This window comes from Mucilaginibacter sp. BGA-UO-ETr-C110 (assembly GCF_059567985.1).
Map to the genome: position 1 here is coordinate 4,151,178 of NZ_JCAQPB010000002.1, position 57,671 is coordinate 4,208,848.

Sequence of the window (57,671 nt, forward strand, 5' to 3'; positions counted from 1 at the left end):
GGAACGCCATCCAGCTCATGAACGGCACAGGAGGCGGCACTACCACTACCGGTGTAACTTTTTACCAGAACACCAATTATAGCGGCACGGTTACCAGCCTGATACCAAAAGGCACCTATACTCTGGCTCAATTACAGGCCTATGGTTTTGTAGATAACTGGGCATCGTCGGTAAAAGCACCATCGGGCTGGACGGTGATCATGTATACCAACAATAACTTTGGCGGCACTTCATGGACACGCACGGCCAACACGCCAGATTTCACCACCTTATCGCCAAATGCCAATGATAAAGTAACCTCTGTTAAAATTCAGTAACGCCGAAGAACCAAGAGGCAAGAATCAGGAGTCAAGACAAAAACGAAATCCCTAAGGTATTTTCCTATATCCTGATTCTTGACTCTCGGTTCTTGATTCCTAAAACATACACCGTGTAAATCCAGGCATTAACCTGCTTCAGAATCCTCTTTTGGGAGGGTTCCTGGGTAGCCTATTGCCATTTTTTAAAAAAAACAAATCAATAAATTATAAACCTTTAAAAACCCCCATTATGAAAAAAAATCTGTTCTCTTTTAAAGCCGGCCTCTTTATGCTTGGCTTATCGGCCCTGGCCTACACCCAATCCTGCAAAAAGGATAGTGGAAACGCTGCTTCAAAATTACAGGCAGCCGGTGCTTCCAAAAACAATCTGACAACCCTATCTACGGCTTCAGACAGCGCTTTGGCCGCCTACAAAAAAACAAAGCACGAAATTACCGCGGGCTTTTACCGTGTACAAGGCCCTTGTTATGGAGCCGGTGTGAATGGTTCTAATTTTTCGCTGGTACCGGATAGCCTTGATGTACTCATCCTTTTCTGTTTCGACAAAGCCTCTCCTATTGCCAGCAGTGTACCGGCATGGGTAAGCGCGCTACACGCCAAAGGCACCAAAGTTATCATCACCGGCAACCTGGATATTCCTTCGGGCGTACCGCATACCACCGCAGGATATCAGACCACAGCCAAACTGATCATGGATAGCGTGGTTAATAAATATGGTTTAGATGGTTATGATATTGATGTGGAAAGCAATCCATCGGGTACAACTTTAACTGATATGACCGGGGTTTACACGGCACTTTCGGCTTACCTGGGTCCAAAATCAGGTACCGGCAAACTGCTTACTTTTGATACCAATCAAACCGGTACTAACAGTCTTTTCAGGAACGTATATACCATGATTGATTATGTTTGGTTACAGGCTTATGGCCGTGGTACATCCGGAATGCAAAGCACCTGGAATACCTTCTCTTCTTACATCACTTCGGATAAATTTGTACCCGGATTTTCATTTTATGAAGAAAACGGTTACCCCAGCAATTACTGGGATGATGTTACTTATCCGGAAAACGGCACAGGCCGTGCTTATGACTATGCCCGCTGGGAGCCAACATCAGGCAAAAAAGGCGGCGTATTTGGCTATGCTATTGATCGCGATGCACCGCTTACCTCTATGCATGATAATACCCTTCGCGTTCCGGATTACAAAGTGACCAAGGACCTGATCAAGATCATGAACCCAACCGGTGGCGGCGGTACTACTACAGGCGTAGTTTTTTATCAAAACTCCAACTATGCCGGCACGGCTACCCAAAAAATAGCCAAGGGTAATTACACCTTAGCTCAGTTACAGGCCAAAGGCTTTGTGAACGATTGGGCTTCTTCAGCACAAATACCTTCCGGCTGGACGGTGACCATGTATTCAAATGACAATTTTAGCGGTACATCATGGACGTTGACAGCTAATAACAGTTGGTTTGGCGCCCTTTCGCCAAGTGCCAATGATGTGGTGTCGTCGGTTAAGATTCAATAATTGAATTTTAACCGACGTGTCGACTCACCCCGACATCGCTACGCTCGTCACCCCTCTCTCCGCCTGCGGCGGAAAGAGGGGATTTAAAACAAAATAAAAATCAGGTCATTGCGAGCGCAGCGTGGCAATCGCGAACTATACAAAGCAGCCCTGTATAGTATGCGATTGCCACGTCGTTCCTCCTCGCAATGACATAGAAAAGGAACACGTAGATCTGGTGAGTCATCTGTACGAGGTGCTTACCAACAAAAAAGCCCTCCGGAAAACCGGAGGGCTTTTTTGCTTTGCGTATAATATTCCCTTAGTCATTAATAGCTTTTACGCCTGGTAACTCTTTACCTTCCATGTATTCCAGTAAAGCGCCACCGCCGGTTGATACATAGCTAACTTCATGAGTCAGATTAAATTTAGCAACAGCAGCTGCTGAGTCGCCACCACCAATTAGCGAGAAAGCGCCGTTTTCGGTTGCTTTTACTACCGCTTCGGCAATAGCTTTAGTGCCTACTAAAAATGATTCCATTTCAAAAACACCCATCGGGCCATTCCATAAAATGGTTTTTGATTCTTCAACCACTTTGCTGAATATAGCAACGGTTTCAGGACCGATATCCAGGCCCATCCAGTTGTCGGGAATTTCGCCGGTTTTAGCAACGCCGGTTTTGGCATCGTTAGCAAAAGCATCAGCAATAACGTTATCAACCGGTAGGTAAAGTTTCACGCCTTTGTCTTTAGCTTTTTGTTTCAGGCTGATGGCCAGGTCAAGCTTATCGGCTTCAACCAGTGATGTACCAATATTGCCGCCATCTGCTTTAGCAAAGGTATAAGCCATACCACCACCAATGATCAGGTTATCAACCTTATCCAGCAATTTTTCGATCAGCTCAATTTTATCAGAAACTTTAGAGCCGCCCATAATAGCAGTGAAAGGTTTAGCAGCGCCATTCAGGATCTTTTCGGCATTGTTTAACTCGGCAGCCATCAGATAGCCAAAATATTTGGCATCTGGGAAAAACTGCGCGATAACCGCTGTAGAAGCATGTGCGCGGTGAGCGGTACCAAAGGCATCGTTCACGTAGATATCCCCTAGTTTGGAAAGCTTTTCGGCAAAAGCCACATCGCCTTTTTCTTCTTCTTTATAAAAACGCAGGTTCTCTAATAAAAGCACCTCGCCTTTTCCTAATTTTTGTGATTTTTCAAGAGCGTCGGCGCCAATGCAGTCATCAGCAAATTGTACCTGCTGACCCAGCAGATCAGATAAATGTGCAACAACATGTTTTAATGAATCCTTTTCATTCGGACCATCTTTTGGTCGGCCCAGGTGCGACATCAGGATAACCTTACCGCCATCTTTTAAAATCTTTTTTATAGTTGGCAAAGCAGCCGTCATCCGGTTATCATCAGTAATGTTGTTATCCTTATCCAAAGGCACATTAAAATCAACCCTGATCAGGGCTCTTTTGCCTGCAAAACTTATTTGATCTACTGTTTTCATATTAATTATATGGGTCATTTACTGTAAGGCGCGCAAATTCAACATTTTATTCTTAATTCTTAACGAAAAAGTAAAAAAGGTGTTTGAAAATGGCCCAAACTTCATGCTATTTTAACATACATCACGTAATGTGGCCCAATTCCGGGTACTTCAAACTCCGGCGAAATGATCTCGAAACCGGCATTGTGATAAAAAGCGACCGCTTTTTTGCGCGCGTTGCACCAAACGTAATTGGCTTTTTGTCCGCGAAGATAAACCAGGGCAAAATTAACCAGTAGGTTTCCCAGTCCTTTACCCCTATATTTTTCGATAGTAGCCATACCCCGCAGCTGATAGGCCTTGCCCGGAAAACCTTCATAATTTTGGGGATGGAACGACGCTATACAAGCCAGTTCATCGCCTTGATAATAGCCTAAATGAAATGCACCCTCTATTTTATCAGTGGGGAAAATACATTCATCTAAAGTGAGTTTCCCTTCGCGGAGTACTTCATTGCGGATGGGCAATAACTCTTCTACAGTTATAAATTTGATCATAGTTTTTTATTAGAGTCAGGAATCAAGAGTTAAGAATCAAGAAAAAGCATTCGTTTATCAGTGATTACTTCCCACTCTTGACTCTTGATTCTTAACTCTTGGTTCTAACGCAGCTATTTCCTCCACCAGGTCAGCCAAACGGCTGCTGTAGCCCATTTCGTTATCATACCAGCCAACCACTTTCACCAGTCCCCCTACAATAGAGGTCAGCTGCGCGTCAAAAATACAGCTGTGCGGGTTATCCAATATATCGGTTGATACGATGGGATCTTCGGTATATTCCAGTACATTTTTCATAGGGCCATCGGCAGCCTGTTTAAATGCCAGGTTAATTTCGGGTATGGTGGGTTGCTTTTTTAGGCTGCAGGTAAAATCGGTTAATGAACCATTGAGTACCGGCACACGGATACCGGCGCCACCCAGGCGGCCTTCCAGATGCGGAAATATGGCGGTAATAGCTTTTGCTGCACCTGTAGTGGTAGGTATGATAGAAGCCGAAGCCGCCCTTGCCCGGCGCAGGTCTTTATGCGGCGCGTCATGCAGGCTTTGGTCGCCGGTCATAGAGTGAACGGTGGTGATATAGCCGTCAATAATTCCCCAGTTCTCATCCAATATCTTCACCATGGCAGCCACATTATTAGTGGTACAAGAGGCGTTGGATAATACGGGTGAATGCAGGTCGACCAGGCCATCATTCACACCTAATACAACAGTTGGTACATTTTTATCAGTTGATGGGGCCGAGATGATCACCTGTTTGGCACCAGCGGTCAAATGCAATTCGGCACCCTGCCTGGAAGTGAATTTCCCGGTTGATTCTATCACCAGGTCGATATCCAGTGTACCCCAGGGCAATGCCTGTGGGTCGCGCTCGGCAAATACTTTTATCTGGTTGCCATTGATGTAAAGATTACTGCCATCATGATCAACCGTGCCTTTAAATCCACGGTGAACCGAATCATATTTAAATAAATGAGCAAGCGTTTGTGTATCCGTGAGGTCATTTATAGCAACCACCTCAATACCGGGTTTAGCTAAAATATTTCTTAAAAAAATGCGGCCTATCCGGCCAAATCCATTTATAGCGATCTTCATCTTCTGTTTTTTAAAAACAGCCAAAGTTAATGAAGATGTGCGGGAAATTACGATATCTGAAATTTAGCGTCGTGAATACTACGCCAGCATTACAAAACAGCTTTAAACAAATAAATTTCGTAAAGCTACCTGTTCGCGTTCTTTGGAGCGGATGCAAAAAGTGACCATCCAGTTAAAAATGATAGGGATCAGCAGGATCACTGAAATCAGAAAAGTATTGCTCAGGTCGCTGAAAAACAATACAAAACCAATGGCGCCCAGGTTAATGCCAGCCAGGCAAAGGGTAGCCTGTAAATGGTTGAGTCCCAGCTTCAGCATCCGGTGGTGCATGTGGTTCCGGTCGGCATCAAATGGCGATACCCCTTTTAATATTCTTAATGTAAACACCCGCAGGGTATCAAAAACAGGTCCTATCAATATAGCTACCGTAAGCGCGGGCGCGGTAAACAAATGTGGTACTCCTGCTACGCTGATCTTACTGATCTCGGTATACTTAATGGCCATCACTGCCGATACCAAACCGATCAGTAAAGCGCCTGTATCGCCCATGAATATCTTGGCCGGGGTAATATTATACCGTAAAAATCCGGCTACTGCCCCTACCATAGCCAGGCAAATAGCTGCCAGCTCATACTGTCTGATCGACAGGAACATCACAGCAAGCGTGCCGTTAACGATCAACCCAGTGGTAGCAGCCAGGCCATCTATACCGTCTATCAGGTTAAAGGAATTGATGATCAGCATGATCAGCAGGATGGAGAAGATAGCACTGGGCACATAAGGCAGATTAAAAATACCCCATATACCATACATACTGGTGATCCGGATATCGCCCAGCAAAACCAGTATGGCGGCTACAATAAACTGGATCAGGAATTTGGTACTGGAGTTTACCCCCGAAAGATCATCCTTTAAGCCCATGGCAAATAAAATGATACAGGCTATCAGCAAATAACTGATGGGCAGGGCTTTGTCTATAATACTGAATAGCAGCGTGGTGATAATAAAGCTCACAAATATGGCCACACCACCCAAACGCGGTATGCCATGGTCATGCTGTTTGCGGAAATGACCCACATCGTCATATAAATGACGGGCACGGGCCACATGCAAAATGGAAGGTATAGCTAACCAGGTTATAAGCGTTGATACTACAAGTATTAAAACCTGATACCCAAAGTTGTATGAATGCAAAAGTTCTATCATGTAATGTTTTTATAATGTTAGCGGGGGCTATCTCATAAAAACAGTTATGTAATTATTTACACTCCTTATACGAGTATGGAAAATTTTAGGTTTAACCTGAGGTTAAATAAATTGAATTATTTTTCGAAGGGGCTTTAGCACCAGGGCCAGGGCCGGAAACCAGAGTTTATTCTGACGCATGGCCAGCAGATCAAATTGCCAGGCCCTGATCCTGTTCTTTAAATTTTTGCTGCTTATGCCGCCGGCAAGCATGTTAACCATTACCTTTTTCAGATGATAACTTTTAATCTGGTGCCGGTACATCAGCCGGAGCATCAGCTCGTAATCAGCTGCCGACCCATGATCAAGACTGTAAAAGCCAAACTGGTCAAATAAACCACGCCTGCAATAAAAGGTAGGATGCGGTGGCATGAACCCCAGCTTAAAAGAATTACGGCTGCATTTACCGGAACGCCATTTACGGATAACGCGATGGTGCTGATCAATAATATCCAGATCGCCATACAATGCCCCGATATCTTGCTGTGCAAATATCCCGGCTACTGACTGTAAAACATGATCATCGGCAAAATGATCGTCGGCATTTAACATGCCCACTATATCGCCCGTAGCTAGCCGGATACCTTTATTCATAGCATCATATATACCCTTATCCGGTTCCGAAACTAAAACCTGGATATATTCGCGATACTCATGGATAATTTGAAGTGTGTTGTCTGTTGAACCGCCGTCAATAATAATATATTCCAGATCAGGATAGTTTTGGCTGATAACAGATTGGATACATTGCCTGATGGTATCCTGAGCATTATAAACTACTGTAACCAGGGAAAGCTTCAAAACGTACAAATGGGAAAAGAATTACCAATATATATACCCGCAAATTATGTATTTTTGAAATCAATCCCTAATTATATAGTTATTTAGCTTTCTACTCGTCCGTATGCGTATTTATACCCTTACTCTTTTATTTTTCGGGATAATTTTTGTTTTAACATCTTGTTCCAGCAAACAATACCAATCGCTTTTTGAACAAAAAGCCGGTAGTCCGGATACCAGTTCAGCGCAAAAAACCGCTGTGACCCTGGCGGCCTATCGTATACAACCCCAGGATGTACTACAGATCCGGAACCTGCAAAACGTAAAGTACATAGTTGACGAAGTTCCTGTAACCAGCAGTACTACTTCGGGTGGAGGCTCCAATACAGGTACAGGCCAAACTTTCCAGGTTGAGGATGATGGTACTGTGGCCCTGCCGGTTATTGGCCATGTGGCCGTGGTGGGGCTTACCCGCTCTGAGGCGGCAAAGCTTATAGAGGGCCTTTACCGTAAAAGCCTGCTCAAAGACCCCATCATCGAACTAAAAATAGTGAACCTGAAGGTTACATTACTGGGTGAAATAAAAGGACAGGGAAATTATCCATTAATCAAAGACAGGACCACCCTGGTTGAAATGATAGGCGCAGCAGGTGGCCTTACCGACAAGGCTAATGAAACAAATATTCATATTATACGAGGCGATCAGGTAAATCCGCAGGTAACGGTAATTAATCTCCGGGATATTCAATCCATTAATGATCCGCGTGCTATTCTTCAAAATGGAGATATTATTTATATTGCCCAAAACAAACGTGCTGTCCGGAATGATAATCTGCAGAATCTATCAGTGATCACACAGCCTATATTGCTTTTGTTGAACACAGCCTTAATTATCTTCACGCTTTCCCATCGCTAATGGAAGAAACAGAAAAAATTCAGCGAAAACTGCCTAACCAGGAGATCGACTATTTTAAGATTGCTAAAATATTGTGGAGCCGTTGGTATTGGATAGCTGCTTCTGTGGGCATAGCTGTGCTTATCTCCTATACTTACCTGTGGTATACACCTAAAACGTATTCATCATCAGGCACTTTAAAAATTGAAGAAAAAAAAACAGAGATAGCTGACCTGGTAACCGTGATGGCCGTTCCCGAACGCGGGCCTTCAAAAATACAAAGTATCACCTCTGTATTACAAAGCCGCAATCTTATCCTCAGTGCTATAAAAGACCTGGATTACCGGATAAGTTTTTATATCATGGGGCGGGTGCGTACTTCTGAGATCTATCCTTCAAAACCATTGAATATTGAACTGATCAGGTTTGATAGTTTGAATTTTTACCATGGCCAAATAGGTTTTAAACCACTAAACACGAAATCGTTTGAGCTATCATACAATATTGCCGGTAAAGAAGCTCAGAATACATTTAACTATGATACACCCGTAAATATAGGTCCTACCAGCTTCACCATAAAATATCCGGGGACACTGGGCAAAAACACCGTTTACCTGTTTAAGTTCAATATTCCCGAAGATTATGTTGATCGGGTAAAAGCTGGCTTATCAACCGGCGAAACTTCAAAGAACTCCAATATTATCGGCCTGCAGGAAGTTGACTCCAACCCTCAGTTCGCCGCCGATATTATCAATAGCATCATGAATGAGTATGTTGCTTTTGATCGTAATCAAAAGGCACAATCAGCTTCACAAATGATTGATTTTATTGACAGTCAACTGGCCTTCCTGTCAACCGAAGTTAAGGGTTCGGAAAGCTCCATTGAAAAATACAAGCAAAAATCAAAAATACTGGATGTAAGTTCAGCTTCATCCACATCGGTTGCTAAAGCTGCCGACATTGAATCAAACAAGTCGTTATTAAAAATACAGCTGATGGCCCTTGATCAGCTCAAAGACCAGATCACGCGGGAAAAAGATAATGTCAATTTAAACTTTACTACCGCGGCGTCAGACAATCACGTATTACAGGGCATGGTTGAAAAACTGGATGCCTTGATACAGGAACGCAGCGCGCTGTTAAAAACTTATAATAGCGATTCGCAACCTATCCGCGATATCAATCAGCAGGTATTGCAAATAAAACTGAATGCCCTCAATAATATCAGGGTTTTACGCTCAGGGATTGAAAAGAACATTGCTTTTTTAGATAGTCAGCTTTCGCAGGTTAATCAAACCATCATGACATTGCCCGCCGCTCAACGCGACCTGGTGAGCCTGCAACGGGATTTTGAGATCAATGATAAAGTGTATTCCTTTTTATCAGAAAAAAAACTGGAGGCCCAAATAAGCAGGGCGGGTATATTGCCGGGGGCAACCATTATTGACCCTGCTCAACCTAATTTTAACCAGGTATCGCCAGATGAGCATAATATACATCGCTCGGCTATTATTCTGGGTTTAATTATTGGCCTGGGGCTTATTATTGTTGTTCGGATCATGAATCCTTACATCTATGATAAAGAAACCATCGAAAGCCTTACCACTGTACCTATATTGGGCATCATCCGGAAATTCCCGGAGCCGATTGATGAAAATAACGGACAAATTTTAGCGCTTGTTAAACCCAAATCCATATTTGCAGAGTCAGTGCGTTCTGTACGTACCAATTTAAGTTTTCTGGCATCTGATAAACAAAACAAGGTTATTTGTATTACATCTGAAGTAGCCGGCGAAGGAAAATCATTTGTTGCCGTTAACTTATCAAGTACACTCTCATTGATCGACAAAAAAGTTATCCTGATCGGGGCCGATCTTCGCCGTTCCAGGATACATAAGATATTTAATGTGGCCAACGATGTGGGATTAAGCAATTACCTGGCACATCAAAGCGAACTGGACGATATCATCTTTCATTCCGAACAGGAAAATCTTGATTTTATAATTTCCGGGCCCGTACCACCCAACCCTTCCGAATTACTGCATAGTGAACGGATGACTAGTTTAATAGCCCAGCTAAAAACCCGGTATGATATTGTAATGATTGATACCGCGCCTATCGGCCTGGTGTCTGATGCTATCCCGCTTATCCGGATGAGTGATATCAATGTTTTTGTGATCCGATCCGGAAGGTCAAAATTTTACGCGGCTACCGTACCTCAGCGTGTAGCGCTGGAATATCAGCTTAATAATACGGTTATAGTACTGAATGCATTTGAGGAGGAACCACTGCACTCCAGGTATTACACCACCAAATTTACCGGTGATAGCTCCGGGGTGCACTATTATTATTATGCCGACTACAATGGTTATGAAGGTTCGGGGTACTATATGGATGATAACAAAACCAAATGGTGGAATATCAGAAGATGGTTTAAGTAAGCTTTTAATACAATGAACCTGCTAACAAGTGAGGCGAAAAACAAATGGTATCCGGTTTATACGCATGCACGGGCCGAAAAAAAAGCATACGAAGCACTAATCAATAAAGGAATTGTAGCTTACCTGCCGCTACACCGGCAACTTAAACAGTGGAGTGACCGTAAAAAGTGGGTCGAGGAACCCTTTATCAAATCATACGTGTTTGTTAACATCACCGAACATGCGCAGGCAGAGGTATTGATGACAAAAGGAATATCCCGCTTTTTATATTTTTCGGGCAAACCGGCCACCATGCCCGACCGCCAGATCAACGAACTGAAACTATTAATGACAAGTTCACTTGATTTGGAAATTACTGAGGAGGATCTGCAGCCCGGGGAAAAAATTATTATAAAAGCGGGACCCTTAAAAGGAATGACCGGCGAGGTAGTTATATACCGGTCGCAAAAGCAATTGATATTAAGGCTTGAAAGCATAGGATGCTCCATTATTGTGCATGTTGCAGCTTCATATATAGAGCGCTTTTAATCAGAATTATTATTTTTAACAATAAAGAAAATACGACAAATCAAGAGTCAAGAAACAAGAAAGAAAAGTGAAAAGCGGTATCCGAATATTTCTTTTTTGATGGGGTATTATTCCATATTTAGCTATTTTCTTGCTTCTTGACTCTTGGTTCTCTTAAATAACTGTAAAATAATAAGTTACAAATAAAACTGTGACTTACGGGGCGAAGCTGTGAAGATATACCAACCATGTGCAGGATAGCAGGAATAATTGATAAAAGCTTGCAGTCTGGTGAGATTCATCAAAAGGTAAAAGCCATGTGCCAGATATTACAGCATGGCGGCCCAGATGATGAGGGCTTATTTTTTGACGACAAAAACCACATCGGGTTTGGGCATCGCCGTTTATCGATCATTGACCTGAGCAGCAACGGGCACCAGCCCATGGCCGATGCCGGGCAAAAAGCCTGGATAACTTTTAACGGCGAACTTTATAATTACCTGGAGCTAAAGGCAGAATTGTTAACGCTGGGCGCACAATTCAAATCGGCGACCGATACCGAGGTGATCTTACTATCATACCTGCAATGGGGAACCGCTGCCTTTGCCAAATTCCGGGGAATGTTTGCTTTCGCGCTGTATGATCAGGTTAACCATCTTGTTTACCTGGTACGTGATAGCGCCGGTATAAAACCCATATATTATTACGCCCACCATGGGGCTTTAAGCTTTGCATCAGAAATAAGGGCTTTTACCGAGGCAAATATCGCTACGGAAAAAGATCCCAACTGGCCTGTAAGGTTTTTAGCCTTTGGCCATATCCCCGAGCCATATACTACCCTAAAAAATGTATTCAGTTTACCAAAGGGGCATTTTTTACGCTGGGATACTGCGTCATCGGCATATACCATCAACCCGTATCATGAAACGCCGGTACAGGAACAGATCACTGATGTAAATGAAGCTCGCCTGCTGATAAAAGACACGCTGATAAAAAGCGTAAACCGCCAACTGATAGCCGATGCCACTATTGGCGTTTTTTTAAGCGGGGGTATTGATTCCAGCTTGCTTACCCTGCTGGCCAACCTTAAAAAAGAGCAACAGCTTAAAACGGTATCCCTTTACTTTAATGAGCAGAATTATAACGAGCAGAACTATCAGCGCGTAATTTTAGATAAGCTCCAGGGCCAAAGCTTTTCGCACCTGGTGCAACAGCATGACTTTGATACCTTTCTGCCTCAGATTCTTGATGCCATGGATATGCCCACTACCGATGGCATCAATAGCTGGTTTATTAGTAAATATGCCCATGAAGATGGTTTAAAGGCAGTACTATCGGGCATTGGTGCCGATGAACTTTTTGGCGGCTACCCTTCCTTCGGGCGGATAAAATATTTAAAGTATCTCCGAAAAGTTAATCCATCATTATTTTCCGCTATTACTGCCTTTTTACCTAATCAGTATAAAAAACTCACCTTTTTAGCTAATGACCATCATTTGGCCGATTATCTTTTGCTAAGAGGATTCTTTTCTCCCATCGAGATCGCCAAATTTCTGGATACCGACAGTAAGCAGGTCAGGAACATACTTTTTGATACTAATCATGCCTCAAGTCTGAACAATTACGATAAGGAACACGCGTCCTGGCTCGAAACTAATTTGTATATGCAAAATCAGCTACTCAGGGATACCGATGTGATGAGTATGAATCATGGGCTGGAAGTTCGGGTGCCGTTTTTAGATGAAGACTTTACAAATACCATAAACCGTATTGCTCCATCCATCCGGTTTGACAACAATCAGCCAAAAAAACTACTGATCGATAGTTTTGGAGATCTGCTGCCACCACAAATATGGAACAGACCAAAAATGGGTTTTTCCTTTCCGCTGCAGCAATGGATGATGGCCCATCCCAAAATAAGTAACAGTCAATTTTACAAAGGAGCGGAAGCCAAAAAAATGATTCAAAAATTTAAACACAAGGGCATGCACTGGTCAAAAGCGTTTGCACTTTATCAGATACAGGCCCATGTCTAAAAAAGTACTGCTGCTTACTTTGCAAACATTTAGTACAACAGGCGGCATCCAAAAAATGACCCGTACTTTAGGCTATACCTTAAACCAGATATCTCTGGCCAATAACTGGGATTTTGAATTATGGTCGGCTTATGATCACGCCGAAGATCTGATGCAGGAGTACCTGCCGGCATCAAATTTTAAGGCATTTGGCATCAACAAATTAACCTTTGCTTTAAAGGTTATCATTAAAAAGTTCACTTCCAGGGATGTTATTATACTGAGTCATATTAACCTGGCTGTAATTGGTTTGATCATCAAGATCATGAACCCCAAATGCCAGGTTTGGTTAGTGGCCCATGGCATTGAGGTATGGAGACCGTTTTCACTCATCAAAAAACGTTTCCTGAAAAGCTGCGATAAAGTAATTTGTGTAAGCAATTATACCAGGCAACAAATGCTCGATAGGCATCATATTGATAAAGACAGTTGTATTGTACTGAATAATGCCATTGATCCTTTGATGCCATTACCCCTTACATTTTCAAAACCCGCAAATTTGCTCGATCGTTATGAGCTTAACAATTGCTACCCGATTGTATTTACCTTAACCCGCATGGCATCTACAGAAAAATACAAGGGCCATGAGCTGGTGATCGAAGCTATTGGAAAATTGAAAAATAAATATCCTGGCATCAAATATATATTGTCCGGAAAATACGATGAGCTGGAGGGTGTCAGGATCAATAAATTAATAGCCGACCATGATGTGAGCGATCAGATCATCTTAACCGGTTTTATTGAGGAAGCCGAACTCACCGATCATTTTTTACTGGCCGATCTGTTTGTTTTACCAAGTAAAAAAGAAGGCTTCGGCATTGTGTTTATCGAAGCTTTGGCTTGTGGCCTACCCGTTATTTGTGGTAATGCCGATGGAAGTATTGATGCTATACGTAATGGCGAGTTAGGCCGATCCGTTAACACAGACGATGTTACAGAATTGTATAACTGCATTAACGAATCATTAGCGCAACCACTAACAACCATTGACCGGGAGCAATTACAAAGACACAGTTTACATTACTTTAATCAAATTGATTATGCGCATAAACTGCAGCAATTATTAACTGAATAAGCATGTTGGAAAACGAAGACTGGGATATTAAAATAACCGCGCAAAACAACATTTTCGACTTAAAGCTTAAAGATGTATGGCAATATCGCGATCTGTTGTTGTTATTGGTAAGGCGCGATTTTGTTTCATTTTATAAACAGACCATCCTGGGACCCATCTGGTTTTTTATACAACCGGTTATTACTATTGTGTTTTATACGCTGGTTTTTGGTAATCTGGCTGGTATACCGGTTGATGGTCTGCCAAAACCCTTGTTCTATTTGGCGGGAACCATAATATGGAATTATTTTGCCGAATGCCTTACCAAAACATCTACCGTGTTCAGGGATAACGCGGCCTTATTAGGGAAAGTTTATTTCCCCCGGTTAATCATGCCCCTGAGCATTGTATTATCCAACCTGATCAGGTTTGGGGTACAGTTTTTACTCTTTATGATCCTTTATGTGGTCTATCTGTTTAAAGGGACCGTTATTGTTCCGAATGCTTTCTTATTACTATTACCATTACTCATTATCATGATAGCGGCTCTAGGTTTAGGGCTTGGGATGATCATATCAGCAGTAACTACCAAATACCGCGATCTGGCCTTTATTGTATCATTCGGGGTGCCTTTATTAATGTACACCACTACGGTAATTTTTCCGCTGTCAGTAGCCGAAGCCAAATACCCGGCTTATAGCTGGCTGGTAAAATTCAACCCGATAACGGCTATCATTGAAACTTTCAGATATGGCTTTTTAGGCCGCGGGAGTTTTAGCTGGGAACTGATGGGCTATAGCCTGGTAACTACTATTATCATTCTGCTGCTGGGTACTATTATATTTAACAGGGTTGAAAAAACGTTTGTCGATACCGTATAAATGAGCACCGTAATTAAAGTTGAAAATCTGTCGAAAGCCTACCAACTGGGCGATTTTGGTACCGGCACCATCTCCCGCGACCTGGAACGTTACTGGGCCAGGTTACTCGGTAAAGAAGACCCCTTTTTAAAAATTGGTGAAACCAATGATCGCACAACCAAAGGTGAAAGTGATGTAGTTTGGAGCTTACGCGATATTAATTTTGATATTGAACAAGGTGATGCCGTAGGCATTATTGGTCGTAACGGCGCGGGCAAAAGCACCTTACTTAAAATATTAAGCCGGGTTACTTCGCCCACCACCGGCTCGGTCAAAGTAAAAGGCCGTATAGCCAGTTTACTCGAGGTAGGTACCGGCTTTCACCCGGAATTAACCGGTAAGGAAAATATTTTTTTAAACGGCGCTATCCTGGGGATGCGCAAGGCCGAGATCAAACGAAAATTTGATGAGATCGTAGATTTTTCGGGCGTTGAGCGTTACATAGATACACCGGTAAAACGATATTCATCGGGCATGTACGTGCGCCTGGCATTTGCGGTAGCTGCCCACCTGGAATCGGAAATATTGATCGTAGACGAAGTATTAGCCGTGGGAGATGCCGAGTTTCAGAAAAAATGCCTGGGCAAAATGGGCGATATAAGCAAAAGCGAGGGTAGAACCGTTTTGTTTGTAAGTCATAATTTACAATCGGTAAGGGCAATTTGCAATTCAGGCATCGTTTTGAAAAATGGGCTGATTAATTTTAGCTCAGACAAAATCAATGAAGTACTTGACAACTACGCCAATACCGAACATGAGCAAAACACATTAAGCTGGGTACACGATGCTGCTAATAAAAAACGTTCAGACTATTTATTTATCCATTCGGTATTTATAAGCCAGTCAGCTGCCCCAACTACTTCTGTTGTAAACAGGGAAGATGATATCACCTTTAACTTAAATGTTACCATCAACACCAAAGACCCCCGGTTAGAGATCGCCATCATTATAAAAGATTCGGGTGGCAATACTGTTTTTATAACACAGTCAACCGATGATATACAAGAAAACTGGCCCGCTATAAAAATTGGGGATAATCACTTATCGGTTGTAGTCCCCAAAAATACATTGAACCACGGCGAATTTATTTTAGTTGTGGAAGCTTATTTGTACAGAACCGAAGTACTTTACTCAGAATCTGGTAACGCTCCGCGCATACGTTTCAAAGTAGATGGCAACCTGAGCAATTCTACCTACTGGACCCAGGCACGCCATGGTTCTTACGCGCCAATATTGTCTTGGAAATCTAAATGATCATACATTTAACATCCCATTATGGATTTGCTGCAACTCAATAAGTTTGGCAACTTACATAACAACCAAAATATTTTCTTTTGTAAAACTGATTTCCTGAAAACGGAATTTAAGGTTATTCAAAAGCTTAAAAATGAAGTGATCCTGATCTCGGGCAATAGCGATATTAATATCGATCCCAGCTTTATTTCGTTGATGCCAGATAACATTACTACCTGGTATTGTCAAAACAATCTTGTATACCACGATAAATTAAGATCCATACCTATCGGTTTAGAAAACACATTTCCTAACAAAAGAAAAGGACATGGCGTAGCATGGCAACACGCCAAACAAAAACTAAAATTGCTAAGTGAGGTTACAGCTAAAGCAGAACAGCAAGGCATATCAAAACTTTTGTACGCCAATTTCAATATCCAAACCAATATTAAACACCGCTCCTTAATAAAGGAAATTTGTACCAGGACTGAATTTATTACCCTTGACGAGCCAGATCTGGATTATGCTACCTTCATCGATAGGATTTTAGCGCATGAAGCAACCATTTGCCCAGCCGGGAATGGTATAGATACGCACAGGATATATGAAGTATTATACTGCAACAGGGTCCCGGTAATTATTAAAAGCGGCGACTATCCAATCTATACCGACATTTACGATCATCTTCCGATGGTTATTCTACAGGATGCAAACGAGTTAGCCGATATCGAAAAACTGCAGGATCTGATCAATAAGGCAAAAGAAAAAGTTGTAAGACTGGAATTGCTCGATTTTCAGTACTGGCAAAAGCTAATTTCTGCTGAGGCAAAGGATATCGCAATTCACAAAACCGGCTTTTTTGAAAAACTTTTTAATAAACAATAGCCGACCACTGGTCATTACCAATTGGAAATAAAAACTATCCCCCCGGTACTTAACCAACCTTATTATCCAACTTTAAACGGACTCCGTGGGGTAGCCATTTTAATCGTGGTAATTGGTCACTTAACCATCGGCACCCCATTTGGCAATTATTTCAAGGGGAATGCTGGCGTGGGCATATTTTATGTACTAAGCGGGTTTTTGATCACCACCTTATTGCACAAGGAGAATATTTTAAATGGCAGGGTTTCGTTTAAAAATTTTTACATCAGGAGAGCGCTGCGGATCTTGCCCGTATCTTATTTATTCCTGATCGTATTGCTTATTTTAAACGTTCTTCTAAAGCTTTCCATTTCAAACGTTTCATTCCTCACTTCTTTTCTTTATTTACGAAACCTGCCTATACATACCAATAACGCTGATTGGTATAACGGACATTTTTATACCTTGGCTGTTGAGGAGCAATTCTATCTGATTTTTCCGGTGATCATAGTTTTCTGTTTCAAGCACTATATAAAAATTGTATGCCTGATTATCTTCTCGATCAAGGTGCTGGGCTTTTTGGTTTATAATAATGTAGGCTGGTTTTTCTCTGTTAAAATTATTCACAACCTGTCGCTCCTGGTCGTTCTTTTATTCGGGAATGATACGATATCTATATTAATAGGCACCATACTTTCAACCTTGATTTTTAAGGGAATACTGCCTACAGATAAAGTAAAAAGCGGTTTCCTTTTTACCCTTGTCCTTTTTGTTGCTGCCATTATTTTCAGAAACAGTCAGCTCATCGAAAATGAGTTTATCACCACATTGATCTTTAGTTTGCTGATAGCGGCTGTAATATATTTGTGCTTTGACGAAAGCACTTTATTGTCAAAAATCTTAAAAAACAAGGTCTTGATGCAAATCGGGACCTTATCATACAGTATTTATATATGGCAGCAATTGTTTACCCAATACCAACCCTGGGGGCATTATTTCCGATATGCTGATTCGGCATGGTTTAATGTGCCTGTTCTGTTTATAGTTTCTTATTTATCATACTACTTGTTTGAAAGCCGCTTTTTAAAGCTCAAGAAAAAATTCAACTGATACCCCCTTGATCATCCAACGAGCAATAGTCTCCACAGACGCCAACCCACTCTATTATGATTTTTGGCCATTAACTGCAAAAGCATGGGCTAATTTTAAAATAACACCCACTGTAGCCGTTATAGGAAATCTTAATCTTAATTATGAGCATGGCCTGGTGATCAAGGTACCGTTTATTGATAATGTACCTTCGGGGTTTATAGCCCAGGTTATCCGCTTTATTATACCTTGTCTGTTTCCGGATGAAGTATCTGTTATAGGCGACATCGACATGATCCCCTTAGATAAAACATACTTTACTCAACAAGTGTCGCAGTATGATGATGATAGCATTATCATTTTTTCAGCCGATGCTTATAAGGATCAGGTTAGGTACCCGATGTGTTATATAGTCGCTAAAGGGAAGTATTTTCAAGAAATTATAGGCCTCAAAGATACCAGTTGGCCAACCATAAAGGAGTTTATAGAATCCCTGTATGCCTTAGGTTTGAACTGGGAGACCGACGAACTGTTTTTCGCGAAACAATTACATGCATCACCATTGCTAAAAAAAACCATCTTTTTAAAAAGAGGTGGATGGGCTCCCTATGCCAGAAAAAGGATAGACAGGGGTAGGTGGCAGTATTCCAAATTAGGATTATTTAATAACAAATATATTGATGCCCACAGCGTAAGACCTTTAACCCCCAATTTGGCTAAACTAAAAAACCTTATCGCGTTTGTTGAAGCAGGCTCTGATCATAAAGCTTTCTTTATCCAATCCTTGAAAAAACCAATTAAGGCAGCTTATCTCAGCATTAAACATTTAAAGCAGCTTCTTTTTGATAAAGACCTATACCAGGTTTTAAAAACAATCCCGGCAAAAGCCATAAAAACTAAAACCATTGCCTTTACACTTTACGGCAACGAAGCAAGGTATATTGAAAACCTGGATCAAACCCTGGCTTCGTACAATGAATGGTTACCTGATTGGCAATGCCGCTTATATGTGGGTAGTGATGTAAATGAAAAAACGATCCAACTGCTCCTGGATAAACAGTGTGAGGTGATTATCATGAAAAGGGGTGGGATTGATGCCCGGTATATGAACTGGCGTTTTTTAGCCATGGAAGACAAAAGCAAGGACGCCGTTATTATTAGGGATGTTGATTCCTTTTGCACTTACCGGGAAAAATTAATGATCGATGAATGGTTAAGATCAGATCAAAAATTCCATATCATCCGGGATCACGTAAACCATACCGGCAGAATTATGGGCGGCATTTGGGGCATAAAAAAGGGATTGATAGACATCGACATCAAAAAAGAAACCAAAAAACTGTTGATGACAAACCAATATGGAATGGATATGGCTTTTTTAAACAAGATCATATATCCGTTGGTTAAGCATGATACCATGGTACATGATAGCTTTCCGAGATTTCCTGACGAAGACCCTATAGTTGTGCCTGTGGATATAAATGCCGGCTTTATTGGTGAAATAAATACCGACCTGACCTTAAGAGATAGGGACAGGGCATTTTTAAATCATTTTGATCAAAGATGCTTCTCTCTTGAAAACAAAACGATAAATGCGTCTGCCTGACCTGCTTCAATACCGTACCGAATTAGAGAAAAGTGGAGCATCGTTTCCATTACAAACGGTGCCGTTTACGAAACAGGGCCTATTAAATATTTTACCCAAACCGGAAACGGATCAAATAGGCTGGCCCTGGACCGAGGAAGTTCCACCTGCTCAATATGATGAAAAGACACTATGGCCAAAACTCACCATTGTTACGCCATCCTTTAATCAGGGTCACTTCTTAGAAGAAACCATCCGGTCAGTACTCTTGCAAAACTATCCTAACCTGGAATATATAGTAATTGATGGGGGCAGCACAGATAACAGTCGTACTATATTGGAAAAATATTCGCCCTGGATAAGTCATTGGCAAAGCAAAAAAGATAAGGGGCAATCAAACGCTATCAACTTAGGTTTCAGCCTGGCGGGTGGTAGCTACTACGCCTGGATAAACAGTGATGATTATTATCTTAAAAATGTATTTCAGCTGGTTATTGACACATTTTTAAAATCCCAAACAGATTTTGTTTACGGGTCTGCCTTTAATAAAAAGAACAATGAGCTGGAATTGGTGACCGTGCCACCACTATATGATTACTTTATAAAGATCCCCTCTTTATCACAACCAGCTTGCTTTTGGAGCGTAGGCATTCACCAACCCGTTTGGGAAGAGATGTATTGCGCGCTTGATTATGAGCTGTGGCTAAGACTGGTGAGGGGTAATAAACGCAAACGGATCAGGCAGCCGCTGGCCGTTGCTAATGTTCATGATGATGCCAAGACCCATGATGTGGCCATCAAAAATAAATGGCATGAAGATCATCTAAAAATGTGGTCGGCCGAAGGGCATGGATCAGTACCCGAATGGAAACGAATAGTTTTCCTGAACCGCATCAGGCTAAAATTATATAAATTATTGAAGATCATTTAATTGGAGTATCAAGTAGCTAGTATCAAGTATCAGGACTTTAAATGCGTTGTCTTTATATTATATAATAAGAGTGTCGTGATACTTGATACTAGCTACTTGATACTAACATCAAATGTTATTTAACTCCCTTCTGTTCCTGATCTTTTTCCTGGTAGTAACCAGCGCGTATTACCTGCTCACGCCAAAGTTACGCTGGATATGGCTTTTACTGGCCAGCTGTTACTTTTACATGTATTTTAAACCGGTATATATTTTAATTATACTGTTTACCATTGTAGTTGATTACATAGCAGGTTTATTAATTGAAAAGGCACAGGGGAGGAATAAAAAGTTTTTTTTACTGGCGAGCATAGTAGCTAACGTAGGCGTACTGGCTGTATTTAAATATTTCGACTTTTTCGCTTATAACTTCAATTTCCTGAGTCATAGTTTTAGCGGTCCGCAGATACCCTTGCTTCATATTTTGTTACCCATTGGCTTGTCCTTTCATACCTTTCAGGCCATGAGCTATACCATTGAGGTTTACCGGGGAAATCAAAAGGCCGAGAAGCATTTTGGTATTTACGCGCTATACGTGCTTTTTTATCCGCAGATGGTTGCCGGGCCAATCGAAAGACCGCAACATATTTTACCACAGCTCCACCGCGTAAACAAATTTAATACCACAGGCTTTATCACCGGCATATTTTTAATAACGATAGGATTGTTTAAAAAGATGGTGATCGCCGATCGTTTGGGCTTGTTTGTTGACCCGGTATTTAACAACCCGCACGGTCATTCGGCATTTGATCTGTTGGTGGCCGTTTACTTTTTCGCGTTCCAGATCTATTGTGATTTTAGCGGATACTCAGATATTGCCGTGGGCGCTGCCTTAACTTTAGGCATTGAACTGATGCGGAACTTTAACATGCCTTATCTCGCCAAAAACATCGCGGAGTTTTGGCAGCGCTGGCATATCTCCTTATCTACCTGGTTTCGCGACTATGTTTACATTCCGCTTGGTGGTAGCCGGGTAACTTTTACAGTCACCTGCATCAATATACTCATTGTATTCATCATCAGCGGCTTGTGGCATGGCGCCAACTGGAAATACCTGGTATGGGGCCTGGTGCATGGCCTGCTGCTTATTGGCTATCAGCTATTAAAAAAACTAAAAATTAATATAAAAGGGTTTAGCTATCTCAAATGGATACTCACCTTTAACCTGGTTTGCCTGGCGTGGATATTTTTCAGGGCCAATACAGTTACCGAAGGTTTTTTTATTTTGAATAAGATCTTCACTTTAACCTCCCTACATTATACCGCCGCGCATATTATGCCATGGAACGAGCTCTTCTATTGCCTATTCATTATCCTGGCCCTGTTAGCAGGTGAGTGGTACCTACAGCGTAAAGCAGTGTGGTCAAACCGGAGTATGTTGTTTACAACGGCGATCTTATTTGTTGCCTGTTATTTCCTGGGTATATTTAATGAGGGCCAGTTCATATATTTTCAGTTCTAATGAAGAAGATCACTGGCATATTGGTATTGGCTTGTAGTACACTCGTACTATTGGCAGCCATGAACCAGTCGTTCATCAACCGCATTAAACAGGATAGATATTTTGATCATTTAAATAATGCCCAAACTTCCAGATCATTATACCAACGCATCTTTGTAAGATCGGACCGCTGGGCATATGGCGATCTTTACGGTTTATGCTATTTACCCCAATACCGGTTTAAGCTGGAGCCTTTTAAAAAATATAATCCCAGGAACAGCGGAAATCCTCAAAATCGGATCCTTTATATTATTGGCGATAGTTTCCTGGCTGATAAAACTTTGGCCGGAGCATTTGATGGTTTCGATAACGTGATCTTCTTAGACAGGAGATTCCCCTTCGATCCTATCCAATTAGATAGTACCCAGCAAAACGTCCTGATCATGGAATTTGCGGAGCGTAACCTTAACGGCTATAATATTGACAAAAGCAATGTAGTAAAAGCAAATCCTCCTGCGCCGCCTTCTTTGATGAACAGATTCGGAAACATCATTTTTAACAAAGAGCTGAGCCGTAACCTGGAACTATTACTATTTGACGATAAGTTATTTACGCCGATAAAAGAATTAAAAGCTTCGCTCAACTACAATTTATTTGGCCGGGTAGCAAAAGAAGTTGCAGTGAGTACCGACAAAAAAAGGTTATTATTAAACCTCACAGTTGATACTAATGATATCCATTCGGCATTCAGATATAAAACCACCCAACAAATTGATACGATAACAGCAAACCTTAAAGAAGCTCAAAATTACTACGAGGCTATCGGGTTTAAAAAAGTGTTCTTAAGTATTGTCCCTAACCCGGTATCTATCTACGATGAAAACCGGAAGCCCTATAATCATCTACTGGAACGAATTGAGCAACAAACCGACCTGCCCCTCATCAGCATCTATAAAACATTTAAGACTGATAAACATAATCTATACTTTTTAAGCGACGCACATTGGAACCCTTTAGGCTTTGATACCTGGGTAAGACAAGTAAATAAAACTTTAAAAAGTGACGTTAAAAAAATCAATAATTCAGTAAATCAATAATTCAATAATTACTTGGGATGACCATCGGTTTAGTTACACCTTATTACCCCGATAAGCAAACTTTTAACAGTGGTATAGCTAATCATTTTTCCATTCTGGCTAATGCCCTGGTGCAGCAGGGTCATCGTGTGGTTGTTTTGCATGTAAGGCCTTCTTATGGAGATAACGATAACATCCGGAACCAACAGGTTAGCCCTCTAATAACAGTATTAACCTATCCCATAACATTACCGGCTTATTTCCATAAGTTTTTCAAAAACAAATGGGCTGTACTCGATTTTCTGCTCAAGCTACGGTGCATGCTGACCACCTTTAAAAATCTGAATAGCATCATCAAAGAATATCAGCTTGATGTTATTGAAACAACCAATTATTATTCGCTGTGCTATTTTAATTTTTTAAAAGGAAAACCTCAAATACCTGTTGTTGTAAGGGTAAGCACAACCTTCTTGCAAATAATGGAGGAGTACTATCCATTTAAGTCGCGGCTTCAAAAAAAGCTGGGGCGAATGGAAATAGCGATGTTAAAAAAAAGCAATCACCTGGTTACCCATACCCACCACCATGCAGCTGAAATGGAACGGTTGTATGGTATTAGTGCCGGCAAATTTCATATTATTCCACATGGCATCCCACTACCTGTTTTGTCGCCGTCTCCGATTAAAAATAGTGATCAGATCGAAATATTATTTGTAGGCCGTTTTGAATACAGAAAAGGCATTGACTTATTGTTAGCAGCCATACCTCAGGTACTGAACAAACATAAAAATCTTCTTTTTAAACTGATTGGCACCGATAGCGATCATTTCTACGAAAAAACCTTCCGTGATCAGCATCCGGTTGATATTACAGACAAGGTAATGTTTTGCGGTTCAGTTGATCAAGAGAGTGCAGGCAGGGCATATGCTGGCTGCGATATTTTTGTAGCCCCCTCGCGATATGAATCGTTCGGGTTGATATATATTGAAGCAATGAGTTATGGCAAACCTGTTATCGGGCTAAAGGCAGGTGGAGCATTGGATATTATCAAAGATGGCTACAATGGTTTATTAGCCGAACCTGAGGATGTATTAAGCCTTGTTCATCAACTCTTCCTACTCATAGAAAACGCTGCTCTTAGAAAAGAGTTAGGCACGAATGCCCGAAAAACAGTGGAGGATAAGTTTTCAGACGAGCAACTGGCATCTAATTCCATAGCCTACTACCAGGAGGTGATCAACAAACTAATTTGATGGAAATCTCGGTTATTATTTGCACTTATAATCCCAATTTAAAAAGGCTTGATCAAACACTTTCATCCTTGCGACAGCAATCATTGGATGCTTTGTCGTGGGAGCTCATCATGGTAGATAATAATTCGTCCAACGGATTTGATGCCCATCTTGATCTTAGTTCTTTTCCAAATTCCAGGATCGTTAAAGAGCAGCAGCAAGGCCTTACCTATGCCCGGCTTAAAGGTTTTAATGAGGCTAAAGGAGAGATTATTATTATGGTTGATGATGACAATATCCTTCAAAGCGATTATCTGGAAACAACCTTAAATATATTTAAAGATCATCCTCACATAGGTTCGGCAGGGGGTAAGTCGCTGCCGGAATTTGAAAGCGAGGCACCAGCCTGGCTAACTGAATTTTACGGCAACCTGGCCTTGCGAGACCTGGGCGATGATATCATCATTATCAAATGGGAAAACACTTATCCCAACGCCGCACCCATAGGCGCGGGTATGGCCATCAAAAAAATTGCGCTGCAATCATACATCGATGCCATATCTTCTGATAAAAGTATCATAACCGACCGGACCGATACTTCCTTAACATCAGGCGGAGATAATGAGATCAACATCCAGATTTCAAGATCGGGCTGGGAGATCGGATATTTTCCAGAGCTGGTACTTCGGCATATTATCCCAAAAGAAAGGATGCAGGTTAAATACCTGGCCAGGCTGCTCCGGGATACCAACAGATCATGGGTGCAATTGCTGGAAAAATACCATATCAACCCATGGAAAAATATCAGTAAACAAACGCTGTTACTCCGAAAAATAAAAGCGTACCTCAGTTACAAAGCCTGGAAAAACGAGGTTCATTTTATTAAATGGCAGGGAGCCTGTGGCATGCTGGAAGGAAGGGTAAAACCATAATGTTACAGCAAATTATTAATGTACTCTACCGGCATCCCCTATCCCAGCTAAAAAGATATCGGCGTTTTGGGGGGTATTTTAGTTATAGGGCAATGATGCGCGGCAGCCGGCAAATGATGAGAGCATCTTTACAGTTACCACCCGTTCAATGCTACGCTCACGGTCTGCCCGTTTATTTTTTAACCGGTAAAAACTATCTCTATCAAACTTTATTTTGTATCCGGTCATTGGTGAAACTCACCAACGAAGAGTTTCAGTTTATACTGGTTGATGATGGCAGTTTTGATAGTACCCTTGTGGCACAAATTCAAAAACAGCTTCCGGGTTGCACCATTGTTATGCAGGATGAAGTAGATAAAAATTTGCAGCAACTTTTACCCCCACAACAGTACCCCCACCTATATCAAAAAAGGAAAGTATATCCTCATTTAAAAAAACTAACAGACATCCATACCCTTACCGGTGCTGACTGGAAACTGGTATTGGACTCCGATATGTTGTTTTGGGATACTCCCCACGAGATCATTCAGTGGCTAAAAAAACCGAAGCAGCCTATACATATGGTTGATTGTGTAGAAAGCTATGGTTATTCCAAACAGCTTATGGAAAAACTAAGCGGACACCCTATTCCTTCCCTGCTTAATGTGGGGGCTATCGGGTTAAACAGTACCGAAATCAATTGGTCGGCCCTGGATAATTGGGTGAAGATTTTGGAAGAAAAAGAAGGTTCCAGTTATTACCTGGAACAGGCCTTAACAGCCATGCTCATCGGTGATCAACAATCAACTATTTTGGATAAAGATCAATATAAAGTAAACCCCTCCCTGGGCGATGCTCAACCACCTGTTCTGCATCATTACGTGGATCTTTCCAAAAAATACTATTATACACAGGCCTGGAAAAAACTAATCAATTATTAAATGGGTATCGGAAAACTAGTCTACAAAGTATTTTTTAAACCAACGTTACCTATCAGGTACCATATTACTCATTTTGGCATAATGGGTTGGTATAAGTTGCACAAAGGCGAGCAGCAAATGAAAAAAGCCGCCATGAACGTTACCCCTATTGCCTTAACAGATGATTATATATTAGAGGTGTGTTATTTAACTGGCAACAAATACTGGCATCAAACCATTTTTTGCGCCCAATCGCTTGCCAGGATTTTACAGGGAGGTGTTAAAATAAACATATATTCCGATGGAACATTAAGTCCAACACAAGAAGCTTTTATTGCACGAGCTATTCCCGGTGTAAACATTGTTGCAGAAAAAACTATTGATGAGCATCTTGATCAATTTCTTCCGGCTACTCAATTTCCTACCTTGCATTATTTGAGAAAATGGCATCCCGTTTACAAGCGGCTAATTGATATTCATGTTACCCCAACATGGGCCATACATTTGGATAGTGATATGCTTTTTTTTGATCGCCCGCAACAGATCATAGATGCGTATCAAAATAAAGCAGCCATCTATATGGAAGAGCTTTTGGATAATTCCTATTTTGTTGATGACGACAAAAACTTAAGAGACAAACATGGCATCAATTGCATAAGCCATGTAAACGGAGGTATCATTGCCTATAACGGCGATATAGATTATACCGACCTGGAAGAAAAAGCAAAAACTTTACTGGATCATTATCATCACAGAGGACCAGGCCGGGCCGAACAAACCTTACTGAGCTATTTGTTATGTAATCAAAATGCCACCCCATTGGATAAACACCGCTACCCTATATTTTACGACAGTAAAATTGAACTGAATGATTCACAAATTGTACGTCATTATATATACAAAGCCAAACTACCGTACTTTACTTCTGAATGGAAAAAAATACGCCCTTAGTTTCTGTTTGTATGCCGGCTTATAATGCAGGTGAATATATTGCTGATACGATAAAATCAATTACCGATCAATCGTATATCAACTGGGAGCTCATTATGGTGAATGATGGGTCTACAGATGATACGGCCGATATCCTTAACCAGCTAACAGACCCCCGGATCAAAGTATTTCACCAGGAAAATAAAGGGCAATGCGCGGCGGCCAATCGGGCATTTCAATTGTCAAAAGGTGAGCTGATCAAATTTATGGATGCTGATGACTTGTTATCGCCCAACTATATTCAAAACCAGGTAGCAGCGATCAACGGCGATGATAACGTAATTGCTTTTGCAGCCTGGGGAAGGTTTTATAATAATTCATTAGCAACCTTTCACCTGGATGATGACTTTTTAAAGGTCTCCATGAAACCTGCCGAATGGCTCATCGCCTCTATGACTGGTAAACAGGTGATGCTGCAATGTGCCTTATGGCTTATTCCCCGTAAGCTATTAGAAGTTTCCGGGTTATGGAACGAAACGCTTTCGCTGATCAATGATTTTGAATTTTTTATCCGGGTATTGTTATGCGCCCAGGAGCTCCGGTTTACAAACGATACCATTTTATATTACCGCAGCGGACTAGCCCAATCCCTGTCTGCCACCACTTCAGCAAGTGGCGCGGAATCGGCATACAATTCTGTAGACCTGGGCACGCAGCATCTTTTAAAACAGGAAACCAGCGATAGGGTAAAAAAAATAGCTGCTGATTGTTTTCAGCGGTTGGTTTATACTTTTTATCCTCAACATCAAGTTATTGTTCAAAAAGCAGAATTAAAAGTAAAGGAGTTGGGTGGTTCATCCATTGCTTTCCCGGCGGGTGGCTACACAAAAATACTGGCTTCGGTATTAGGATGGAAAGCTACTCAGCGTCTTAAATCCATATTCAAAAACCGTGCTTAGCTGTAGGATCTATTTGTTTACTTATAAAAGAAACCACCTGTTACCCCGGGCTGTTGAAAGTCTCATCAATCAAACTTTTCAAAACTGGGTTTGCGAAGTACACAATGATTGCCCGGATGATCCATTTCCGGCTACTTACATCCAATCATTAAACGATCCCCGGTTTATCATGAAAAACCATACGGTTAATATGGGTGCTGTGACAGGGTTTAACCTTGCTTTTGCGGGCTGTACCGAAGATTATGCCAGTATCCTGGAAGATGACAATTGGTGGGAGCCTACTTTCCTGGAAGAAATGATTGCGCTGATGGGAAATAATCCAGCTGTAAATATAGCATGGAGCAATATGAACTTATGGCAGGAGAAATCCGGCAATGAGTGGCAAAATACCGGCAATAATATTTGGCCCGCCGGTACAGCTATAACCACTTTTTCGTGGCCTGCACAACAACAGGTAACAGGTGCCCTTCATTCAACCGGCGCCATGTTGTACAGAGGGAAATATGCCCATCATTACATAGCACCTCATGAAGCCCTGTTAAATGCTATTGAATTGGTACGCGAGCGGAGCTTTGAACATCCCATTATTTTAAATCATAAACCACTGGCTAATTTCGCCATCACCATAAGCACCAACCGTTCTGCCGATCCTCATCCCTGGATCGCTTCGCAGGTAATGTTACTGGCCAGCTATGTGGAAGCATCTGGTAATCAGGCCACGGCCATACAGGAAGCTTTGTCCTATCATCGCCGGTTAAAACCCAGCCCTATTGCCAATTTCTTTTTAGCCGATCTTTTTCTGTTGAAAAAGGGCTCGCTATATAAGTACTTCAACTTATCCGATTGGATGGTGATTACCAAATGGCTCATCAGGAACGGGCATAAACTAAACTATATTAAAACCTACCTGGCATCGCAAAAAACAACGTACAGTTTTTTATTAAACCATACCCGGTTACGGTTCCAGGAGTCAAAACAAAACGTATAGTGAAAATAGCCTTGATTGTAAATCCTTTAATACCTGTACCGCCCGAACAATATGGCGGGATAGAACGCGTGGTATATGTACTGATCCGCGAGTTGATAAAAATGGGGCATGATGTGACACTGTATGCCAATCCCGCTTCACAACCAGGCTGCAAGCTCACAGGTTACCGGGAGTCTGAAATTTATGGATTAAAGGATTTTGTAAAGATCAACCTGCTGACGTCTTCCCTGCTTTTTAAAAAATTCGATGTGGTACACACCTTTGGCCGGATGAGTAATATAGCATCGCTAATGCCTTTTAAACAGCCTAAAATAGTTTCGTACCAATTACCGCCTACTATATCACAGGTAAAAAAGGCTGTAAAAATTGCCGCCAAAAACTCGCTTTATTTTACGGCTTGCAGCAATTTTATTGCTGGGCAGATTAGTCACATCGGACACGTTACTACTATTTACAACAGCGTGGATATGGACGACTATCAATTTAACGCCGAAGTTGATGCAGACGCGCCACTGGTATTTTTAGGAAGGATCCAGCAGGAAAAAGGAACCGCCATAGCTATTGAAATAGCGCTCAAAACAAATAAAAAACTGATCATCGCGGGTAATATACCGGCGGAGCAAATTCATCAGCAGTACTTTAACGAGCAGGTGAAGCCTTTTATTGATCAGGACCAGATCAAATACATCGGGCCGGTTAATAATGTTCAAAAAAACGAATTATTACGTAAGGCCTGCGCCATGTTGATGCCCGTAACCTGGGACGAACCCTTTGGTATTGTAATGGCCGAGGCACTGGCCTGCGGTACACCCGTAATCGGTTTTAACAGGGGCGCGGTGCCCGAAGTGATAACCAACGGATCAACCGGTTTTGTATGCAGTAACATCAACGAAATGGTGGAAGCGGTGAATAATATACATGCTCTAAGCAGATCGAAATGCCGTGAGGCGGCTGAGGAAAAATTCAGCTCCATTGTAATGGCTAAACAATATGAACAATTGTATAGATTGGTATCAAGTAGCTAGTATCAAGTATCACGACTGCTGCACTAGTTTTATGAGATTTTCAAGAATCTTGATACTTGATACTAGCTACTTGATACTATGAAAAACATCACCTTCATTACCACCGGGCAGCCGAGCACCAATCCCAGGCTGGTTAAGGAAGCCGAAACCTTAATTAAGTTGGGATACCAGGTTAAGGTGATCTGTTGCTTTTATCAAGGCTGGGCGCAGGAGTTTGACCAGGAGATCATCAATAGAAACCCAAGTGTATACATTTATTGCGGCGGCGACTCCGTAAATGAAAAACTAAGCTATTACAAAACACGTTTGCGGCAAAAAACAGCTCTGCATCTTTTTAATTATACCAAAGCTTTTGGCGTTCCGGAAAATGCTATATCCCGCACGCATGCAGAGGCTTTGTCTATCGCCAGATCCATAAAAACCGATCTATATATCGCTCATAATTTGGGGGCTTTACCGGCAGCTGTTTTAGCGGCAAAATTCAACACCGCCAAAGTAGGATATGATGCCGAAGATATGCATTCGGGCCAGTTTAAAAACGACAATGAAAAAGGGTATGTGTTGAATAAATTTATTGAAGAGAAATACTTCCCGCAAACCAACTATTTTACGGCGGCAAGTCCGCTGATTGCTCAAAATTATAAACAGGTTTATCCTTATTTAAACCCTGTGCTGATCAATAACGTTTTCCCAAAAACTGTTCTCCAGGTCAGTGCAAATACCGATGCAGCACAACCCCTAAAACTTTTCTGGTTTTCACAAACCATTGGAGCCGAACGGGGGATCGAAAATATTATCGGGGCGATGGCGCTTATTGCCAAACCAACAGAGTTGCACTTGCTGGGAAATTGTTCTGCCCAGGATGAGCAGGCGATCATGGAGCTGGCAAAATACAATCGTCTTGCACCCGGTCAAATTCATTTTCACAAACCCATTGCCCCGGATGAACTTTTCAGATTCGCGGCCCGGTTTGATATCGGCATGGCTACAGAAACAGCACCCAACCTGAACAGGGATATTTGCCTTACTAATAAAATTTTCACTTATATCCAGGCCGGCCTGGCTATTATTGCCAGCGATACGCAGGCCCAGCGCCTTTTTCTGGAACAATACTCCGCCACCGGGAGTCTGTATCAAAAAGATGATGTCAGCTCCCTGGCCAATTGTATAATAGGATATATCGAAAAGCCAGAAAACTTAACGCAAACAAAGCAAATGAACTATCAATTGGGGCAAACGGAGCTGAACTGGGAAAATGAAAGCCAGATATTCCAGCGTGTAGTAGAATTAGTATCAAGTAGCTAGTATCAAGTAGCATGACTTTTAAAAATAACAGTTACAGATCACAAGATATCTTGATACTTGATACTAGCTACTTGATACTAAATTGAAAAACCTCCTCATCATATCACCCTACTTTCCACCGGTAAACGCTGCCGACATGCAACGGGTGCGCATGAGTTTACCCTATTTCGCCAATAGTGGCTGGAATGTGGAAGTGGTGATGGTAGATGAGCATTATGCGGATATCCAGATCGATCCCTTGTTGCTTCAAAGTGTCCCCAGTGATATCAAGATCCACAAAGTTAAAGCCCTGAATAAACGGTGGACATCCAAACTGGGTTTGGGGAGTATTGCTTTACGTTCGTCTTGGTTTTATCGGCATCAAGTGAACCGGCTTTTGAAGAATGGTAAATTCGACCTGATCTATTTTTCAACCACGCAATTCCCGGTTTGTATTTTAGGTGCCTATTGGAAAAGGAAGTTTGGCATCCCTTACGTTATAGATATGCAAGATCCCTGGCATTCTGATTATTACCAAAACAAACCCAGGGCCCAACAGCCTCCAAAATACTGGTTTTCCTACCGTTTTAATAAATACTTGGAACCCATCGCCATAAAAAACGCGGATGGATTGATCAGTGTTTCCCAAGGTTATATCGATGCTCTGAAAAACAGGTATCCCACGATAAAAAATAGACCATCAGCAGTGATCACTTTTGGCGCGTTTGAACCGGATCTGTCCATTGCCCGTGAAAACCAAACAGAATTTGCGAGCCTGTTAGATGCCCGGTTTATTAACATTGTTTATACCGGTCGCGGTGGTGCCGATATGCACCAAGCCATAACTCCCGTATTCGAAGCGCTTAAAAAAGGTCTCTCTAATCAGGAAAATGCATTTTACAGGCGCTTGAAGTTTTATTTTATCGGTACCAGTTATGCCCCGGCTGGTCAGGGTAAACCAACGATACTGCCCCTTGCCCAACAATATGGGGTAGCAGATCATGTGGTTGAAATAACCGATCGCATCAGTTATTATCATACCCTGCTCACCTTGCTACAGGCCAGCGCTCTTTTTATTCCGGGATCGGACGATCCGCAATATACGGCCTCAAAAATTTACCCGTACCTGCTTACTCAAAAACCATTGCTGGCTATTTTTAATGGTAAAAGTTCGGCGATACCGATACTCCGGGAGTATGGCGTAAAACACGTTTATGATTATGAAAATGTTACGAAAACCAATATCAATGATTTCTTTTCAGAGCTGAATAATGGTGATCCAGAACTGCCTTTATATAACCAGGAGGCGATCAACAAATATTCGGCACAACAAATGACGGTGAATCAGTGCCAGCTTTTTAACCAGGTATTAAACCTGGAGTCAAGAATCAAGAGTTGAGAGTCAAGAAAAAGGATAATATACCTTGTACTAAGCTGATTAATGGCAAAACATATAACTACATGATTTTCAATTACATAATCCAATGTAAACCATGCATATTATGGTTTACACATAATGATGATGATTAACACACAATCAATTGATTTTCAATTAAATAAGTCAATGTTAACCATAAAAAGTGTAAACCATGTAAACCCACTTTTTTCTCTCTTGATTCTTGATTCTAATATCTTGATTCTTAACAAACTATGCGCTTAGCCATTATAGCCACCCATCCGGTACAATATTACGCCCCTGTTTTTAAACTGCTGGCTGAAAACCCGGGCATAGAGATCAGGGTATTTTATACCTGGGGTGAAAAAGCTATAGAAAAGTTCGATCCCGGTTTCGGGCAAAAAGTGGATTGGGACATCCCCTTGCTGCAGGGATACGATTTTGAATGGGTAAGCAACACGTCATCAGACCCAGGCTCACACCACCACAACGGGATTGTTAACCCGGGCCTGATCGATCAGATCAACCAGTGGCAGCCCAAGGCCTTATTGGTGTTTGGCTGGGCTTATCACAGTCACCTAAAAGCTATTCGCTATTACCATCATAAACTGCCCATCTATTTTAGGGGCGACTCCACCCTGATCGATGTAAAACCCGGTATCCGCGCGTTTTTAAGATCCGCTTTCTTAAAATGGGTTTACCGGCATATTGATCATACTTTTTACGTGGGCACCAATAACAAAACCTATTTTAAAAAATATGGGCTTAAGGACAAGCAGCTAACTTTTGCCCCGCACGCTATAGATAATCAAAGGTTTAGCGCCGACAGATATGAGGAAGCTCTAAAGCTACGGCAAAGCCTGGGCATTGCCGATGATGATACGCTGGTACTTTTCGCCGGCAAATTCGAAGACAAGAAATCACCACAATTACTCATCGACGCTTTTTTGGCCTTAAATAAACCGGCTACTCACTTATTACTGGTAGGAGGTGGTATTTTAGAGATCCCCTTAAAAACAAAGGCCAGCATCAGTAACCGTATCCACTTTATGGATTTCCAAAATCAATCACTCATGCCGGTAGTTTATCAGGCCGCTGATCTTTTTTGCCTGCCATCCAAAGGTCCCGGTGAAACCTGGGGGCTTGCGGTAAATGAAGCCATGGCTGCCGGAACACCGGTGCTGGTATCCAACAAAGTGGGTTGTGCCGCCGATCTGGTGATACCCGGTTTTACAGGAGATATTTTTGATTCGGAAAATTTATCAGATATTACCCAAAAGCTTGGCGATCTTTTGAAAGACAGATCCAGGTTGAAGGTTTTAGGCGGCAATGCCAAAAGTAAAATAGCCGACTGGAGTTTTGACATACAAGTGGCTGCCATTTTAAATACAGTAAAGCATAACGATGCGAACTAATCAGGCTCCGCTGGAGCGGTTTTTCATATTATTTTTACCTTGGGGGCTCTCCTTTTTATTAAAAGGCGACCCGGTGCTCTCTTATTTTATTGCCTGGCTGGGTTCGTTCCTGATATTCTGGCTTACATTAAGCGGCTGGATAAAACCCATCCCTGCCGACAGAAGCATTGCGGGTCAGCTAATGCGCCCTATTTTTTTAGTTCAGATAATTTTTGCCGGATACATGGCCTGCACCTCCATTTTTTATTTCATGGATGTAATGGGCTATGAGAATTTTGTAAAACAAGGCTATATTTTGGTGGACCACGAAAAACTCCTGCTCACCGCGCAATGCCAGCGTTATTATTGTTTAGGGCATGCTTCTTTGGTTTTGGGGATACTGATCTTTATGGATTATCCTGTTAAAAAGATTTATCATGTAGATACTGAAAAACTCACCCGTCTGCTGATGTTATTTGCTATGATTAGTTTTCCTGTATCTATTTTGTTTTTAAAAATACCGGGGCTGTCACAATTTTATAATCAATTAAACTCCCTTAGTTTTATTGCGGGTACTTTGGCTTTGGCATTTGCCATTCCACTCAAAAAAATCGGCAACACACTGGTATGTATTGGTTTTTATTGCTTTAATTTTTATCAGTCGCTCATCTCCGGGTTTAAAGAGCCTATTATTGTAAGCGTATTGGTATTAGGTATATTCCTGTATCCCAGCTATAAAAAAGCAGTCACCTTTACCTTTATTCCCTTACTGTTACTGCTATTTATTTTTCTACCTACTTACAACAGCGTTTTCAGACAAAATGCATGGTCTGGTAACAGTAACGCCAGCGAAGCCAGTCAACTGGCATTAGATGCTACCTTAAACAATGATGCAGAAGATGGTGATTCCAATTGGGCGTTTTTGGTGAACCGGCTAAGTGAAATAGATATGTTTACCCATTTTGTGCAATCAACCCCAAAACAGGTAGATTATTACGGTTTTACATTGCTTAAACAATCCGGAACAGCCATCATCCCCCGGATATTCTGGCCCTCCAAACCCATTACCGAAGAAATGATCATGGAACGGGTTTACAACGCCGGGGTTATTAACCGTTTCTCCCATGTTTCTGCTAAACCTGCATTTATTGTTGATGCCTATCTTTCGGGAGGGGCTTTGGGTATAATTTTATGTTTGTTTGCTTACGGCGCCATCGCTCAACTGATCGCTCTTCAGGCCGAGAAACTTTTTGGTGGTTATGTTCTGGGTACAGCGCTTATTTTTAGTGGATTATTTCAATTTTTTTGGCGCGGACTTAGTTTTGAATTCTTAGTTAACAGCTTGTTCTGGAGTTATATTACCATGCTCATCATTCATAAAATACTTACCGCGACCAATATCCTTCAAAAAGTTTGAAAATTTTACAGATCTCAGCTTCTTACAAACCCGCGGTTATTTATGGCGGCCCTATTATGTCGGTAGCTATGCTGTGCGAACAATTGGCGAATGCGGGTTGTGAGCTCATGGTATACACCACAACCGCCAACGGATCAAATGAACTTTCGGTAAGCCCAAATGAAGCTGTAAATATTGATGGGGTTGCTGTTATCTATTTTAAACGGATCACTAAAGATCATACCCATTTTTCACCGGCCTTATTAAAATCAGTTTGGCAAAACGTTAAAAAATATGACGTGGTGCACATCCAAGCCTGGTGGAACCTGGTTTCGGTTTTATCCTGCCTCATAGCGATTTGGCGCAAGGTACCTGTTGTGATCTCGGCCCGGGGGACACTGAGTCCTTATTCTTTTCAAAACAAAAATAAGGGCATTAAAAAGATCATTCATCATCTGCTAACCAAACCATTATTCAAACGATCGCATTGCCATGTAACCACCGAAAGGGAAAAAGAGGCCATGCTTAGCCTGGTTCATCCTAAAAGTATTTTCAACATCGCCAACCTGGTTAAGCTACCTTTGGCAAATTACACTACAGGTAACAACGGAGGCTCGGTATTTAAATTAATCTTTCTTTCGCGGATAGAAGAAAAAAAAGGGTTGGATATACTGATCAATGCGTTACCTTATTTAACGTTTCCCTTTACATTAACCATAGCGGGCGACGGCGATAGTAATTATGTAGATGGATTAAAGGGCCTGGTAAAAAGCAACGGCCACGAACAAAACGTAAATTGGGTAGGCTTTCAAAACGAAAACAAATTTGAGCTTTTAAATGGGCACGATCTGTTGGTGTTACCATCTTACGATGAAAATTTTGGGAACGTGGTTATTGAAAGCCTAAGCCAGGGCACGGCGGTATTGTTAAGCGAATTTGTAGGTCTATCAGCTTATGTAGTTCAAAAAAAACTGGGTTGGCAATGCGAAGCGGACAGTCGCTCCTTAGCAAACCAGTTGAATTTAATAAGCGGTCAGCAGGCTGAATTAGCCCGTATCCGTACAACCGCCCCCGCTATAATTGAGTCTGACTTTGATAAAAGCAAATTGCTAAACCAGTACACAACTATGTATACTCATATCATTAACAATGGCTGATTATAACGACTATGGTTATCATGATGATCTGCCTACATACAACTTAAGCTATCAGCTTCATGACCTGCTCAGCTTGCTTAATAAGTCGCAGCATCACTATATACTTGATCTGGGATGCGGTAACGGTTACCTGGTAAATTACCTGGTTGAGCAGGGTTATAACGCCTATGGGACCGACGCCTCTGAAGAAGGCATTAACATAGCCCGGCAAAAAAATCCCGATCGCTTTTTTGTTCAGGACCTGTCGTCAGATAGTTTACCCGAACAATTACAAAATATAGCCTTTGATATCATCATCACTACCGAGGTTATTGAACATTTGTATAACCCCGAGGCACTTATCCTGTTCTGCAAAAAACAGCTTAAAAAAGGTGGCGAGTTAGTGGTATCAACCCCTTATCATGGGTATTTAAAAAACCTGGTACTCAGCATTTTTAACAAATGGGACAGCCATATGGACCCACTTTGGCTTGGCGGGCATATTAAATTATGGTCAAAAAAAACATTAAGCCAGGCATTGTCAAATGCCGGTTTTACAGTTACTTCGTTTAAAGGTAACGGGCGCTGGCCTTATTTATGGAAATCAATGTTGATAAAAGCTAAACTTAACTGATGGTTCCTTATTCAGTCATCATACTTACTTATAACGAAGAGCAGCATTTGCCCCGTTTGCTGGAGTCGATAGCGGCGTTAAAGGCACCCATTTTTATACTGGATTCGGGCAGTACCGATCAAACCATCCAAATAGCGGAGCAAGCGGGAGCAGTTGTACAGCAACACCCGTTTGAAAATCATCCCAGGCAATGGGATCATGCATTGAAGATTTTTGATATACAAACTCCCTGGGTTATTTGCTTTGATGCCGACCAGATAGTTACCCCGGAGCTAAAAGAACTACTCCTTAATTTTAATGACGCGGATTATCGGGACGTTAACGGTATCTATTTTAACCGGAAAAACTTTTTTAAAGGCCGCTGGATAAAACATGGAGGCTATTACCCCATCTATCTGCTCAAAATGTTCAGATATAAGGCTGGGCATTCTGATTTGAATGAAGGGATGGATCACCGCTTTATTGTTCCGGGAAAAACCATCGTATGGAAACAGGGGCATATTTTAGAGGAGAATTTAAAAGAGAACAACATCAGTTTTTGGATAGATAAGCATAACCGTTACAGCGACCTGGTGGCACGGGAAGAGGTAGAACGGATGCAAAACCTCAGGCACCAAACGCTAAAACCAAGCTTATTAGGTTCGCCTGATGAACGCACTGCCTGGCTTAAGCGGCTATGGTGGCAATTGCCGAGGTATTTACGGCCTTGGTTATACTTTGGCTACCGCATGACCTTTCAATTAGGGATACTGGACGGGCGCACGGGTATCATATTCCATTTTTTACAGGGTTTCTGGTTCAGGCTTATTGTTGATGTAAAAATTGATGAGATACTCAACACCACTCCAAAGCGGGCCGCAGATACTCAAACCTCTCCCTTAAAATTCGCTTTTAAGTTCATCGTGCTGTTCCTGTTGTTTTATTACTTCAATATCCTGTTTTTGGGCCTAACCAGTCATGGCAATCATTACCATGCTTTTTTAGCCACTTACTTAAATTATATACAGGGCCTACGGACTCTTTTACTATCAGGCAGCGCCCTCATCCTTAGCGCACTCGGTTTTGATGTAATTTATAATCATATTGATCTGTTGGTAGCGGGCAAAGGTACCATCAGGCTAGCCTATGATTGCCTGGGCTTGGGGGTCATGAGTTTTTTTTCGGCCTTTGTAATTGCCTATCCTAAACAATTCAGGTCAAAAATCTTATTTCTGATCTCGGGCTTATTAGGTATCCAATTTTTAAACATTATCCGGTTTGTGCTGTTAGCCTTGTTTTGGAGTAAAAAAACAAACCCGGTGATTGATCATCATACTATTTTTAATATTATTATCTATATCTTGATTATGATCAGTCTTTATTTTTGGATTAAAGGAGAACCAGGAGTCAAGAATCAAGAATCAAGATAAGGGCAAAAAACAAATGATTTATAAAAAATTTATTTCTTTATTGAAATTACAAACAAGGCAAGTTACTTTTTCTTGATTCCTGACTCTTATATCTTGCCTCGCATTATCAACCAGCATGCATAAAACCGATCTATCTACCTATCAAGCCTAAACTTATATGTCAGCACAAAAGTCTCACATCCACCAAATTATTTTAGCTGCCCTGGGTATCCTCGTACTTATTCTGGGTACCATGATATACCTGTATCCTACCTCCATTTTTCCCGATTCCTGCTGGGGTTTCCAGGTGTTGCGCGCCATGCAAATGGGCGGAGGTTTTAATATGGCCATCAAGCCTGATCCTGCCGATGTTGCAAAAAACTCAGCGGAGTTTTTAACCTGGTGGTCGCCGGGACAATACCTGTTCCCTTATGTTTTTAAACTGCTATTGGGTATCAATACCGGTAAGGCGGCGGCGGTTACGGTTACCTTGTTTACTCTATCCGGCTTAGCGGGCTTTTACCTGCTTTTCAAAAAAGTAGGTTTTACGCCGCTTGTAGCCGCTATCAGTGTGTTGGTTATTGCCTGTCAACAGGCATTTATCGTTCCTTATATTTTTTACAACGGCGGTGAGGTTTTGCTTTTCGGCTTCGCCGGATGGTTCTTGTATGGTTGCGCGGCTATCGATAAACCCGGATGGAAGATCGTAGCTTTTTTGATCATTTCAGGCTGGATAGGCTTTTGTTGTAAATCATCCTTTTTGTGGGTATATGGAGCTGGTTGCGTTTATTTATGGATCACACTCTCCTTGGGCCAAACCAGTATATGGGGATGGATAAAAAAAGGATTCTGGATAGGCATACCTGCTGTGCTATCATTAGCTGTGATATACAAATTGTATCTATCCAAAGGCACCACACCAGCCTCCGGAGCCGGAAGCATCAAACTGGCCTGGGAAACTTTTAGCTTCCCGATGGCCTCACCTATATTGGCGGGCTTCTCGGTTGATGATATGATGAACGGCTTGATATATCATGACGATGCGCCCATGTTAAACCATTTCTGGTCGATAGTAACCGTAGTATTAGCAGCTGTATTAAGCGTTTTACTGGTACGCCAGATAGTACGCAAAGCTCCCGATAAAAAGTACGCGCGACTGCTCATCGTTTTTTACTCCGTTGCGATATTGTTCTTTGGATATAATTTTTTAAAACAGGCGTACATTTCCTACGAAGCCAGGCATCTGCGCTTAATTGGACTATTAATTATACCCGGAGTGGTGTATTTAGTAAGCCAAAGCGGTATATTTTACAAAGCGGCGTTTGGGTTTATTTGTATGGTGATCGCGTTTTTTAGTTTTCGCTATTTTATGCCGGGTTATCTGCAAAACAAAAATGTAAATGCCAGGGGTACATCTGGTTTGGCTCAAATGTTTATCGATCAGCCATCATTAAACTATATTATGGACCTCGACAAAAAAAACAACAACGCCCTTTTTGTATTTACCAGTCCGGATCTGGGGCTGGAGATCAACCATAACCGTTTTATTACTTTAGACCCAATCGACTCAGATATTAAAATAGATTTCGACAGTTACGCACATTATGGGCATGCCGGACCTATATTTATCCTGTTACCCGCAAGTTATATGGGTCCCAAGTCAAACATCATACGCAAGTGTTTCCCGGGCTACACGGGCTTTAAAATGGATATGCTGAGCAATGATTATGTGTTATACTCCGCCAAGTAGAACAGAAGAAAGATATTAGAGTCAGGAATCAAGATAAAAACATAAATAATATTAAAAAAGCGCTATTCGAGGTCTCTGACTTCGGATAGCGCTTTTTTCTTGGCTCTTGATTCTTGACTCTAATATCTTGGCTCTAAGATCCTTTATTGATCTCGGTCCAAAGAAGATCTTTCAATTCCGTCAGATTCTTTTGCGCTACGGAGGATATAAATAAGGAAGGAACACCCTCAGGGAGTTCTTTTTTCATTTCGGCCTGAAGCTCGTCGTCCAGCATATCCATTTTGGTAACTGCTAAAACGCGGGGCTTGTGCATCAGTTCGGCATTGTATTGTTCCAGCTCGTTCAGCAAAATTCCGTATTCTTCTTTAATGGTACGATTAGTATCGGCAGGCACCATAAACAATAGTACCGAGTTACGTTCAATGTGTCTCAGAAATCTGAAACCTAAACCTTTGCCTTGCGATGCCCCTTCAATAATTCCAGGGATATCGGCCATTACAAATGAGCGGTTATTCCGGTACGATACAATGCCCAGATTTGGAACCAGGGTAGTAAAGGCATAGTCGGCAATCTCGGGCTTGGCAGCAGATACCACCGAAAGCAGGGTTGATTTGCCCGCGTTCGGGAAACCCACCAAACCAACATCGGCCAATATTTTCAGCTCCAGTATATTCCAGTCTTCTTTACCATCTTCGCCGGGTTGGGCAAAGCGGGGTGTTTGCTGGGTGGGCGTTTTAAAGTGCCAGTTACCTAAACCACCACGACCACCAGGTGTTAATATTTTTGTTTCGCCATCCTGGGTTATCTCGAAGATGATCTCACCCGTTTCGGCATTTTTTACGGTTGTACCCAGTGGTACTTCCAATATTTCATCCCGCCCGGTTTTTCCGCTTCTTAAGGAGCTACCACCAGAATCACCGTCGCCGGCAATTACGTGTTTACGGTATTTGAGGTGAAGCATTGTCCAGAGCTGGGCATTGCCTTTGATGATCACATGACCACCGCGGCCACCGTCGCCACCATCCGGACCGCCTTTGGAAGTTAATATATCACGGTGTAAATGAGCAGAGCCCGCCCCTCCGTGGCCAGAGCGGCAACAGATCTTCACATAATCAACAAAATTGGAACCCTGCGACATTGTATTTTTACTTTAATTTGTCCAAAAGCCCGAAAGTCAGTAAAGTCCGGAAGGTTAAGAATTTTGAATCTCTCAACTTCCGGACTTTACTGACTTACCCGACTTGCGGACTGTCTTTTTACTTAATAATTTTCGATAACCGTATCAATTGCGCCATATATCTGGTCAATTGAACCTATACCGTTTATGCTGGTAAACTTATGCTGGTTTTTATAAAAATTAGCAACCGGCGCTGTTTTATCATTATACTCTTTAATACGTTTGCGGATAACTTCCGGGTTGGCATCATCGGCACGGCCTGAATCTTTACCGCGCAATAAAAGGCGGTGTTCCAGTTCATCGTCATTTACCTCCAGGGCTATCATGCCAGATATGGCCGACTCTTTTGATTTCAGCAGCTGGTCTAATGCTTCGGCTTGTGCCACGGTACGCGGAAAGCCATCGAATATAAACCCTTCGGCATCTTTATTGGCGTCCAGCTTATTGCTGATCATGCCTATAACTACCTCGTCCGGAACCAGCATCCCCTCATCCATCAATTTTTTCGCCTCTAAACCAAGCTTTGTTCCTTGTGCAATTTCGCCGCGTAAAAGGTCGCCTGTTGAAAGGTGTATTAAACCGTGTTTTTCAATAAGCTTTTGCGACTGAGTCCCTTTCCCTGCTCCGGGAGGGCCAAACAATACCAGATTTAGCATGCTCTATACAAATTAAAAGCCTTTCAGTACAACACAGAAAGGCTTAACGTTATGGTGCACTTGAAGGGAGTCGAACCCCTAACCTCCTGATCCGTAGTCAGGTGCTCTATCCAATTGAGCTACAAGTGCTTTTTGAAACGGAATGCAAAAATAGAATTTTTCACCGTCCGTTGCAAACTTTTTTAAAATAACTTTCTGATTTATTTTTTCCGAGTAGCCAAATAGCTGATTTGATGCTTACTAACCTGCTTTATCTTTTGAGCCGGCCGAGCTGCATCAGTTCAAAACTACTTTACTATCTCGGCTATAGCCGCAAAGTCGGGCAGTTGGCCTGCATCTTCCAGCACTTCGGCATAAATAATATTCTGCTCTTCGTCAATTACAAAGGCCGACCGTTTGGAAACACCTTTCAGGCCCAGTACAAATTCTTCATACAAAGCGCCATAAGCTGCCGATACCTCTTTGTTAAAGTCAGATAGCAGATCGAACTGGTAATTGTTCTCGGCTTTGAATTTGGCAAGGGTAAAAGGCGAATCGACGGATATACCTAATATCACAGCATTCAACCCATCATAATACCCAAAGCTATCGCGCATGGTACACAGCTGTGTGGTACAAACACCGGTAAACGCTAAAGGGAAGAAATGTACAACTACTTTTTTGCCTTTAAAATCGGCCAATGATACCGACTTGATATCGGTTGATAATAAAGAGAATTGAGGTGCCGCCTGGCCTGCTTGTAATGTCATAGTTAATGTTTTTATTACAAATAAAAAAAAATTACCGGCTTTATTAGTAATCAGCGGGTAATTAATTGCGTTTAATATAATTTTGAGTCATGAAATATCTGTTGTTCGCTTTATTCTTGCTGTCATCCGTTTTCGTTAAAGCACAAACCAGGCCTTTTCGCATCAGTACGCAGCATTTAACGGGCAATGTATATGTATATATTTCTTATGGTCTGCCCGATGATAAAACACCTTTCCCCGCCAATGGCCTGTATATGGTAACACCAGCTGGTATTGTACTGATTGATACCCCCTGGGACGAAGATCAGACCCAACAACTGATTGATACCATCAAACAACGCTACAATCAAAAGATAGTGCTTTGCATATCCACCCACTTCCACACCGACCGTACCGCGGGGCTCGAGCTGTTAAAAAAGAATGGTACCAAAACCTACACCAGCGTATTAACCAAACAGCTGGCCAAACAACACAACGATAAGCAACCCGAGTTTACCTTTACTAAAGACACCGTTTTTAATGTTGGCGGCGTAAAGGTGCAAACTTATTTCCCGGGTGAAGGTCATACCAAGGATAACATTGTAATATGGCTGCCCCAAAGCAAAGTATTGTTTGGCGGCTGCCTGATCAAAAGCATGGATACCGACGAGAAGGGCTATGTAGTCGATGGCAATATTGCCGAATGGCCTTTAAGCGTAAACCGTGTTAAAAACCGTTTCAGGGATATCAAATATCTTATTCCCGGCCACCAGGGCTGGCAGGGTGATACTTTAATGCTGAACCATACTATAGATATAGCTAAGCAGAAATAGCCCTCATCTTTGTTACCCTTTACGTGGGATTTTTAAATTAATTTGATTAACTAAATATTTAGTTATAGCTTTAGGGTATTAATCCAATGAAGCTATGATCAGGAATTATTTAAAAATAGCGGTACGCACCCTTTTAAAAAACAAAGGTTTTACATTTATCAATATCCTGGGTCTGGCGTTGGGCCTGGCTATCTGTTTGCTCATAATATTTTTTATGGTTGATGAGTTAAGCTACGACCGGTACAATACCAAATACAACAGGATATACCGGGTAAATACCGATCTGAAATATAACGGCACTATCTCATTCTTTGCAGGCAGCCCTATCCCGCTTGCAGATGCGCTGGTAAGGGAGTTTCCGGAAGTTGAAAAGGCCGTGCGGATAACCCCAGCTGTAAATATCCGTTTTAAGAAAGGAAATGAAACGGTAAGGGAAGACGGCGCAACTTTTTATTGCGAGAACGGCATTTTTGATATTTTCACATTCCCCATGCTTTCTGGTGATCCAAAAACGGCATTGACGGAGCCAAATGCCGTTGTCATTACGGAATCAATGGCTAAAAAGTATTTTAACCGCACCAATGTGGTAGGCGAAACACTTTTCCTGGTTACCGATAGCAGCAACCATAAAATAACCGGCGTAATGCGTGATATGCCGCAACAGTCGCATTTTAAAATTAATTTTTTATTGGCTTCATTTCCCGTTGGAAAAGGCGAGTGGAATAGTATTAGTCCGTTTAAAACTTATGTACTGCTTAAGCCCGGAACCGATCAGAAACACTTTGAAGCAAAACTGAATCTGGTAATGGATAAAAACCTGGTCCATGCCGATTTTGATTATAAAAAATTTAAATCAAGCAGCAATTATTTCAAGCTTAGTTTAATACCCTTAAAAGATATTCACCTGCAATCAAACAGGCAGGGAGAGCTTGGCATTAACGGTAATATACAATACATCTACATATTTTCGGCGGTGGCTATATTTATTTTATTGCTTGCCTGTATTAATTTCATGAATCTGTCAACAGCCCGCTCTGCTAATCGTGCCCGTGAGGTTGGTGTGCGCAAGGTACTGGGGTCGTCGCGCAAACACTTGATCTTCCAGTTTTTAGCCGAATCATTAATAGTAACTTTTGTGGCCGCTTTGATAGCGGTGCTAACCGCCTGGGCTTTGCTCCCGCTTTTTAATCATTTTTCAAATAAGGAATTAAGTATAACACTTCAAACCCTAAGCTGGTTATCGCCATCATTGTTCATCATTGTACTATTGGTGGGCATTCTGGCGGGCTCTTACCCGGCCTTTTTTCTTTCGGCGTTTCAACCGGTGGATGTTTTGAAAGGTAAATTAGCCGCAGGTTTTAAAGGCGGCGCGCTCCGGAGCACCCTGGTAGTTTTCCAGTTTTCCATCTCCATTTTTCTCATCATCGGCACACTGGTTATTTATAATCAACTGCATTATATTCAAAACAAGGATCTTGGCTTTAACCGCAGCCAGGTATTGACTATTAACAGTGTAAACACTCTCGATAATACTCAGCTGTTTAAACAGCAAATTAAACAGCTGCCTGGTATTGTGAATGCCACATTAACCAGCTTTTTACCTGTTGGAGGTTACCGGTCGATTGGTTTTATATCCACCGATCAAAACAACGGACAATCTACCCAACTCTGGAAAGTTGATGAGGATTATTTAAACACAATGGGTATCGAGTTGAAGCAAGGACGCGGCTTTTCAGCCCAGCTTAAAACAGATTCATCAGCCGTAGTTATCAATGAAACAGCAGCCAAAATATTAGGTTATCACGGTGATCCTGTCAACAAACCACTTTATACAGGCGTAGGGAAAGATATTAAGAAAAAATATACAGTCATTGGCGTGGTAAAAGACTTCAATTTTAGCTCGCTGCGCGATAACGTAGAGCCATTGGTAATGGTCATGCAAAATGATTGGCTGGCCCGCTTAAGTGTACGCGTAAACACGCATAACTTACCGGCAATGTTAGCGCAGATAGAGACCAAATGGAAAACAGCAGCCCCTCATGAACATTTTGAATATTCATTTATGGATGCCGATTTTGATGCCCTGTACCGAACCGAGCAGCGTATGGGAAACCTTTTTGTGGCATTTACCACATTAGCCGTCATCATTGCCTGCCTGGGCTTATTTAGTCTGGCGGCCTATGCGGCAGAGCAGCGTAATAAGGAAATTGGTATACGCAAAATATTGGGCGCCGGTGTTTCTACAATAGTAGCTATGCTCTCTAAAGATTTCATCAAACTGGTTTTCATCTCTATTATCATAGCTACCCCGCTGGCTTGGCTGATCATGAACAAATGGTTACAGGGATATGCCTACCGGCAAAACATTCAGTGGTGGATGTTGCTCTCGGCGGGTATGGGTGCGCTTGTTATTGCCTTTATCACCATCAGTTCACAATCATTTAAAGCAGCACGTAGCAACCCGGTTGACAGTTTAAGAAGCGAATAATCAGATTTATAAATTTTATAAGAGGATCGCGCAACACACAGTACCAGTGGACGATCGAGGTTATTTGTTTAACAAATCATCAATTATCGCAGTTGCCTTCTTTTCAAAATCATCACCATAACCAACATTTACATTGGCTATTTTTCCTGTTTTGTCGATATAATAAAAAGTAGGAAAACCTTTTACATGATAAGCTTTAACCACATCAGCAGCATTAATGTAGCCCGGGTATTTTAAATGGTAATTTTTTTCAAACTCCAAAATCGATTGCTTGCTATCCCGCTCCGTTAGGCTCGCTATTACAAACTTTTGATTTTTATATTTTTCATACAATTTATTCAATGGTTTTAACGAAAGCATGCAGGGAAAACAGCCAATGAAATAAAAATCCATCAATACCACCTTACCTTTCAACTGTGCTAAAGATGCTTTTTTACCTTCGGCGGTATATAATGTCCAATCGGGCGCAACACTTCCCAATGCTAATAGATCAGTTTGCTCTTTAGGTGAAGTAGGCCGCTCTTTGGGTGGGTGAAACCCCTTAGGGGCGGCCATAGAAGCTATATCAATATTATCCTGGTCAAACTGATAATCGAAGTAGCTGGTTTCGGAATAGTAAGTCGTAGCCCCGTCGGCAAAACTCATATCTCTTGACCGGGCAACTATATAATTGGGCATACCTGATACCTTGTCAATATACAAATTCACATAGCTATAGTCATGTTCTTTATTAATGACAGTATCCCGAATATTAACAATTAAATGATAGCTATCAACCGCGTTAATAGTGGTGTCATTGGTTTTTACAACTTTAGATAGTCTTTTTGCAATGCGGTCCTGCATCCATTTTAAATAACCTGGCAATGTACGCTGCATAATGTACTCCAGGTTGTCCTTTCGATAAGTACTGTCTTCAGGCATTATATGTATCAGGTCATGCCCGTTGTATAAATCAGTATTGGTAAATTGATCATTTCCTGTTTTGGTTTCCATGTTAAACAGGTATCCCAAACTTTTATCTCCGGGTGCCTTTTCCAAAATAGTATGGATTTGCGTTGTTACCGTGTCTTTGGCAAATATCTCCCTCATTCTATTGACAGACCGATAGCTAAAGTTTTTATAGCTTTCCACTTTATCAATAATTTGTTGAACGGAAACAACCTGCGCGTTCACACTTGCACTAAACAAAACCAGTGCGGTGCAGGTAAATGGTTTGATAAGTTTTTTGATAAGGTAAATCATGCTATTAATTATGTTAGAGTTATCAATCAGCTCTCTAAGATAATCCAAAAAGAAAAGCCTAACCAAACCTTAACTTTTTTTAACACCTTCGTTGGCGCATACGTATTGCGTGTACTTTCCAAACTATCTATAACTAATATACATTAGATGCGCCAGCGGAAGGCTATTTAATAATTTGCCTGGCAATGTCCGCTGCGAAATCGTCAAGGCTTACAGTGCCGGTATTGCTTAAGATAATGATAGTCGACCCATTTTCGAGTATGTGAAAGAGCATAGCTTGAGCCCCCATTATGGAACCAGGTCTTTTTACAATGGTGAACATTTTATGATTGATTTCATATTTCAGGTAAACCCAAACCCCAAAGCCATATTCACCAAGCCCCGAAGTAAACATTTTGTTCAAGGTCTCCTGCTTTAGCAATTTGCCACTAAATAACGCGTTTGAAAATTTCAGGATATCATCTGCCGTTGAATACATCGCTCCAGCGGCATACCAGTTTTCCATATAAACTGGCAGGTCATTGACCAGGGCTTTAATGTCATCCCGGTAAAAATAGGTATTTGCCAACTTGTCAATGATCTTGTTTTGTGACAAAAGACCTGAATTGGTCATTTGTAATGGTTGTAGTATTTTCTCCTGTAAATTTTGATCATAGCTTTTGCCGCTGATCTTTTCGATCATCTTTCCAAGAATAATAAAATCGGCATTGTTGTAGTCAAATTCCTTACCCGGCTCTTTAACCAATGGATCGCTGCAAAATTTAGTCAGCAATTGATCTGAGGTAAAAGGTAGCTGGTATTGCGGTATGCCATTTCTTAAAACCGAGTCCAGGGAGGCTCCGTTTTCATCAAAATTGCGCATACCGGATGTCATGTTCAATAATTGTTTTACAGTCACCCTATTTCCGCCAGCCCCTTTATATGCGGGTAAATAAGTGACAATCGGTTTTTCTAAATCAATTTTTCCCTGCTCAACTAATTGAAGTACCAGGACAGCAGTAAATGCTTTGGTAATAGAGGCGACTTTGTATTTGGTATCGGTTGTATTCGGTACTTTGAAAGACAAGTTTGCAAACCCAAAACTTTTCTTATAAATGGTCTTTGAGTTTTGTGCAATAAGAATAGTCCCGTTGAAGGTATTCTTCTTTGTAAACGCGTTAATAAATGAATCCGCTTTTGAAGATTGTGCAAAAACATTGTTGCCTAATACAAATAAAGCAAAAGCCAGGATTAGTTTTTTCATATTTTAATGGTATCCAAACAAAATGCCACACATACAAATTGCTGATTTTAAAATAGTTGTAAAAGAATGAAAGGTTTTCAGGTGTCCACTTCTGATACAACCGATGTTCGGAATTGTACCAATACATTAGTACTGAACCGTTTGCATGAGATTACAGATAAACACATAATGGGTAACAGGAGATTATTTTTAGAGGCCCCTTTTTGCAACATATCATCCAAAAGTGATTTTCTTGTAGCCTTACAACCCTCTTTTATATTTTCCTTATTTTTGATCATATGTACGCTGAATTTGAAACTTACCTCCAGGATAATATGCAGCTGTCTGATGATGAACTCAGACTGATCCACTCCTTTGCTGTTGAAAAAAGGGTACGCAGAAAACAGGTGCTACTACAGGAAGGCGAGATATGCCGCTTCAAGATATTTGTTTGCAAAGGCATATTACGCACTTACCGTACCCGGGAGGATGGCACCGAACATATTGTCCAGTTTTCGCCGGAGAATTTGTGGGTCACCGAGCCCGAAAGTTTACATAATCATACCCCTTCCCGTTATTATATCGATGCTGTAGAAGACAGCGAACTTATCTTCTGGACCAAAAGTGATTTTGACACCCTGTTTGCGCAGATCCCCCGCTTAAAATATTTCACGGAGCGGCTCATCTCCCGCAATGTCACTTTAGGCCGCGACCGGATCTTTAGCGCTATCAGCGCAACACCCGAAGAAAAATACGATGAATTTGTACAAACCTATCCCAGCGTTTTTGCACGCGTGCCCCTGCACATGATCGCTTCGTACCTGGGACTTTCGCTCAAAACCCTTAGTCGCGTGCGACATGCTCAGCTCAAACGATAGATAAATAAATATGCTCAAAGAAGGGCTGTCACCCTGAGCTCCGTCGAAGGGCAGAGCGCAGAGGCCTACCCACCATACTTCGACTGTGCTCAGTATGACATCCTCTTTAGATAAATGAAAACAGCGTCAAATGTCCTCTTTTCCCGGTGGGGCATTGGCCAATTTTGTATTGTTAAAAAACGATTCAAAATTTATTTATCTAATCAAAAAAACATGCGTGTATTTGTAACAGGCGCTACGGGCTTTGTAGGCTCGGCCATTGTTCAGGAATTAATAAGCGCGGGTCACCAGGTGCTTGGCCTAGCGCGTTCAGATGAGGGTGCGAAATCGCTTATTGCCGCCGGCGCCGAAGTGCACCGCGGCGACCTCGAAGATCTCGAAAGCTTGCGGTTAGGAGCAGCCATGGCAGATGGCGTTATCCACACCGCTTTTAACCACGATTTTACCAAATTTAAAGCCAGCTGTGAAGCGGACAGGCAGATTATCGAAGTGTTGGGTTCCGCGCTCATCGGTTCCGACCGTCCGCTGATCATCACCTCCGGTACCGGGCTACTGGCAGGGAGGCCCCTGGCTACCGAAGATATTGTACCCGACTTCAGCGCCTCTCCCATTCCCCGGGTAGCTTCGGAAGAAGCTGCTATCGCCATAGCAGCACAGGGCGTACGTACCGCAGTGGTGCGCCTGCCCCCATCGGTACATGACGATGGTGACCATGGCTTTGTTCCGGCGCTTATCCGCATTGCCCGGGATAAAGGCGCTTCGGCATATGTAGGCGAGGGACTTAACCGTTGGCCTACCGTACACCGATTGGATGCTGCCCGCTTGTACAGGCTCGCGCTGGAGCAAGGCTCCGCAGGCACACGGTATCATGGTGTTGCCGAAGAAGGTGTACTCTTCCGCGACATCGCCGGTGTGATTGGTCGCCACCTGAATGTACCGATTGTGAGCAAGACTCCCGAAGAAGCCGCCGATCATTTTGGCTGGTTCGCGCATTTCGCGGCGATGGATAACCCGGCCTCCAGCGCCCAAACCCGCGAACAGCTGGGCTGGCAACCAAAACATATCGAACTTCTTACAGATTTGGAACAGGGAACTTATTTCGCTTCCTGAAAAACGACCGCCTACAACTTTATCTAAAAACGTACCCCATAAGGTTTCTGTTTAAGAGAAGCCTTATGGGATACGTTTTGCTTGTCATTCCCTTATGTGAAAGAGAACATTCAACATGGCGCCTAACGCATGAAATGATGTTGCTGACCTGGTCAGGGTAGCGTAAGCGCTTCGTAAAGATTATTCTGAGCTTCAGAGGTGTCATAACTTAGCATATAAATCTTCCCACCCGCAATAAAAGCGAGATCCAATTCGTCACTATAAGGATCAACTTCAACGGGCTCAAATTCCCAATGATCCGAAGCCGGATCATAGCTAAAAACGTCGCGGTTGCTGTTACCTACATTCTGAACCAAATAGCCTTTTAAGGTATATATTTTATTTTTATAGGCCACAACACCCACCTGGGTACGTGGCTCAAGCGCATTTTGTATGGCTGTCCAGGTGTTGGCAGCGGGATTGTACTTATACCCTTCAAACCACCCGCCACACAGTACATAAGCTATATTATTGATCACAACAGATTGCGCTAACGACATCGGGTAACCATCCTCAAAACCTTTTCGCATATCGGCTATCCGCGCCCATGCGTTTGTTGCGGGCGTGTAAACGTACCAGTCATCTATAGATTTTCTGATATTATCAACATAGTGGGCACCTGACCCCATGTACAACTTACCACCAATTCCAAACATAGCAGGATCATTCCGTTGGGGGCCAATAAAATTGGCTTTGGCTATCCAGATACCGGATACAGGATCGCATTCATAAAAGGTGTCGGGACCATTTGAATTGTACAAATATATCTTACTTCCGTTAGTACCCACCCGATAACTGCCTTTAACAGTAGTTATTGAATTGCCGATTTTTGTCCAGGAAAAATCGGCCTGGTTAAACCGCCATAAATAAAACCCATCATCTCTGTAGCCTTTTACCTGAGCCACAACATATACCTGAGAACCAACGGTAAGTGGTGTAGCATTATATGCCGAAAACGGAATGCCCTTGCTTACCATAACCCAGTTGTCTTTAATTTTCAGATCTACCGGATAGGTCACCTCATATTCCAATACCTTTATCTTGATCGTAGTTTTACGACGCGGATATGTCTTGTACGGAACATTAAATGATATCAGCCCATTGTTCTCTATAGTCGCGCCTACCTGCTCATTGTCGAGATACAAGAAAAAAGGCCCGCCGGGATGAAAATATTTCCCAGTGATAACCACTTTATCCCCAATAAACGCTTCCGGGGTGATGCTGCTGATCACAGGTTTTAAAACTTCGAAAGTGGAACCCGCCAAAACCGTTTGCAATTGCGATGTGACACTGATTGTTGTATGTATGCTTTTAATATCGTCGGGGACTAACACTTTAAGCGATTGCTTTGATAATCCAACAACCTTTGCTTCGGTATCACCAAACTTAACATGAAGCTTGAAACTAGAAAAATGATCGCCTTTTATAATAACCGTATCACCAATGGCCTGTGTTGGGGTAAAAGAAATGATCAGCGGTGCATTCAGGGTTATATAATTTTTCAGCTCAATGGTCTGATCTTTATATTTGATATATACGGAGGTAGTGAGTTGATCGTCAAAAGAAACCGGTACAATGCATCGTATCTCGCTTCCGTTGTTTGATAGCACGTTCGCTTGATTTTCTCCAAAAAACACACCCGCATCCAGTGGTATGTTTTTACCGGTAAGTGTTATTTCATCACCCCAGTCTACTTTTATAGTACCTTGTACAGGCGTTATCTTGGGTTCATTACTGCCAGCGTTGTCTTTTTTGCAGGCTACGGTAAACATAAGGATCGCGAAGATCCATATTCGGCTTTTATGCATTGAGAGGTTCAGGTATACCAAAAAAATGAGTTATTAAATTTTTTGTAAATATATAGAGTTGGCCTAGTATATCAACAACTGACAAAATATCCGTAGCGGATATGATACTGATCTGGCCGCCCTTTTTATCACTTTATAAACATCATTTGCAATTATTCAAAGCGGCCTGCAACAACTTGGCCTATAGTTAAGAAACGAATATATATATATGAGTATCATCAGGGGAATTTTATCCTTCCCTAAAATTCAGTATATTTGTATATACGGCAGCCCGTTTCTCTTCAACAAAAAGAGAAACGGGCTGTTTAGTTAAAGGGTAAAAGAGCCCCAAAACCGACCAATTCCAACACAGTTATTTGACAATCAATTATTTAATACTTTTTAAAGTTTTTAAAACACGTTAAAACCGCGTTAAAATTTGTTAAAAAGTGTTAAAATCGAGGTCTTTCGAACGTTTTTGGGGCGTTTTTACGCTGTTTTTGAGCAGAAAAGTGTTAAAATTTAAGGTTTAAAAAGTTTTGAGAGCCGAAATCACTAAATCAATAATTCACTAATTAAATGAAGGCAGTTGTTATCACCCAGCCCGGCGCCCCTTCCGTTTTGCAGGTCGCCGAAAAACCCAAACCCACCTATGCCCCGAACGAGGTACTGGTAAAAGTGATGGCTGCTGGCGTTAACCGTCCGGATGTAAAACAGCGCGAGGGTAAATATCCTCCGCCGGCTGGTGTGGTGCAGGATATTCCCGGTCTGGAAATAGCGGGCACCATAGTTGAAACCGGCGCGGCCGTTACCCAATGGGAAATTGGCGACAAAATTTGCGCCCTGGTAGCCGGTGGCGGTTATGCCGAATACTGTAGCGCCCCCGAAGGGCAATGTTTGCCTGTTCCGCAGGGCTTTTCCTTTATAGAAGCGGCATCGCTGCCCGAAACCTTTTTTACCGTTTGGAGCAATGTATTTGACCGGGCTAACCTCAAAGGCAATGAAGCTTTGCTGGTACACGGTGGTTCGAGCGGTATTGGAGTTACGGCTATACAAATGGCCAGAGCGCTGGGTCACCCGGTTTATGTTACCGCCGGCTCTGATGAAAAATGCCGTTTTTGCGAACAATTGGGTGCTACCAAAGCTATCAACTACAAAACCGAAAGCTTTACCGACATCATCAAACAACTAACCAACGACAAAGGAGTTGATGTGATACTGGACATGATAGGTGGTGATTATACGCCGGGCAATATCCAGTCGCTGGCAGTGGAGGGCCGCCTGGTGATGATTAACACCATGAAAGGTAAGGACGTACAAGTTGACCTTGGACAGGTAATGATGAAAAGACTGGTGATCACCGGTTCCACCTTGCGTGCCCGTGATGTGGCCTTTAAAGCCGCCATTGCACAAAAGCTGCAAAAAAACATCTGGCCGCTACTGGCATCAGGACAAATAAAACCGGTTATTTATCAAATTTTCAAAGCAGAGGAGGCCGCGCAGGCCCATGAGCTGATGGAAAGCAGCGCTCACACAGGAAAAATTGTGCTGAGTTTTGCGCATTAAAAAGGCCAAAACGGGTGTGCAGAAAATATATGCAAAAATGTTGACATTGCTATTTAAATATTTGGATAGAAATCTTAACTTTGCGCCTCTGAAATAGCATCTTATATTTTAACAGTAACAACTATTTCGCAGAAAAATTCTTTAAAACACCAGGTTATATATGCCAAACATTGGAAAAATATCACGGATCATCGGTCCGGTAGTTGACGTAAGTTTCGCTGATGATGCTCATCTTCCCAAGATTTATGATGCGTTAGAGATCACGAAAGATAATGGCCAAAAAGTAATTTTAGAAGTTCAACAGCATTTGGGTGAAGATCGCGTACGTGCGATCGCGATGGATTCGACAGACGGATTGCTACGTGGCATGAAAGTGTTGGATACCGAAGCCGCTATCAAAATGCCGGTTGGCGAAAACATTAAAGGTCGCGTGTTCAACGTAGTTGGTGATGCTATTGACGGTATCGCAAACTTAGATAAATCTAATGGCCGCCCTATTCACAATGTACCTCCACGTTTCGAAGATCTATCTACCGAAACTGAAGTATTGTTCACAGGTATCAAAGTTATTGACCTGCTAGAGCCTTATGCTAAAGGTGGTAAAATTGGATTGTTTGGTGGTGCCGGTGTAGGTAAAACCGTATTAATTCAGGAATTGATCAACAATATTGCCAAGGCTTATTCTGGTTTATCAGTATTTGCCGGTGTAGGTGAGCGTACCCGTGAAGGTAATGACCTTTTACGTGAGATGCTTGAATCAGGCATTATCAAATATGGCGATGGCTTTATGCACTCGATGGAAGAAGGCGGTTGGGACTTATCTAAAGTTGATACCGAAGCTTTAAAAGAGTCAAAAGCAACATTCGTTTTCGGACAAATGAACGAGCCTCCAGGTGCACGTGCACGTGTGGCTTTATCAGGCTTAACCATTGCCGAGTATTTCCGTGATGGTGAAGAAGATGGCAAAGGTCGTGATATCCTGTTCTTTATCGATAACATTTTCCGCTTTACACAAGCAGGTTCTGAAGTATCGGCGCTGTTAGGCCGTATGCCATCAGCGGTAGGTTACCAGCCAACACTGGCAACCGAAATGGGTACCATGCAAGAGCGTATCACCTCAACCAAAAGAGGTTCAATTACCTCAGTACAGGCAGTTTACGTACCTGCGGATGACTTGACCGACCCTGCGCCGGCTACAACCTTCGCTCACTTAGATGCTACTACTGTACTTTCACGTAAAATTGCCGAGTTAGGTATCTACCCTGCTGTGGATCCATTGGATTCTACATCACGTATCCTTAGCCCTGCTGTTTTAGGCGATGAGCATTACAATACTGCTCAACGCGTTAAAGAAACTTTACAACGTTACAAAGAATTACAAGATATCATCGCGATCCTGGGTATGGACGAGTTATCTGAAGAAGATAAACTGGTTGTATCACGTGCGCGTCGTGTTCAGCGTTTCCTGTCACAACCATTCCACGTAGCCGAGCAATTTACCGGCTTAAAAGGTGTGTTGGTTGATATCAAAGAAACTATCAAAGGTTTCAACATGATCATGGACGGCGAAGTTGATGAATACCCGGAAGCGGCTTTCAACTTAGTAGGCAGCATCGAAGACGCCATTGAAAAAGGCAAAAAACTATTAGCAGAAGCTAATAACTAATAGAATCAAGACATAAGAATCAAGAACCAAGAGAAAAGAAAAGTCTTAACTCTTGATTCTTGACTCTTGAATCTCAACAGAAATGACATTAGAAATTCTTACTCCCGATAAAAAAGTGTACGAGGGCGAAGCCACATCGGTAACCGTTCCAGGTACTTTGGGATTATTTGAAATATTAAACCACCACGCGCCCATCATTTCTACTTTACAGGATGGTAAGCTAACTGTGCGTGGAGGTAGCGCTGCTAAAGAAGAAGTTTTTTTTATTAAAGGCGGCGTAGTTGAAGTATTAAACAATAAGGTCATTATTCTTGCTGAAGGCATTCAGCACAAATAACCCTTATACCTACATTTATAAAAAAACGTCCGGGTATAACACCCGGACGTTTTTTTTTTGACATTTTTTTCGACAGGGGATTTAACAAATTACACCAACCACAAATTGGCGCATCGTTTTGAGTTGGGGAGTAACTCAATTAACAAAAAGTCGGTTTACATGGTTTACACTTTTTATGGTTTACACCTATTTAATTAACTGATAATCAATAAATTGATTTTATTTTACTATAAAAAAACGGTTTACAGTGTAAACCATGATCTTAGGATAATACTACTGGCTAAACATTAATTCATAGGCGACAACACATAAACGGGCACTGAACAAACTGAACCCTTTTTTTATCGGCCCATATTTAAAAGTTGTTTAAATTAAGGGGAGTAAATTTTCAGGCAAATTATATAAAGATAAAGCAACATCATTAAGCAGTAATTACACTATGCAAAGCAATCCGATTTTTACAACTTCTGCATCAGCTTTAGCCATTTCAGGAAGAAAATCGACAACTTACTATGCATGCATAAAAAATGTACCGAATACCGTTTTGAACTTTGGTATATTTTATAACATACATTATTGCTATATTTCTATTTTAAACAGAATTAAATTTCATATTTATAATAAAAACAGCATAAAATACTTTTTTCAAAAAAAAATTCGTAGCTATTGCTATTCTTTATTGCTATATCTACCTTACAAATACAGATTCGCACTGTGCGAATAAAACAGGATCAACAGGCAGAATTATTTACAAATTAGTCTATCATACCAAATAAAAATGAGTTCATCATCAGATACTACAGCGGCTATAGAATTGAATAAGTACAGCAAAACCTTTACGCAGGACGAAACACAACCTGCTGCCAAGGCCATGTTATACGGCATAGGTTTAACCGACGACGACATGGAGAAAGCACAGGTTGGGGTAGCCAGCATGGGTTATGATGGTAACACTTGCAATATGCACCTGAATGACCTGGCCAAGCTGGTTAAACAAGGTATCTGGGATGAAGATATGGTAGGCCTGATTTTCCATACCATTGGCGTAAGTGACGGCATGAGCAACGGTACCGAAGGAATGCGCTATTCATTAATGAGCCGCGATATCATTGCCGATTCTATTGAAGCCGTTACCGGCGCACAGTATTATGATGGCTTAATTACCCTGCCGGGCTGCGATAAAAACATGCCAGGCTCTATCATGGCTATGGGCCGTTTAAACCGTCCATCAATCATGGTGTATGGTGGTACTATTAAACCTGGTCACTGGAAAGGTGAAGACCTGAACATTGTATCAGCATTTGAGGCTTTGGGCAAAAAGATTGCCGGCCAGATTGATGATGTTGATTTTATGGGCGTAATTAAAAATGCTTGTCCAAGCGCAGGTGCTTGTGGTGGTATCTATACTGCTAATACTATGGCGGCCGCTATTGAGGCATTAGGTATGAGC

At 41.9% G+C, this 57,671-nt stretch carries 49 protein-coding genes and 1 tRNA gene (2 of these 50 cut by a window edge); 38 read left to right on the forward strand and 12 right to left on the reverse strand.

All coding sequences use genetic code 11. From position 1 onward, the window contains the following. Together AC57BQ_RS17840 and AC57BQ_RS17845 are read left to right on the forward strand one after the other, a co-directional pair. A protein-coding gene (locus tag AC57BQ_RS17840; protein WP_496407560.1) for an EndoS/ChiA family endoglycosidase crosses the window boundary here: on the forward strand, positions 1-317 show its 3' portion. The gene continues 1,015 nt to the left of window position 1, outside the view; 317 of the gene's 1,332 nt are visible here — the last part of the coding sequence; its start codon lies off the left edge, out of view; its stop codon occupies positions 315-317. A 232-nt stretch (positions 318-549) separates the two neighbouring features. Continuing rightward, complete coding sequence (locus tag AC57BQ_RS17845; RefSeq protein ID WP_496407561.1) at positions 550-1,851, forward strand: EndoS/ChiA family endoglycosidase; 1,302 nt, start codon at positions 550-552, stop codon at positions 1,849-1,851. Between the two features lie 301 nt (positions 1,852-2,152). Here AC57BQ_RS17845 and AC57BQ_RS17850 read toward each other — a convergent pair whose 3' ends face one another. The 5 genes from AC57BQ_RS17850 to AC57BQ_RS17870 all read right to left on the reverse strand — a co-directional run bounded on the left by AC57BQ_RS17850 (position 2,153) and on the right by AC57BQ_RS17870 (position 7,020). Further along, complete coding sequence (locus tag AC57BQ_RS17850) at positions 2,153-3,343, reverse strand: phosphoglycerate kinase (protein WP_496407562.1); 1,191 nt, start codon at positions 3,341-3,343, stop codon at positions 2,153-2,155. Positions 3,344-3,444: 101 nt separating this feature from the next. Continuing rightward, on the reverse strand, positions 3,445-3,879 hold the full coding sequence (locus tag AC57BQ_RS17855; protein WP_496407563.1) for a GNAT family N-acetyltransferase: 435 nt from the start codon (positions 3,877-3,879) through the stop codon (positions 3,445-3,447). A 57-nt stretch (positions 3,880-3,936) separates the two neighbouring features. Continuing rightward, positions 3,937-4,974 carry a type I glyceraldehyde-3-phosphate dehydrogenase gene (gene gap / locus AC57BQ_RS17860; RefSeq protein WP_496407564.1) on the reverse strand — a complete coding sequence of 346 codons (1,038 nt, stop codon included), beginning with the start codon at positions 4,972-4,974 and terminating at the stop codon, positions 3,937-3,939. Between the two features lie 102 nt (positions 4,975-5,076). Next, entirely contained in the window at positions 5,077-6,180 is a 1,104-nt protein-coding gene (locus AC57BQ_RS17865) for an MraY family glycosyltransferase (protein WP_496407565.1), read from the reverse strand. 102 nt (positions 6,181-6,282) lie between these two features. After that, positions 6,283-7,020: a glycosyltransferase family 2 protein gene (locus AC57BQ_RS17870; protein WP_496407566.1), complete on the reverse strand. Its 738-nt coding sequence runs from the start codon at positions 7,018-7,020 to the stop codon at positions 6,283-6,285. 103 nt (positions 7,021-7,123) lie between these two features. Between AC57BQ_RS17870 and AC57BQ_RS17875 the strand changes: the two genes are divergently transcribed. From AC57BQ_RS17875 to AC57BQ_RS18010, 28 genes are all read left to right on the forward strand, one after another. After that, positions 7,124-7,915, forward strand: coding sequence for a polysaccharide biosynthesis/export family protein (locus AC57BQ_RS17875; protein WP_496407567.1), 792 nt, complete (start codon positions 7,124-7,126; stop codon positions 7,913-7,915). Then, positions 7,915-10,335 (forward strand): polysaccharide biosynthesis tyrosine autokinase, encoded by a 2,421-nt coding sequence (locus tag AC57BQ_RS17880; protein WP_496407568.1) that lies wholly within the window; start codon positions 7,915-7,917, stop codon positions 10,333-10,335. The genes AC57BQ_RS17875 and AC57BQ_RS17880 overlap by 1 nt, the downstream gene beginning before the upstream one ends. A gap of 12 nt (positions 10,336-10,347) precedes the next feature. Continuing rightward, positions 10,348-10,863 (forward strand): UpxY family transcription antiterminator, encoded by a 516-nt coding sequence (locus AC57BQ_RS17885; protein ID WP_496407569.1) that lies wholly within the window; start codon positions 10,348-10,350, stop codon positions 10,861-10,863. Between the two features lie 227 nt (positions 10,864-11,090). Then, complete coding sequence (asnB, locus tag AC57BQ_RS17890) at positions 11,091-12,878, forward strand: asparagine synthase (glutamine-hydrolyzing) (protein WP_496407570.1); 1,788 nt, start codon at positions 11,091-11,093, stop codon at positions 12,876-12,878. Beyond that, positions 12,871-13,992: a glycosyltransferase family 4 protein gene (locus AC57BQ_RS17895; RefSeq protein ID WP_496407571.1), complete on the forward strand. Its 1,122-nt coding sequence runs from the start codon at positions 12,871-12,873 to the stop codon at positions 13,990-13,992. The genes asnB and AC57BQ_RS17895 overlap by 8 nt, the downstream gene beginning before the upstream one ends. A gap of 2 nt (positions 13,993-13,994) precedes the next feature. After that, entirely contained in the window at positions 13,995-14,852 is an 858-nt protein-coding gene (locus tag AC57BQ_RS17900) for an ABC transporter permease (protein ID WP_496407572.1), read from the forward strand. After that, positions 14,853-16,145 (forward strand): ABC transporter ATP-binding protein, encoded by a 1,293-nt coding sequence (locus tag AC57BQ_RS17905; protein WP_496407573.1) that lies wholly within the window; start codon positions 14,853-14,855, stop codon positions 16,143-16,145. Between the two features lie 21 nt (positions 16,146-16,166). Next, the gene (locus tag AC57BQ_RS17910; protein WP_496407574.1) at positions 16,167-17,009 is read left to right on the forward strand and encodes a hypothetical protein; all 843 of its coding nucleotides are present in this window, start codon (positions 16,167-16,169) and stop codon (positions 17,007-17,009) included. A 21-nt stretch (positions 17,010-17,030) separates the two neighbouring features. Further along, complete coding sequence (locus AC57BQ_RS17915) at positions 17,031-18,098, forward strand: acyltransferase family protein (RefSeq protein WP_496407575.1); 1,068 nt, start codon at positions 17,031-17,033, stop codon at positions 18,096-18,098. A 7-nt stretch (positions 18,099-18,105) separates the two neighbouring features. Further along, a complete protein-coding gene (locus AC57BQ_RS17920; protein ID WP_496407576.1) occupies positions 18,106-19,683 on the forward strand; it encodes a hypothetical protein in 1,578 nt (525 codons plus the stop codon). After that, the gene (locus AC57BQ_RS17925; RefSeq protein ID WP_496407577.1) at positions 19,670-20,593 is read left to right on the forward strand and encodes a glycosyltransferase family 2 protein; all 924 of its coding nucleotides are present in this window, start codon (positions 19,670-19,672) and stop codon (positions 20,591-20,593) included. Before AC57BQ_RS17920 ends, AC57BQ_RS17925 begins: the two co-directional genes overlap by 14 nt. Before the next feature lie 112 nt (positions 20,594-20,705). Further along, a complete protein-coding gene (locus AC57BQ_RS17930; protein ID WP_496407578.1) occupies positions 20,706-22,094 on the forward strand; it encodes an MBOAT family O-acyltransferase in 1,389 nt (462 codons plus the stop codon). Then, the gene (locus tag AC57BQ_RS17935) at positions 22,094-23,170 is read left to right on the forward strand and encodes an SGNH/GDSL hydrolase family protein (RefSeq protein ID WP_496407579.1); all 1,077 of its coding nucleotides are present in this window, start codon (positions 22,094-22,096) and stop codon (positions 23,168-23,170) included. The genes AC57BQ_RS17930 and AC57BQ_RS17935 overlap by 1 nt, the downstream gene beginning before the upstream one ends. A gap of 17 nt (positions 23,171-23,187) precedes the next feature. Then, positions 23,188-24,402, forward strand: a complete 1,215-nt coding sequence (locus AC57BQ_RS17940) for a glycosyltransferase family 4 protein (RefSeq protein ID WP_496407580.1) — start codon at positions 23,188-23,190, stop codon at positions 24,400-24,402. Continuing rightward, positions 24,402-25,313: a glycosyltransferase gene (locus AC57BQ_RS17945; protein WP_496407581.1), complete on the forward strand. Its 912-nt coding sequence runs from the start codon at positions 24,402-24,404 to the stop codon at positions 25,311-25,313. Before AC57BQ_RS17940 ends, AC57BQ_RS17945 begins: the two co-directional genes overlap by 1 nt. A 92-nt stretch (positions 25,314-25,405) precedes the next feature. Beyond that, positions 25,406-26,233: a hypothetical protein gene (locus tag AC57BQ_RS17950; RefSeq protein ID WP_496407582.1), complete on the forward strand. Its 828-nt coding sequence runs from the start codon at positions 25,406-25,408 to the stop codon at positions 26,231-26,233. Next, on the forward strand, positions 26,234-27,163 hold the full coding sequence (locus AC57BQ_RS17955) for a hypothetical protein (protein WP_496407583.1): 930 nt from the start codon (positions 26,234-26,236) through the stop codon (positions 27,161-27,163). Continuing rightward, positions 27,142-28,101 (forward strand): glycosyltransferase family 2 protein, encoded by a 960-nt coding sequence (locus AC57BQ_RS17960; protein WP_496407584.1) that lies wholly within the window; start codon positions 27,142-27,144, stop codon positions 28,099-28,101. The genes AC57BQ_RS17955 and AC57BQ_RS17960 overlap by 22 nt, the downstream gene beginning before the upstream one ends. Then, positions 28,094-29,089 (forward strand): glycosyltransferase, encoded by a 996-nt coding sequence (locus tag AC57BQ_RS17965; protein ID WP_496407585.1) that lies wholly within the window; start codon positions 28,094-28,096, stop codon positions 29,087-29,089. The genes AC57BQ_RS17960 and AC57BQ_RS17965 overlap by 8 nt, the downstream gene beginning before the upstream one ends. Next, on the forward strand, positions 29,089-30,114 hold the full coding sequence (locus AC57BQ_RS17970; RefSeq protein ID WP_496407586.1) for a glycosyltransferase family 4 protein: 1,026 nt from the start codon (positions 29,089-29,091) through the stop codon (positions 30,112-30,114). Before AC57BQ_RS17965 ends, AC57BQ_RS17970 begins: the two co-directional genes overlap by 1 nt. Before the next feature lie 78 nt (positions 30,115-30,192). Further along, positions 30,193-31,419 (forward strand): glycosyltransferase, encoded by a 1,227-nt coding sequence (locus tag AC57BQ_RS17975; RefSeq protein ID WP_496407587.1) that lies wholly within the window; start codon positions 30,193-30,195, stop codon positions 31,417-31,419. Between the two features lie 82 nt (positions 31,420-31,501). Next, positions 31,502-32,797, forward strand: a complete 1,296-nt coding sequence (locus AC57BQ_RS17980; protein WP_496407588.1) for a glycosyltransferase — start codon at positions 31,502-31,504, stop codon at positions 32,795-32,797. Positions 32,798-33,048: 251 nt separating this feature from the next. Continuing rightward, positions 33,049-34,209 (forward strand): glycosyltransferase family 4 protein, encoded by a 1,161-nt coding sequence (locus AC57BQ_RS17985; protein ID WP_496407589.1) that lies wholly within the window; start codon positions 33,049-33,051, stop codon positions 34,207-34,209. Then, on the forward strand, positions 34,199-35,605 hold the full coding sequence (locus tag AC57BQ_RS17990; RefSeq protein WP_496407590.1) for an exosortase Y-associated Wzy-like protein: 1,407 nt from the start codon (positions 34,199-34,201) through the stop codon (positions 35,603-35,605). The genes AC57BQ_RS17985 and AC57BQ_RS17990 overlap by 11 nt, the downstream gene beginning before the upstream one ends. Then, positions 35,602-36,741 (forward strand): XrtY-associated glycosyltransferase XYAG1, encoded by a 1,140-nt coding sequence (locus AC57BQ_RS17995; RefSeq protein ID WP_496407591.1) that lies wholly within the window; start codon positions 35,602-35,604, stop codon positions 36,739-36,741. The genes AC57BQ_RS17990 and AC57BQ_RS17995 overlap by 4 nt, the downstream gene beginning before the upstream one ends. Further along, entirely contained in the window at positions 36,734-37,354 is a 621-nt protein-coding gene (locus tag AC57BQ_RS18000) for a class I SAM-dependent methyltransferase (protein WP_496407592.1), read from the forward strand. Before AC57BQ_RS17995 ends, AC57BQ_RS18000 begins: the two co-directional genes overlap by 8 nt. Beyond that, positions 37,354-38,763, forward strand: coding sequence for an exosortase Y (gene xrtY, locus AC57BQ_RS18005; RefSeq protein ID WP_496407593.1), 1,410 nt, complete (start codon positions 37,354-37,356; stop codon positions 38,761-38,763). Before AC57BQ_RS18000 ends, xrtY begins: the two co-directional genes overlap by 1 nt. Before the next feature lie 157 nt (positions 38,764-38,920). After that, positions 38,921-40,492 carry a hypothetical protein gene (locus tag AC57BQ_RS18010; protein ID WP_496407594.1) on the forward strand — a complete coding sequence of 524 codons (1,572 nt, stop codon included), beginning with the start codon at positions 38,921-38,923 and terminating at the stop codon, positions 40,490-40,492. 133 nt (positions 40,493-40,625) lie between these two features. Here the strand turns inward: AC57BQ_RS18010 and obgE are convergent, their stop codons facing one another. The 4 genes from obgE to AC57BQ_RS18030 form a co-directional block, all read right to left on the reverse strand. Further along, positions 40,626-41,630, reverse strand: coding sequence for a GTPase ObgE (gene obgE, locus AC57BQ_RS18015; protein ID WP_496407595.1), 1,005 nt, complete (start codon positions 41,628-41,630; stop codon positions 40,626-40,628). Between the two features lie 122 nt (positions 41,631-41,752). Continuing rightward, positions 41,753-42,325: an adenylate kinase gene (locus AC57BQ_RS18020; protein WP_090473257.1), complete on the reverse strand. Its 573-nt coding sequence runs from the start codon at positions 42,323-42,325 to the stop codon at positions 41,753-41,755. Between the two features lie 52 nt (positions 42,326-42,377). Beyond that, positions 42,378-42,454, reverse strand: a tRNA-Arg gene (locus tag AC57BQ_RS18025). Between the two features lie 158 nt (positions 42,455-42,612). Next, positions 42,613-43,074, reverse strand: coding sequence for a redoxin domain-containing protein (locus AC57BQ_RS18030; protein ID WP_090473258.1), 462 nt, complete (start codon positions 43,072-43,074; stop codon positions 42,613-42,615). Between the two features lie 89 nt (positions 43,075-43,163). On the opposite strand from AC57BQ_RS18030, the gene bla reads away from it, so the two are divergent. Next, positions 43,164-43,886 (forward strand): subclass B1 metallo-beta-lactamase, encoded by a 723-nt coding sequence (bla, locus tag AC57BQ_RS18035; protein WP_496407596.1) that lies wholly within the window; start codon positions 43,164-43,166, stop codon positions 43,884-43,886. Between the two features lie 94 nt (positions 43,887-43,980). Continuing rightward, positions 43,981-46,374, forward strand: coding sequence for an ABC transporter permease (locus AC57BQ_RS18040; RefSeq protein WP_496407597.1), 2,394 nt, complete (start codon positions 43,981-43,983; stop codon positions 46,372-46,374). Positions 46,375-46,434: 60 nt separating this feature from the next. Here AC57BQ_RS18040 and AC57BQ_RS18045 read toward each other — a convergent pair whose 3' ends face one another. After that, positions 46,435-47,616: a TlpA family protein disulfide reductase gene (locus AC57BQ_RS18045; RefSeq protein WP_496407598.1), complete on the reverse strand. Its 1,182-nt coding sequence runs from the start codon at positions 47,614-47,616 to the stop codon at positions 46,435-46,437. 163 nt (positions 47,617-47,779) lie between these two features. Continuing rightward, complete coding sequence (locus AC57BQ_RS18050; protein ID WP_496407599.1) at positions 47,780-48,859, reverse strand: serine hydrolase domain-containing protein; 1,080 nt, start codon at positions 48,857-48,859, stop codon at positions 47,780-47,782. Positions 48,860-49,137: 278 nt separating this feature from the next. Between AC57BQ_RS18050 and AC57BQ_RS18055 the strand changes: the two genes are divergently transcribed. Both AC57BQ_RS18055 and AC57BQ_RS18060 read left to right on the forward strand, forming a co-directional pair. After that, complete coding sequence (locus AC57BQ_RS18055) at positions 49,138-49,716, forward strand: Crp/Fnr family transcriptional regulator (protein ID WP_496407600.1); 579 nt, start codon at positions 49,138-49,140, stop codon at positions 49,714-49,716. A 213-nt stretch (positions 49,717-49,929) separates the two neighbouring features. Continuing rightward, entirely contained in the window at positions 49,930-50,826 is an 897-nt protein-coding gene (locus AC57BQ_RS18060) for an SDR family oxidoreductase (RefSeq protein WP_496407601.1), read from the forward strand. Between the two features lie 152 nt (positions 50,827-50,978). Here the strand turns inward: AC57BQ_RS18060 and AC57BQ_RS18065 are convergent, their stop codons facing one another. Next, on the reverse strand, positions 50,979-52,673 hold the full coding sequence (locus AC57BQ_RS18065) for an IPT/TIG domain-containing protein (RefSeq protein ID WP_496407602.1): 1,695 nt from the start codon (positions 52,671-52,673) through the stop codon (positions 50,979-50,981). A 558-nt stretch (positions 52,674-53,231) separates the two neighbouring features. On the opposite strand from AC57BQ_RS18065, the gene AC57BQ_RS18070 reads away from it, so the two are divergent. The 4 genes from AC57BQ_RS18070 to ilvD all read left to right on the forward strand — a co-directional run. After that, positions 53,232-54,218 carry an NAD(P)H-quinone oxidoreductase gene (locus AC57BQ_RS18070; protein ID WP_496407603.1) on the forward strand — a complete coding sequence of 329 codons (987 nt, stop codon included), beginning with the start codon at positions 53,232-53,234 and terminating at the stop codon, positions 54,216-54,218. 160 nt (positions 54,219-54,378) lie between these two features. Next, positions 54,379-55,884, forward strand: coding sequence for a F0F1 ATP synthase subunit beta (gene atpD, locus AC57BQ_RS18075; RefSeq protein WP_076374642.1), 1,506 nt, complete (start codon positions 54,379-54,381; stop codon positions 55,882-55,884). An 82-nt stretch (positions 55,885-55,966) separates the two neighbouring features. Then, on the forward strand, positions 55,967-56,221 hold the full coding sequence (gene atpC, locus AC57BQ_RS18080; protein ID WP_076374640.1) for an ATP synthase F1 subunit epsilon: 255 nt from the start codon (positions 55,967-55,969) through the stop codon (positions 56,219-56,221). A gap of 778 nt (positions 56,222-56,999) precedes the next feature. After that, on the forward strand, positions 57,000-57,671 hold the 5' end (the start) of the coding sequence (gene ilvD, locus AC57BQ_RS18085) for a dihydroxy-acid dehydratase (protein WP_218128494.1). It continues 1,041 nt past the right edge of the window; only the first 672 of its 1,713 coding nucleotides appear in the window; its start codon is at positions 57,000-57,002; its stop codon lies beyond the right edge, outside the window.

What these genes read in the sequence shown, in the direction of transcription:
- bla (WP_496407596.1), top strand. Translation starts at nt 43,164, where the DNA reads ATGAAATATCTGTTGTTCGCTTTATTCTTGCTGTCATCCGTTTTCGTT.
- AC57BQ_RS17990 (WP_496407590.1), top strand. Translation starts at nt 34,199, where the DNA reads ATGCGAACTAATCAGGCTCCGCTGGAGCGGTTTTTCATATTATTTTTA.
- AC57BQ_RS17905 (WP_496407573.1), top strand. Translation starts at nt 14,853, where the DNA reads ATGAGCACCGTAATTAAAGTTGAAAATCTGTCGAAAGCCTACCAACTG.
- AC57BQ_RS18050 (WP_496407599.1), bottom strand. Translation starts at nt 48,859, where the DNA reads ATGAAAAAACTAATCCTGGCTTTTGCTTTATTTGTATTAGGCAACAAT.
- AC57BQ_RS18040 (WP_496407597.1), top strand. Translation starts at nt 43,981, where the DNA reads ATGATCAGGAATTATTTAAAAATAGCGGTACGCACCCTTTTAAAAAAC.
- AC57BQ_RS18030 (WP_090473258.1), bottom strand. Translation starts at nt 43,074, where the DNA reads ATGACATTACAAGCAGGCCAGGCGGCACCTCAATTCTCTTTATTATCA.
- AC57BQ_RS17935 (WP_496407579.1), top strand. Translation starts at nt 22,094, where the DNA reads ATGAAGAAGATCACTGGCATATTGGTATTGGCTTGTAGTACACTCGTA.
- obgE (WP_496407595.1), bottom strand. Translation starts at nt 41,630, where the DNA reads ATGTCGCAGGGTTCCAATTTTGTTGATTATGTGAAGATCTGTTGCCGC.
- AC57BQ_RS17855 (WP_496407563.1), bottom strand. Translation starts at nt 3,879, where the DNA reads ATGATCAAATTTATAACTGTAGAAGAGTTATTGCCCATCCGCAATGAA.
- AC57BQ_RS17955 (WP_496407583.1), top strand. Translation starts at nt 26,234, where the DNA reads ATGGGTATCGGAAAACTAGTCTACAAAGTATTTTTTAAACCAACGTTA.
- AC57BQ_RS17845 (WP_496407561.1), top strand. Translation starts at nt 550, where the DNA reads ATGAAAAAAAATCTGTTCTCTTTTAAAGCCGGCCTCTTTATGCTTGGC.
- AC57BQ_RS17960 (WP_496407584.1), top strand. Translation starts at nt 27,142, where the DNA reads ATGGAAAAAAATACGCCCTTAGTTTCTGTTTGTATGCCGGCTTATAAT.
- AC57BQ_RS18000 (WP_496407592.1), top strand. Translation starts at nt 36,734, where the DNA reads ATGGCTGATTATAACGACTATGGTTATCATGATGATCTGCCTACATAC.
- AC57BQ_RS18070 (WP_496407603.1), top strand. Translation starts at nt 53,232, where the DNA reads ATGAAGGCAGTTGTTATCACCCAGCCCGGCGCCCCTTCCGTTTTGCAG.
- AC57BQ_RS17875 (WP_496407567.1), top strand. Translation starts at nt 7,124, where the DNA reads ATGCGTATTTATACCCTTACTCTTTTATTTTTCGGGATAATTTTTGTT.
- atpC (WP_076374640.1), top strand. Translation starts at nt 55,967, where the DNA reads ATGACATTAGAAATTCTTACTCCCGATAAAAAAGTGTACGAGGGCGAA.
- asnB (WP_496407570.1), top strand. Translation starts at nt 11,091, where the DNA reads ATGTGCAGGATAGCAGGAATAATTGATAAAAGCTTGCAGTCTGGTGAG.
- AC57BQ_RS17885 (WP_496407569.1), top strand. Translation starts at nt 10,348, where the DNA reads ATGAACCTGCTAACAAGTGAGGCGAAAAACAAATGGTATCCGGTTTAT.
- AC57BQ_RS17895 (WP_496407571.1), top strand. Translation starts at nt 12,871, where the DNA reads ATGTCTAAAAAAGTACTGCTGCTTACTTTGCAAACATTTAGTACAACA.
- AC57BQ_RS18060 (WP_496407601.1), top strand. Translation starts at nt 49,930, where the DNA reads ATGCGTGTATTTGTAACAGGCGCTACGGGCTTTGTAGGCTCGGCCATT.
- AC57BQ_RS17900 (WP_496407572.1), top strand. Translation starts at nt 13,995, where the DNA reads ATGTTGGAAAACGAAGACTGGGATATTAAAATAACCGCGCAAAACAAC.
- AC57BQ_RS17865 (WP_496407565.1), bottom strand. Translation starts at nt 6,180, where the DNA reads ATGATAGAACTTTTGCATTCATACAACTTTGGGTATCAGGTTTTAATA.
- atpD (WP_076374642.1), top strand. Translation starts at nt 54,379, where the DNA reads ATGCCAAACATTGGAAAAATATCACGGATCATCGGTCCGGTAGTTGAC.
- AC57BQ_RS18065 (WP_496407602.1), bottom strand. Translation starts at nt 52,673, where the DNA reads ATGCATAAAAGCCGAATATGGATCTTCGCGATCCTTATGTTTACCGTA.
- xrtY (WP_496407593.1), top strand. Translation starts at nt 37,354, where the DNA reads ATGGTTCCTTATTCAGTCATCATACTTACTTATAACGAAGAGCAGCAT.
- AC57BQ_RS17925 (WP_496407577.1), top strand. Translation starts at nt 19,670, where the DNA reads ATGCGTCTGCCTGACCTGCTTCAATACCGTACCGAATTAGAGAAAAGT.
- AC57BQ_RS17940 (WP_496407580.1), top strand. Translation starts at nt 23,188, where the DNA reads ATGACCATCGGTTTAGTTACACCTTATTACCCCGATAAGCAAACTTTT.
- AC57BQ_RS18045 (WP_496407598.1), bottom strand. Translation starts at nt 47,616, where the DNA reads ATGATTTACCTTATCAAAAAACTTATCAAACCATTTACCTGCACCGCA.
- AC57BQ_RS17910 (WP_496407574.1), top strand. Translation starts at nt 16,167, where the DNA reads ATGGATTTGCTGCAACTCAATAAGTTTGGCAACTTACATAACAACCAA.
- AC57BQ_RS17985 (WP_496407589.1), top strand. Translation starts at nt 33,049, where the DNA reads ATGCGCTTAGCCATTATAGCCACCCATCCGGTACAATATTACGCCCCT.
- AC57BQ_RS18055 (WP_496407600.1), top strand. Translation starts at nt 49,138, where the DNA reads ATGTACGCTGAATTTGAAACTTACCTCCAGGATAATATGCAGCTGTCT.
- AC57BQ_RS17880 (WP_496407568.1), top strand. Translation starts at nt 7,915, where the DNA reads ATGGAAGAAACAGAAAAAATTCAGCGAAAACTGCCTAACCAGGAGATC.
- gap (WP_496407564.1), bottom strand. Translation starts at nt 4,974, where the DNA reads ATGAAGATCGCTATAAATGGATTTGGCCGGATAGGCCGCATTTTTTTA.
- AC57BQ_RS17945 (WP_496407581.1), top strand. Translation starts at nt 24,402, where the DNA reads ATGGAAATCTCGGTTATTATTTGCACTTATAATCCCAATTTAAAAAGG.
- AC57BQ_RS17930 (WP_496407578.1), top strand. Translation starts at nt 20,706, where the DNA reads ATGTTATTTAACTCCCTTCTGTTCCTGATCTTTTTCCTGGTAGTAACC.
- AC57BQ_RS17850 (WP_496407562.1), bottom strand. Translation starts at nt 3,343, where the DNA reads ATGAAAACAGTAGATCAAATAAGTTTTGCAGGCAAAAGAGCCCTGATC.
- AC57BQ_RS17950 (WP_496407582.1), top strand. Translation starts at nt 25,406, where the DNA reads ATGATGCGCGGCAGCCGGCAAATGATGAGAGCATCTTTACAGTTACCA.
- AC57BQ_RS18020 (WP_090473257.1), bottom strand. Translation starts at nt 42,325, where the DNA reads ATGCTAAATCTGGTATTGTTTGGCCCTCCCGGAGCAGGGAAAGGGACT.
- AC57BQ_RS17975 (WP_496407587.1), top strand. Translation starts at nt 30,193, where the DNA reads ATGAAAAACATCACCTTCATTACCACCGGGCAGCCGAGCACCAATCCC.
- AC57BQ_RS18010 (WP_496407594.1), top strand. Translation starts at nt 38,921, where the DNA reads ATGTCAGCACAAAAGTCTCACATCCACCAAATTATTTTAGCTGCCCTG.